Genomic DNA, 57,671 nt, shown 5'->3' with positions numbered 1-57,671 from the left:
CTGATGCATCCGACGCAGCGATCACCGCGACCATCACCCACGAGACGCACACGCTCTCGGCGCAGGGCCTGTCGCTGGGATACGGCGACCACCCGGTCATCACCGGCATCGACCTGGACGTCCTGCCGGGCAAGGTCACCGGCATCATCGGGGCGAATGCGTGCGGCAAGTCCACCCTGCTGAAGTCGATGTCCAGGCTGCTGAAGCCCAGCACCGGTAGCGTCCTGTTGGACGGCCGGTCGGTGCATTCGATGCCGGCGAAGCAGTTGGCGCAGACCTTGGGCCTGCTGCCGCAGTCGCCGATCGCCCCGGAGGGCATCACCGTCGCCGACCTTGTCGGACGCGGACGCCACCCGCACCAGGGCATCATGTCCCGCTGGTCGGGGGTCGATGACGAGGCGGTGGCCTTTGCCCTGGACACCACCGGTACCGCTGCACTGGCAGACCGGTCGGTGGACGAACTGTCCGGCGGTCAGCGCCAGCGCGTGTGGATCGCCATGGCCTTGGCGCAGCAGACCGACATCCTGCTGTTGGACGAGCCGACGACCTACCTCGATGTCGCCCATCAGGTCGAGGTCCTGGACCTGCTGACGGACCTCAACAAGAACTCCGGGATCACCATCGCCATGGTGCTGCACGACCTGAACCTGGCGGCGCGCTACTGCGACCAGATCGTGATGATCGCCGACGGTGGTGTCGAGGCGATGGGTGTGCCGTCCGAGATCTTCACCGAGGAGCGGGTGGAGAAGGTCTTCGGGCTGAAGTCGCAGATCATCCCCGACCCGGTGTCGGGCACGCCGCTGGTGCTGCCGATCGGGCGGCACCGCGTGCTCAGTGCCTGAGGGTGGCCGGACAGCATCTGGCCGGACGCTGGTTCTGTACTTGGCCCCGCCCCTGTCGCAGCGTTTGCGCCCCCGAATCCGGAAGCCAGTGGCAGAAAAGTCCAGAATCGGGGGCGCAAAAGTCGTTCACGGTCGTGCCCGGTATTCTCGCGACCATGACCAGCACCGGAGACGCGCACCTCGTCGAGCACACCGACCTCACTCACCCGCTGGACACCGGAATGCCGGTCCTTCCGGGGGATCCTGAGGTGCAGGTCGACGAGGTGTTGACTCTCGCCGACGATGGCTGCTCGGTGCGGACCGTGCACCTCGGGACGCACTCCGGGACGCACGTGGACGCCCCGTCCCACGTCCTCCGTGGCGGGAGGACCATCGACCAGGTCGCGCCGGGGGAGCTCATGGGGGACGCCGTGGTCATCCACCTCCCGAACCTCGCACCGGGGCATCAGATTCACCTGGGGGAACTGCTCTCTGCCATGCCGGTCGTCAACTGTCGGATCGTCCTGCTGGCCACCGGGTGGGACCGGTACTGGGGGACCGATGACTACCTGCGTCATCCCGGCCTGGCGGAGGGGGCAGCGGCTGCCCTGGTGGATGCCGGTGTGCGCGTGGTCGGGATGGACATGGCGTCTCCGGACCGTAGTGACGGGTCGGACGGCCTGGCGGCGCATGAGGCGCTGCTCGGGGCGGACTGCCTGATCATCGAGAACCTGCGGGGGCTCGCGGACCTGCCGAGCCGGGTGGAGTTCACCGCGTTGCCGTTGAACATCGCCGGCGGGGACGGGTCGCCGGTGAGGGCAGTCGCGAAGGCGCTGACGCGCTGGTCGATCGGGGAGTACGCCTTCCCGGGGGAGCTGCGTGACCAGCTCATCGAGTCGATCCTCGACGGGGAGAAGACCACGACAACCTCGCTGGTGGAGGAGTACCGCGCCGCCGGTGACCCGTTGCCGAGGCCGGGTGACCGGGAAGTCTTGGTTAACTCCGACGGGACGGCGAACGGTGTCCTCGCTATCACCGACGTGCGTATCTGCCGACTCGACGAGGTCGCGGAGGACCATGCCCTGGGAGAGGGGGAGGGCTACGAGTCTGTCGCGGAATGGCGCAGCGGGCATGAGATGTTCTGGAACTCTCCGGAGTTCCAGGAGGCGAACCCGGACCTCGTGGTCGATGACGCGACCGAGGTGGTGTGCACGAGGTTCGAGTTCCTGGCCTCGTTGGAAGGCCCGGACGACTGAGTCGCACAAGGAGTCAGAAACAAGGCTACGGAGAGGTCACCGGGACGCCCCGAAAATGACCTCTCCGTAGCCTTTGTTGTCGGCTGGTGCGCGTTGGCTCAGGCGGGCAGCTCAGCGGCCGCCAGGGCGTCCTGCAACTCCTCCTCGGTGGCGGGGCGACCCGGACCCATCGACAGGATGTCGGTGGGGTTGGCGTCCGGGGTGAGGTACGGGCGGCCGTAGGCGGGTTGACCGTTGTCGAACCGTCGGCCTTCGGACAGCGGGCCGGTGTCGAGAGCGTTGTAGCCGAGAGTGTTGAGAAGGGCGGTGACCTCGGCCTTGGCGTCCTCGTCATCGCCGGCGATGACCAGCGAGGTGCGCTCCGGGCTGTCGGCCGGGCGGGCGAGGAGGCCGAGGTGGGCGAAATTGATGTTGTTGAAGGCCTTCACGACGGACGATTCGGGGAGGCGCTCCTGGAGGTATGCCGAGGTGGTGACCTCACGGTTGTCGAGCGCGTCGATGTGGCCGTCGCGCTGCCAGTAGTAGTTCGACGTGTCGATGACCGTCTTGCCAGCCAGTGGTTCGGCGGGGATGTCGGCCAAGGCGCCGAGCGGGACGCTGACGACCACGATGTCACCGGCCTCCGCGGCCTCGGCCGGGGTGGCGGCGCGGGCGTTCGGCCCGAGTGCTGCGACCAGCGGCAGCAGGGTGCGGGGTTCGCGGGAGTTGGACAGGACGACCTGGTGGTCGCCTTCGATGGCCAGACGTGCGACGGTGGCTCCGATGAGGCCGGAGCCGATGATTCCAATAGTGCTCATGCCAGGAATAACCTGCCGGGCGGGGCCAGTATTCCTTGTGTCTTAGACGGGCAGCATAGACGCGCAACATAGACGGAGAGGTCACCTTTCGGCCCTGTAAGTGACCTCTCCGTCTATGTTGCGATGAGTGAGCTGGTGCTATGGGGCCGTCCGAGAGGACGCGAGGGGCACCTCTCCTGGCAGACTGGGGGACATGCCTGACGCTTCCGCAGCACACGACGCTCCCGCAGTCTCCACCGCCCCGTCCTCCGGCGCCTACGCCCACGGCTTCGCCCGCGTCGCCGCCGTGACTGTCCCTGTCGCCATCGCCGACCCCGCCACGAATGCGCAGACCATCCTCGACGCCGCCCGCGAGCTACATGAGGACCACGTCGGCCTCGCGGTGTTCCCGGAGCTCAGCCTCACCGGTTACGCCATCGACGACCTCGTGCTGCAGGACGTCCTGCTCGATGCCGTCGAGGACGCGGTCGAGACATTGGTCGCCGCATCCGTCGAACTCATGCCTGTGCTCGTTGTCGGCGCGCCGCTGGCCCAGGGCAACCGGCTCTACAACTGTGCGGTGGTCATCCACCGCGGCGAGATCCTCGGCGTCGTCCCGAAGTCGCACCTTCCGAACTACCGGGAGTTCTACGAGCGCCGCTGGTACGCCTCCGGCGGTGACATCCAGGACATTCAGGACGCCACCATCCGGATTGGCGACAACCAGGCGCTCTTCGGCACCGACCTGCTGTTCCAGGCCGTCGACGTGAAGGGCCTGACCTTCCATGTCGAGATCTGCGAGGACATGTGGGTCCCCGTCCCGCCGAGTGCAATGGCCGCGCTGCATGGAGCAAGCGTCCTGCTGAACATGTCCGGAAGTCCGCTCACGCAGCGGCGCGCCGACGATCGGCACCTGCTGGCGTCGAGTGCGTCGCTGCGCTGTCAGGCCGCCTACGTCTACGCCGCCGCCGGGCAGGGCGAATCCACCAACGACCTCGCGTGGGACGGGATGACCATGATCCACGAGCGCGGCACCCTGCTTGCCGAGACCGAACGCTTCCCGGAGGGGACGCGGCACTCGGTCGCCGACGTCGACCTCGACGCCATCCGGCAGGCCCGGCTTCACCAGGGCACTTTCGACGACAACCGGCAGGGCCCCGCTGGTCAGACTGGTCAGGCAGGACGCAAAGATACCTGGCGCACCGTCGAGTTCACCCTCGACCCGCCGCGCGGGGAGATCGGCCTGCGCCGTGACCTCGCCCGCTTCCCCTTCGTCCCCGGCGATCCGGACCGGCTGGCCCAGGACTGCTACGAGGCGTTCAATATCCAGGTCGCGGGTCTGGCGCAGCGGCTGTCGGCGATCGGCAACCCGAAGCCGGTCATCGGCGTCTCCGGTGGTCTGGACTCCACCCATGCGCTGCTGGTCATCGCCCGGGCGATGGACCGCGCCGGGCGTCCGCGCTCCGACATCCTCGCCTACACGATGCCCGGATTCGCCACGAGTGAGCACACGAAGTCGAATGCGGTGAAGCTCGCCGAGGCGGTCGGCGCCTCCATCGAGACCATCGACATCGTCCCCGCCGCCACCGAGATGCTCAAGAAGATGCATCATCCCTTCGGTGACGGTGAGCCGGTCTACGACGTCACCTTCGAGAACGTCCAGGCGGGCTTACGCACCGACTACCTCTTCCGGCTGGCCAACCACCACGGCGGCATCGTGGTGGGCACCGGCGACCTCTCCGAGATCGCCCTGGGCTGGTGCACCTACGGAGTCGGCGACCAGATGAGCCACTACGGCGTGAACGGTGGGGTGCCGAAGACCCTGATACAGCACCTCATTCGCTGGGTCATCAGCACTGGTGAGGGTGTGGACGCCGCGACGGCCGAGGTGCTGCAGTCCGTTCTCGACACCGAAATCAGCCCGGAACTCGTGCCGCCGGGTGCCGACGGAAAGGTGCAGTCCACCGAGTCCACGATCGGGCCCTACGCGCTGCACGACTTCACGCTGTGGCACATTCTCGCCGGCCTGCGTCCCTCCAAGATCGCCTTCCTCGCCTGGCACGCCTGGAAGGACGCCGAGGTCGGTGAGTGGCCCGCCGGTTTCCCCGACGAGGACCGCTACACCTACGACCTGGCGACGATCGTGAAATGGGAGCGCTCCTTCCTGCAGCGCTTCTTCGGCTTCGCCCAGTTCAAGCGCACGGCGATCCCGAACGGGCCGAAGGTGTCCCCGGCCGGTGCCCTGTCGCCGCGGGGTGACTGGCGTGCACCGTCGGACGGCAATGCGCGGGCCTGGCTCGCCGAACTCGACCGCATGCACCCGGGGGTGTGACCCGAACCACCCTGAAGTGGTGTGAAGCGGAAGAATTCTGAACTCCGTGAATCCCCTGACGTCTGCGCTGGTGAAACGCTGATTTCGGGGGAATTTCCATGTCTCTAACGACGTTCAATCACCTGCTTTGAGTCGCGAATCCACTCGAAGTTCCTTAGGCTGGATGAGCATGAAAGACCGGCGTTGAAGATCGTCAGCAACGCCACGAGCGGACACTGGAGGTGGAATGTCGTGAGTGTTGTACGTGCGTCCAACGTCTACAAGGTCTTCGGTGAGAATGGCCCTGACGTGGTGCGTAAGCTTGAGGAAGGGGCGGATCGGGACGATCTGACGGACCTCGGAACAGCCGCGGTGATCGACGTGAATTTCACCGTGGAAAAAGGCGAGATTTTTGTCGTCATGGGATTGTCCGGTTCAGGAAAATCAACCCTCATCCGGATGGTCAACGGACTCTGGGCACCAACCTCCGGGTCGATTGAAGTAGCCGGAAAAGACATCTCCGACATGGGGAAACAGCAACTCCGTAAATTGCGGGCGGATCATGTCTCGATGGTCTTCCAGCACTTCGCCCTGCTGCCGCACCGCACCGTCCGGGACAACGCCGCCTACGCCCTGGAGATCCGCGGGGTCGACAAGAAGACCCGCCAGGAGAAGGCCGACCACTGGTTGCACCAGGTCGGCCTCGAAGGGTGGGGCGACAAACTGCCCGGTGAACTGTCCGGAGGTATGCAGCAGCGTGTGGGCCTGGCCCGTGCCCTGGCCGCCGAGACCGACATCCTGCTGATGGACGAGGCGTTCTCCGCCCTTGACCCGCTGATCCGCACCGAGATGCAGGACCAGCTGATTGAACTGCAACGGGCGCTGGGCAAGACGATCATCTTCATCAGTCACGACCTCAACGAGGCCATGCGGCTCGGCGACCGGATCGCGATCATGCGCGACGGTCGCATCGCCCAGACCGGCACCGCCACCGAGATCCTCACCAACCCCGCCGACAGCTACATCGCCGACTTCATCGCCGATGTCGACCGGTCGCGCGTCCTCGTCGCCCGCGACATCATGATCGCCGGATCGCCGGACGGTGCCGGGTTGGACGGTGCCGCGTCCAACCTGCCGACGGTCGCCCCCGACACCCGGGTCTGCGACATTTTCGGCGTCTCCCGCGACACCGGCGGAGCTGTCGCGGTTATCGACAACGGCACGCCGGTCGGAATCATCGACCAGGCGGCGCTGGTGGCGTCGATGACCCCACCAGGCGGCAATGGTGGTGTGGGCACCGCCGGAGCGTCCGGTACCACCAGTGACAAGGCGGTGAACTGACCGATGAATATGGACAGCATCGTCAATCCCAGCATCCCGCTGGGCAGGTGGGTCTCCGACGCCATCGACTGGTTCACCAGAGTCTTCGGCTGGTTGCTCGACTTCATCGGCACCGTCCTCGGTGGCATGTACGACGGCGTCATTGCCGTGCTCGGTGCGCCGACCTACACGGTGATGCTCGTGGTCTTCGCCGTCATCGCCTGGGCGGCAGGAAGCTGGAAGGTCGCGCTGGTCAGCGTGCTCGGGTTTTACCTGGTCCGCGGTGTAAATATGTGGACCCAGACCATGGAAACCCTGGCGATGGTCTTCGTCGCCGTGCTCATAGCCGTGATCATCTCGGTGCCGTTGGGTATCTGGGCGGCGAAGTCGCCGACGGTGTCGGCGATCGTCAAACCCCTCCTGGACTTCATGCAGGCGATGCCGGCGCTGGCCTACCTGGTGCCGATCATCGTGATCTTCGGTATCGGCGTGGTGCCGGGCATGATCGCCACGCTGATCTTCTGTCTGCCACCCGGAGTCCGGTTCACTGAACTGGGTATCCGCCAGGTCGACCAGGAGACTGTCGAGGCAGGGCAGGCTTTCGGCGCGACCCCGCGGCACATCCTGTTCCGCATCGAGCTGCCGTTGGCGCTGCCGACCATCATGGCCGGCATCAACCAGGTCATCATGCTGGCCCTGTCCATGGTCGTGCTCGCCGGCATGGCGGGTGCGGACGGGCTCGGCGGACCGGTCGTGCAGTCGCTGCAGACCCTGAACGTCCCGCTCGGGGTGAACGCCGGTGTTGCCGTGGTGATCCTTGCGATCTACCTGGACCGGGTCACCGCCGGGTTGGGCAGGAAGACCCCGCTGGCGCGGGCGCAACAGAAGGCCTGATTACCGGTGTTTCCAACACCACTGACGTTTCACACATCACAGTCATTTTCTGGAGGAGAGAGACCATGACCACCACAGCTCGACAGACAATCGCCCGCAGCAGCGGACTTCGTAGAACGGCGGGCCTCGGCGCACTGCTGGTCACCACCGCGCTCGTCGCCACCGCCTGTGGCGCCGAAAACGAGGGCGGCGGTGGAGGAGACGACAACACCGGCAGTGATGTCAGCGCCTACGAGGACTGCACCCCTGGTGAGGATTCCGCGGACCTCGCCGACCTGGATACCGACGACGACAAGGAGATCTCGGTCGCGGCATTCAACGGCTGGGACGAGTCATTCGCCGCGTCCCACCTGCTCAAGCACGTGCTCGAGGAGGACGGCTACACCGTAGACATCACGGGCTATGACGCCGCCCCGGCGTACACCGGTGTCGCCCAGGGTGACATCGATCTCTTCATGGACGGCTGGCTGCCGATCACGCACGACAACTACATCGAGCAGTACGGCGACGACATGGAGGCCCAGGGCTGCTGGTACGACAACGCCGTGCTGACCCTTGCCGTCAACGAGGACTCCCCGGCCCAGGAGATCGGGGATCTGGCGACGATGGGTGACGAGTACGACAACACGCTGGTGGGCATCGACCCCGGTGCCGGTCTGACGTCCCAGACCCAGGACCATGCGATCCCGGAGTACGAGCTGGACAACCTGGACTTCCAGATCTCATCGACCCCGGCGATGCTGGCCGCACTGAAGCGGGCCACGGATAGCGGTGACAACATCGCCGTGACCCTGTGGCGTCCGCACTGGGCCTACGATGCCTTCCCGGTCCGTGACCTGGAAGACCCCAAGGGTGCGATGGGCGAGGAGGAGATCATCTACAACTTCTCCCGCAGCGGGTTCTCCGATGACAACCCCTATGTCTCCCAGCTTCTGAAGAACTTGGTGATCAACGACGAGAACCTGTCGTCCCTGGAGAACGTGATGTTCTCCGAGGATAACTACGGCGGTGAGAACCTCGACGACGCTGTCGCCGAGTGGGTCGAGGACAACCCGGAGTTCGTCGAGGACTGGCGCGCCGGCCAGCTGGGTGAGTAACAGCAGCGACAGCAGTGACGGCAGCGACAGCAGCGACACTGCCGGTATAAACCGGCGCCCGCCGGTGGAAACCGCGCCACTCCGGTAGAAACGACGGCATGGACGAGCATCTCCGGCCGAGTTCCGGCAGCGGGCGGGACGACCTGTCCCGCCCGCTGCCGCCGTCACCGCACTATCTCGAGGTACTGCGGCAGGAGACCAGTGCCCGACGGCACCAGGTCGCCCACCCCGGCACCGGGTTCGCCGGCGCAGGGGATGCGCTGCAGCGGCGTCTGGAGCGGCACGTCGACGAGCTGCGTCAGGAGCTGGTCGCACTGATGCTGGACCTGGGGGAGAACCCGGAGACGGCTTTTGAGGAGCACCGCTCGGTGGCCGCACTGGCCGAGGTGCTGGAGCGGCACGGCATCGAGGCAAAGGTCGGGGTGTACGGACTGGAGACCGCGCTACGAGCGGAGCTCCCGGCGCTGGGGGAGGTCCCCGCCGATGGCACGGCCGGCACAATCCGCACCGTCGACACCGACGGCGATGAAGTCCCAACCCCGACTCTCGCCGTCCTCGCCGAATACGATGCCCTGCCTGGCCTCGGTCACGCCTGCGGCCACAACACCATCGCCGCGATGGGCCTTGGCGCCTTCCTCGCGCTGGCCGCCCTGCGCGCCGAAGATCCCACGGCGGTGCCGTGGCGCATCGTCCTGCTCGGCACGCCGGCCGAGGAGGGTCACACGGGCAAGGAGTACATGGCTCGCGAGGGCGCCTTCGACGACATCGACATGGCCGTCATGGCGCACGGCTACGGGGAGGACGTCGCTGACCAGCTGTGGATCGGACGTCGTACCCTCACGGTGAGTTTCCACGGGCATTCGGCGCATGCCTCGGCCCAGCCTTTCGCCGGACGCAACGCCCTCGACGCAGCCTCGCTGTTCTACCAGGGGCTCGGGTTGCTGCGGCAGCAGACGCCGCCGGGGGACCGGATCCACGCGATCATCCGGCAGGGCGGGGAGCAGGCCAGCGTGATCCCCTCCTTCGCGCAGTTGGAGGTCTACGTCCGGTCGCCTGCCCCGGTGACACTGCGCGACCTGTCGTCGCGGGTGGAGGACGTCGCCCACGGTGCCGCGCTGATGGCCGGCACCGGTGTCACCCTGGCCTGGGACGAGCATCCGCCGTCGTTGCCGGTGCGCTCCAATCAGGCCCTCACTGGTTCATGGGTGCGGGCGCAGCGGCGCCGCGGACGTGAACCATTGCCCCGCGGTGTGGTGTCGGAGACCATTGCGGCGTCGACGGACTTCGGCAATGTCAGCTACCGGATTCCGGGTATGCACCCGTTGATCCAGGTCAGCGAGTCAGACGTTGCCCTGCACACCCGCGAGTTCGCCGCGGCGACGACCTCACGCCGTGGTCGCAACGCCGTGGTCGACGGGGCGTACGGGCTGGCAGCCACATTGTTGGACGTGCAGCACGATGAGGCCTTGGCCGCGGAGGTGCTCGCAGAGTTCGAGGCCGCCGGCGGGGCGTTGGACGTCCCGGGGTTCTTCGACTGATCGGTGGTGTCAGGGCGTCGCGTAGTTTCGCGTACCCGAATCGGTCATCCCACTACACATGAGTTGACCGAAACGGGTACGTGAAGGGACGCCGGCAACCCCATCGGTGCCGCGACAGTGCCGCGAATGCACGAAACCCCCGGTCCGAGGACCGGGGGTTTCCGTATGGCGGAGGATATAGGACTCGATCCTGATGCAGGTCTGCCTGCACATATACGAGATATGCCTCCCATCTGGGGGCCTACCCGGGGGCCTACGCAGCGACCGGGACACAGGGGAGCTGGTCCACCAGCGCCGCCGCCAGTGGCCCATCAGCCCACGGATCTGGGAGCACCACTGCCTCGGCCTCGGGGTCCCAGGTGGGGCCGAAAATCTCTGCGAGGACCGGGCGGTGGTCCTCCGCGATGTGATACCCAGGGGCGCACTGAATCCGATATGCAGGATCAGTGGTGATGCCGCCGGTGGTGTAGGTGGGGCCGGTGTCCTGGCCCCGCAGCGCACCGACGACCGCTCTGGGTCGGTTGTCGGTGAGATCGATCGTGACCCCGAGCCCCCGGGGGTACGCGGTGGAGATGCCCAGCGCCTCAGCACGCGCCTCCAAGGGGGTGACCACCAGATCAGCAGCGGTGGGGGATGTAGAGGCGGGGGCCGAGTCAGGGTCGGCGCTGCATGCGGCCAGACCGGCAGCAGCAGCGGTGGCGAGGGCGAGAGCGGGGACGATGATTATGCGAGGGAAACGCACTGGAAAACTCCTAAAAAAGTGGGGGGGTGGGGGTGTACCTATATCCGTCGGGGCTCCAGCGGGGTGCAGAAGACTCCGACTGTCATTCACAGGAAGTTCACAGATTTTGGTTGAGGTGCTTCCCGCCCATACGGACCTGCCGTCGGTGGGCCTCATCGATGACCTGCACTGATGCCTCAGACCCCGCGTCCTCCAGCTGGCGGACCTGTCGATGGATCATCCGCAGCTCATCGGAGGTCACCCACCCGCACATCTCGCCCTCTGCCCCGAGATGATCAGCCACATCGGCGGGGATGTCGATCTGCACGCAGGTCAGCTCCCGCTCCCGGTCTCCGGAAATGTCCGAGGACATGTCCCGACGGGAGCACGCAGAGCAGAGGGCGACATCACCGCTGGATTCGATATGCCAAATTTCGTAGTCTTCATGTGCATCAATTTGCATGCGCGATATTTCGAGTCGTGTCCCGCAGGATGCGCACCCGATCTTTATCGTGAATAGATTGCCTTTTGTGGTGGATTTGAGGAATGCTTGCAGTGATTCGGAATCAGCATCACCATTTTGTAGAAACACTTTTATTTCTCCTTATTATTGGTGGGTGGTGCGAAATTAATTGGCGGAAATTCATCAGTACCCGAATTAATGTCATCAAAAGCTTCATTTACCTGCTCTGACAGGGTGGGGGTGGGGATAGGCGGTGCTCCGGCGGCGGGCATGCGGATCGGCACGGCCGCCCCGGCATGCTGTGAGTCGCGGGACATGTCCGCCAGGACGCAGGCCCCGGGGGGAGCTGACAGCAGGCGGGCACACATTTCCGCCCCAGTCTCATCGAGGACCAGCCCCGCACGGGAGGCAGGAGTACCGAATGCGCAGAAAATCGACATTTGATCTCGAATTTCGGTGCCGCCACCCGCATTTGCAGTCGGGGATTGCTGGGTGAGGGCCAGGACCAGACCGGATTTGCGAATCTCTCGGGAGAGATACCCAATAATTTCCTCAATTTCCCGGCGACCGTCAACCTTTTTCTTGCCCTCGTAAGTGACGAGTTCTTCCGATTGCAGCAAATTTTGAAACTCTTCGACCACGGCGATTCCCGGGCGCAGAGTCTCGCCCATGGCCAGCCGCTGTGTCCGCTCATGCACCACCCGCTTGACCTCCCGGAGCATGTCGAGGGCCTCGGTGGGGGTGGTCGCGGCAGTCGTGCAGTCGGCATGCAGGCCGCGCATGGAGCCGCTATGTGGGTCATACACATACGTATCCAGGTCATGGGCCTGGGCGGCCCGCACCAGACGCACAGACGCACTGGACTTTCCGGACCCGGAGGTGCCGAAGATCAGCAGGCGCTCGGCCCCGGCTGCGCGGGTCCACGGGGTGATGTGCACGGTCTCTCCGAGACCGTCGATACCCACGGGAATAGTCCATCGATCTGCATCGAGGGTGCCCAGGGACACGTCCTCGATGCTCTCCTGGGTCAGGACGCCGGGCCGCAGGGCCAGGGCAAACTCCACCGCGCCCGCGCGGGCAGAAATCCCCGGGGTGGCAGACTGCACGATGTAGGCCCCGAGATGCGCGGCCAGATCATCGTCGAGGTCTCTGACCTGCCGGTCTGTAGCGTGTGGCGGGGTGGCGACCTGAATTTTCCATGATCCGCGTGCGGTACCGGGGGTGACCCGCACACGGGGCCAGGTGTCGCCCCACAGACCAGATTCCGCCCAGTAGTGGGTGATACGGCGGTGTAGCCGCAGCCGGGCCCACCGGCGGGTGAACCGGCCTCGGAATCGCCAGGCCAGGACCACGACCAGCCCGGCGGCGAGCCACCGCTGCCACGTCCCGGACTCGGTGAGGACCAGGACAGGCAGGACCAGGACCAGAGCGGGGGCAAGCAGCCAGAGCACATGCCCGGCCCACAGGGCCAGGCGGGCCCACGGGGAGGTATCAGCAGACAAGAGGGTGTCCTTTCCGGACCCCGCCCCCTGCACGGGGACGGGAGAGGGGGGGGGTGTTAGTGGGTGTGCAGCTCGGTGAGGGCCTGGACAAGATCGTCAGCAGCCCGCTGGATGGATCGGGCGTCATCGAGCAGGGCGGCGGTGGAGGTCCACCGGCGCTGGGGAGCAGCCTCCAGGACGCTGCCGGGCACCCGCTCGGTGACCAGGTAGCGGACAGATCGGGTGAGGTCATCGACCGCACTGCGGCCCAGCGTGACTGGGTCGATCGGCCCGCCGGTCACTTCGCGTCGCCCTTGGATGCAGCAGGACCTGCGGGCGCGCCAGCGGGGGTGATAGTCCAGCTCAGAGCCACGCGCGGCTGAGAGCCGCGCTCATCAACCCAGGGGGTGATGCGCAGGGACTCGGCACGAAGCGGCGTCATGGCCTGTACGCGCGGCTCGGCCTCGGAGAGGATTTTTACTGTCCCGTTGTGGGCGAGCTCCCCCTCGACGGTGACAGCGCCCTGGACCTGCCAGACAGGCAGGCCAGAGGCCTTGTCGATCTTCTGGGGCTGCTCGTCACGAGAGAGCTTCGGGTCGTACTGGACTACCGGGCGGGCGGTGGACTCCAGGGCGGTGAGGGTGTAGGTGGACGGGGGGACGGTGATGTGGGTGAGAGCCACGGGATCTACTCCTGTAGATAGGGGATGGGATGGTGTCGGGCCTGATTGCCTGACACCATGTACCGTGCCGGCGGATGCGGGTGGCCCAAATCTGCCCGAAGATCGGTAAGCCTCTGACCTGCGGTTTTAGGATCGCCCGAAAAATAGTTCTGTGACGTTCGTCACACAACAGATGCGTGCCAGGATTATTTTGGGTTCAAGGCAGCGGCTGCGCCGCTGCTCGCTCGCTACGCTCGCGGGGCCCTGGCGGGCCCGCCGAGACCGGTATTCCGGCCCCCGGGGGCGGCGTGCGGCTCCGCCGGTCCGCCCCCGCTGCGCTCCGGGGCCCTCCACACCGGCCTCTCTGGGCCCGCTGGGGCCCAGTTCAGGGCGTTTTTCCGCATGTGGATATGCCTGTAGCCCGGCTGACCTGGGGGTCAGTCGGGTTCACAGATGGGCTCCCGCCCGGGTCCTGGCGGACCCGGTTGGGTTCTGGCTATGCGGGGACCGGGGCTCGTCCCCGGGGCAGGGTCTGTGCGTCCACCCCTGCCAGGTCCGCGCGGGGGACTGTGTGCCACTGCACCGGGGTGGGGTCGGGCATGAGCCCCTGCTCAGCCAGGCAGCACTCTGCATAGTCGGCCTGGGCGGCCCGCACATCGGCGATGGTGTACGTACGTCCCTGGGCGGTCCAGGCCCGCCCCCGGTATCCAGCCCAGCGGGCCGCCGTACCCACAGCGCGGGTCGCGGCCCGCCGGGCGGCCAGCAGCACAGTCGGCAGGTCCGGCAGACCCAGGGCGCGAGCCCGGTCGTGATCGTCCTCGGACACCCATGACATCACACTCAGGGCGTCCCGGACCTGTGACCAGGGGATATGCCGGGCCCGTGACAGTACCTCAGCGGCGGGGGTGACATCGTCCCGGTCCACATCACCCCGGGGGCTGGTCAGCCACTCCACCAGCTGATCCCGGTGGGTAGGGGTGATAGTCAGGGCCAGAGCGCGACGCAGTACGACCCGGCGGGCCGCAATATCGGCGATACGACCGGTGGGGCGGGGGTCATCGGCGGGCATGGGCAGCCCCGCATCCAGCCACGCGTGTTCACGGTCCAGGCCGGATTCCCGGGCCACCAGTGCGTCTGTGTCCATCCGGTCCCAGGCGTCATCGATGATCACCGGGGCCATGGCCAGAGCCTCCAGTCGCATCCGCCGGTCATGGCGACCCCGCGCGGACCCGGGCCGCGCCCCCTCACCAGACGCGGCCCCGACATCTTTTGCCACGTAAGACAGCATTTTTGTGAGGTACGCGAGTACCCGCCGGGGCCCACCCTCACCACCGCTGATCGAGTGTATCTCAGTCTCGACGCCCCAGGCGACCCGGGGGTGGAGCACACCCTCCTTATCTCGAATAGCGGGGATTTGCCCCTGAGCTGGCGTTTTGTCGGTCAGGCCCGTTTTATCCCACCCGGGCAGTCCCAGCCGGTCCCGCAGTGCGAGATGCGCCTCACTGCCGACATACTCCACAAGACGCGCGGGGATGCCTGTCCCATGGGCGGGGATATCCACGATGTGGGTGTACGACTCTCGAACTTCGCGATCGGTGCGGGGGCAGGGCACCAGCGGCTGGTACCAGTGAGCGGCACCGGTGCCACGCCAGATCACAGCAGTGGGGGTGCCAGTGGCGGAGTGCACCACCCACCGACGCGCATCGCCGGTGGGGTCAGCGGTGATCAGCCCCCGGGACGGGTGCCGGAACGACCCCGGGGTGACCCCCGGGGTGACCTTGGTTTTGCTGCCCTCACGCCAGTAGCCGGCATGCGGCCCCCGGTCCTCGACAGGACAAGGATGGACCCGCACAATTTCATGCAGGTGACCCGCGCCGCGCTCCTGGACCTCCCGCACAGCGATACTCTGCACGTCGTATCCGGCATCGGCCCAGCGGGCGGCCCACCGGCGTTGTGCTTGTGACCAGGCCTTCCTCAGCATAGGCTCCACCATATGCCGGAGAATTTGAGCCGCATACCCGTATCGGATCGGGTCGCAGGGTACTCCGAGCCACTGCCCGGCGTCCGCGCCGCCACGGCGGCGCTTGATCTCGGCCGCGTTCCACACCGAGCCACACGACCCGTGGGTGAGGGTGACGAAGAGGAAAAAGCCGTCCGGTGGGGGTGTGTGAGGGTCGTCAGGCAGGCCCAGATTTTGCCGGGCCATACGCCGGAACCGGTGGCCGTACCGGGCAGCGCAGTGGGGGCAGTCCTCGGCCAGACGAGCCCCACAGGCAATCGCGTACAGGCCAGTCTCACCGGTGGCGGTGGTGGCGCGCATGACGCGGGGGTGCTCACACCACGACTCAGCATCAGCATGGTCGAGGGGTCGGACGTCGTCCTGGTCCACCCCCACCGCCGCAGCGAGTTCAGCGGCCTGGACATCCTCGGCCTCGGCTGGGTCGGGCAGGGACACGCCGAGCAGTGCGGCCAGTGCGGCATCATCGAGGGTAGGGGCATCATCAGACATGCCCGGGACCGTGGGCGCGGCGTGCGGGGTACCAAGAGCGTCAAGGTGCATGCCGGGACCGTGCCGAGTTCCCGCCGCACGCGAAACTGCGAAAACCCCTGGTCAGCGTATATAAGCGCAGGTCAATACGTGGTCAGGTCATCTCGCAGATACTGTTAACAGTATGTAAAATCTTGGTCTTGGCACGTCAGGGCGCTGTCGGTACACTCATCGGTATGCGAATGAAAACATCATGCAGAACAAGTGTGGCAGCTGGGGCCATGGTCGCCGCTGTAGCTCTGACCGGATGCAACTCTGATAATGACAATGAAGCTGCACCCGGTACGTCAGCATCAATAACAACGTCCAGCGGTACGACACCGACGACCTCTGAGACACCCGCAGAGACAGGCGGGCCGGACCCCACCCTTGCCCCGACGGACGTCCCGACCGAAGACCCGGTGCAGCCAGAGTCGACTCCCCCGGACCGAGAAGATTTGCTGATCGGCTTGGAGGAGGTTCCTGCTTCCGGATATGAGGATCGCACCCGGATCGCCAGGGGGTTTCGTTTTATGACTGAGACAGGAAGTGTGAATTGCCACCTGGGGAGCGGTGGATTTGCCTGCTTGGTGCCGGAACATGCTCCCTGGCCCGCTGAGCAGCGAGCCGATGACGGTCTTGATGGAATGGGGATACCTAAAGCCATCGGCTGGAGCTGGTCAGTGGGCGGCACCCCCTTTGATGGAGTTCCGCATCATTGGGCGGTACAGGGCCAGTGGCCATCTCCAGTAGAGAGCGGTCCACTGAAAGAGGGGCAGAAGATCGTCTTCAGTGGAGGTTTCAGTGGAGGTGGAGCCTATTACCCGGACTTCACCTGTGGGGTGGTCAATGGCAGCATGACCTGTGCTACATCCACCCATGGCTTCACAGTGTCGGCAGATACCTACGACACCTGGTGACGACCTGCTGCAAGATGCCCGTACACCTCATCGGCGGGCATGGCATGCTCCCGGGCCCACTCCACATGCTCGACAGGGACCGCGCGTAGCTGGTGGGGCCACCAGGCGGTGTAGTACGCCAGGCGCAGTAGGTCGATCCGGCCCCCAGTCTGTGCGGCGAGCTGTGTGTCGCCTTCGGCGGGGGTCATCCCGTCAGCGGCAGCGTCCCGGTAGGCCAGCGCGGCATCATCGAGGCCGGTGGTCTCGCGCCAGAGGGCAGCCGGGGGTCTGTCGGTAGCAAATTCGGACGCCAGTATTTCCGGGAGTGCACCGGTGTAGGGCTCAGGCCAGCGGTACCAAGCCTCGGCCAGGACCTTGGAGGCCCCGGCGAGGTCACCAGCTCCGACATGCGCGTAGGTCGCCGCCAGCGGGGACAAAGCATGTCCGAGATAGGATTCAGCGACCACGTCCGACACTCCGGCGGACATGAGCGCGGATCGCACGATGCCCCGCCAGTCGTGGGTCCGCCACCCGTCCCCGCCAAGATATGCATCCCGTATGCGGTACCATTTTTTGTCCGCTGCTTGGCGGCGCAGGGGTCGCCCGGTGGTGTCGGTGTACAGGGTCGAGTCATCGGTGAGCCACAGGGACGGCCAGGAGCCGGTGGAGGACCGCACCGGCGGCTCGGTGGGGTCAGTACCGTCCTCGCCCCGGTCCATCGCCCCGATGATCCGCCGCAGGTGCAGGGCATCAAAATGCGGGGAGACCACTGGTGGCAGCGGCAGAATCCTGTACGACGCGTGGGTCTTGACGATGGGGGACAGCATCCGGGATTCCCGCAGCTGGGCATGCACATGCAGGTCCACCCCGGTCGGGGTGTACAGGTCCACCCCGGGCCGGTAGGCCAGTGCGCCGTGGGTCAGGCCGAGGCGCTCATTGGTGCGCAGGCCGTACAGCAGCGGCATGAGCAGCAGATAGTCCTCGTAGGCGATGTGCTCAGTGAGCCACCGGGCCCGCTCGGCCACCGATCCCGGGGACGTGCGCACGGCGGTCGGCTTCGGCTTCGGCTTGGCGGGCAGGACCACCCCATCCATCGGAGAGCGAGCCAGACGCCCGTCCTCCACGGCGGTACGGCAGGCCTGGGAGATGTACCCATGCAGGGAACGGGCCCCAGTAGCCCCGGGGCCATCTGGGGAGGTCATCAGGCCAATGATGTACGCCCGCAGATCACCGCTGGTCAGCTGGGTCAATTTCAGCCCACCGAGGCGGTGGCAGCGGAGATGATTGTCGATCAGTCCCAGGGCCCGGCGGTGCGACTCGGCTTTGAGGTGTCCGAGGTCATGCCGCTCGGTGACATGATCGGTGAGCAGGTCGGCCAGGTCCGGGCCTGCATGCGGGGTGTGCTCGCTGATCGTCTCGACCCAGCCGGTGCCGAACTGGCCCGCTCCGGCATCGGTGAGCTGAGCGGCCAGGTCCTCGTATCCGCGGGTACGCAGGCGCACGACCAGGCGGGCCACGGCGATCGGGGCGGTGGGGCCGGTGCCCCGAATACGGCGACGCGGCGAGGACCCACGGATCGTCTTCTCGGCCACCCAGACAGGGGCGGTGGTGTCGGTGCGGTGGGTGAGGGTGCAGGGCAGGGACCAGGCGGATCGGCGGGGCATGAGGGTCATACTACCAATCTGGGGGCCTACCCGGGGGCCTACAAGGGTGAAAAAGGCCCCTGGCATGAAGAAACCCCCTGGTCACGGGGACCAGGGGGCTCACTGCGGAGGATAGGGGATTTGAACCCCTGTGGGATGTGACTCCCTCACGCGTTCCAGGCGTGTGACATAGGCCGCTAGTCGAATCCTCCGCCGAGAAATATACACATGTCGTCCACTCCTAAGCAAAACGCCAGGTCGTTCCGGAAAACCGACGGTGTTGGCGGCGTGGTCGGCCCGGGGGTCGTCCGGCGTTGACGGTGTGGGGGGGGGATCCGGGTTGGGGTGGTGAAAGGTCCTGTGCTGGTTCAGTGCCCTCACAGCGGATGCGCCCCACGTCCGAGGTGGCTTTGCCGGATCCGTGGCGGGTGGGCTAGCATAGGCGCTGGATCCCGTGCGGCGTCTATCTTGTGAACTCCCCCAGGGCAGGAATGCAGCAAGGGTCAACGAGCTCTAACGGGTGCGCGGGGTCCGCTAACTTTTCGGGGGATTCTCGGAGCCTGTCGGGGGACGGGAACGTGATTCTGTATCAGGCTGGGTCTGCTGAACATACCTTGTCAAGGGTGGGTACCTTTCCGTTCGCTGTGAACCGCACTACACTCGCGGATGAAGAGAATTCACAATCTGAAGTCTCCGCACCATCACCGCCGAGGAAGTCACGGAGGGACTATGAAGCTGACCGAAGCACGCACTGACCTGCTGGCATCGCTGACCGCGCTGAAGAGCGACGTCGAAGCGTCCTACCAGGAACTCAAGGGCCGCAACCTCTCCCTCGACCTCACCCGCGGCAAGCCCTCGGCCGAGCAGCTGGATCTGGCACAGTCGCTGTTGAGCCTGCCGGGCGACGACTACCGCACCGAGGGCGGGGTGGATACCCGCAACTACGGCGGCGGCGACGGCATCGCCGACATCCGCGAGCTGTGGGCCGAGGTGCTCGGTGTGGATCCGGCGCTGCTGATCGCGGGGGACGCGTCGAGCCTGAACATCATGTTCGACCTGATCTCCTGGTCCTGGACCTTCGGCAACAACGACTCGCCGCGGCCCTGGGCGGCCGATGCCGCTGATGACTCCGTGGGGCCGGTCAAGTGGATCTGCCCGGTGCCCGGCTACGACCGCCACCACACCATCACCGAGACCTTCGGTTTCGAGATGGTCACCGTGCCGATGACCGAGAACGGCCCGGATCTGGACGCCGTCCGTGAGCTGGCCAAGGACCCGCAGGTCAAGGGCATGTGGGTGGTTCCGGTGTTCTCCAACCCGACCGGTCACTCGGTGTCCCGTGAGGTCGCCGAGGGCCTGGCCGCGATGGAGACCGGTGCACCTGACTTCCGCATCGCCTGGGACAACGCCTACGCCGTGCACACCCTCACCGAGGAGTTCCCGGAGATCCTCGACGTGGTCTCCATCGCCGCGGAGGCCGGCAACCCGAACCGCTTCTGGGCCTTCTCCTCGACCTCGAAGATCACCCTCGCCGGCGCCGGTGTGGCATTCTTCAACTCCTCGAAGGAGAACCTGGACTTCTACCGCAGGATCGCCGGTGTGCGCGGTATCGGCCCGAACAAGGTCAACCAGCTCGCCCACGCCCGCTACTTCGGTTCCGCCGAGGGGGTGCGAGCGGTGATGCGCAAGCACTCCGGGATCCTGGGGCCGAAGTTCACCGCGGTCACCGACATCCTGCAGCGTCGTCTGGGTGACCTGGGTATCGCCGAGTGGACCACCCCGGAGGGCGGCTACTTCATCTCCGTGGACCTGCCGGACGGCACCGCGTCCCGTGTGGTCGCACTGGCCAAGGACGCGGGCATCGCGCTGACCGGCGCCGGTGCCACCTTCCCGCTGAAGGACGACCCGAACGACCGCAACATCCGGCTGGCTCCGTCGATGCCGCCGCTGGACGAGGTCGAGGTGGCGATGGACGGGGTGGCGACCTGCATCCTGCTGGCCGCCATCGAGGCTGCTGAGGCTGCTGAAGCTGCAGGAGCTGACCGGTAGGTGAATCTGGCGGAGACGAAGCAATGGGTCAGTGACCTGCTGCCGGGGGAGTTCACCACGTCCCGGCGGCGGGTGAACACCGGGTTCCCGGAGTTCACCGTCGCCGAGCTCACTCTCGGTGGTACAGGTGACGGGTTCGGTGGGGACGCCGCGGGTGCGGCCGACGCCGAGACCGTCGCGGTGACGCTCGACGCCGCCCGGGTCGAACCAGACCTGGTCACCGACAACGGCGCTGATCTGCGGGTGGAGTTCATCACGGTGGTCTCCGGGCATGGTCGGGCCGCGGCCGACCTGGTGACGGCGGCGGCGACGATGGTGTCCACCGACCCACACCATTTCTCCCCGCAGCCGGGGCTGCTGCTGCCGAAGCTGGGCTGGCACGTCGACGAGACGATGACCGCGATGCACGGTCTGCTGGTCCCGCCGTTCGTCTGGGAGGACGGCGTCCCGCACGTCCATGAGGTCAACTTCGGAGGACGCCACGGCGGTGGCGACTACCACGAGTACACCCACCCGGGCCGGATGACGGTCTATGCCCAGCTGGTGATGCTCACCGAGGACGAGTACCGGGTCGCCCTGTCTGGCGGACCCGGGGCGGTGCAGAACCTGCTGGCCATCTCAGAGGCGAACCTCAACAACGTCTGGCGGTGACGTCTGGCGGTAGCGTCCCGCCGGTGCGTCCGGCGGTAGGGGCACCTCGTGTCGGGCCCGCCTTGTAGTCTGGTTCCGTGGCTCTTTACAGGAAGTATCGTCCGGCCTCGTTTGCCGAGGTCGTGGGGCAGGAACATGTGACCGAGCCGTTGTCGACGGCGCTGGACAGCGGGCGAATCAACCACGCCTACCTGTTCTCCGGACCGCGCGGCTGCGGAAAGACCTCGTCGGCACGCATCCTGGCCCGGTCGCTGAACTGTGAGCAGGGGCCGACGTCCACCCCCTGCGGTACCTGCGACTCCTGTGTGGCACTGGCCCCCGGTGGGGCAGGCACCCTGGACGTCACCGAGATGGACGCGGCGACGCACAACGGTGTCGACGACATGCGCGAGCTGCGCGAGCGGGCGTTCTACGCCCCGGCGGAGTCCCGCTACCGCGTGTTCATCATCGATGAGGCGCACATGATCTCCCAGGCCGGCTTCAACGCCCTGTTGAAGATCGTGGAGGAACCGCCGGAGCACCTCATCTTCATCTTCGCGACCACCGAGCCGGAGAAGCTGCTGCAGACCATCCGGTCGCGCACGCACAACTACCCCTTCCGCCTGCTGACTCCGCCGGCGATGCGTTCGTTGCTGCAGCGGGTGTGCGCCGAGGAGCAGGTCGAGGTCGAGGACACGGTGTACCCGCTGGTCATCCGCGCCGGCGGTGGTTCACCGCGTGACTCGCTGTCGATCATGGACCAGCTGCTCGCCGGTTCCGGTGCCGACGGCGTGACCTACGACCGGGCGGTGGCGCTGCTGGGCTTCACCGACACCGCACTGATCGACCATGCGGTGGACGCCCTGGCCGATCAGGACCAGGCCGGACTGTTCGGCTGCGTCAGCGACGTCATCGACGCCGGGCACGACCCGCGCCGGTTCGCGATGGACCTGCTGGACCGATTCCGGGACCTGCTGGTCATCCAGGCGGTGCCGGATGCCTTCGACACCGGTCTGGTGGATGCCCCGGTGGATCAGCGGGACGTCCTGATCCAGGAGGCCAAGGCACTGGGGCAGGCTACGCTGACCCGCTGTGCGGCCCTGGTCAACGAGGGTCTGGCGCAGATGCGTGGGGCGACCGCGCCCCGGCTGCTGCTGGAGATTCTGTGTGCCCGCATGGCATTGCCGGCGGCAGGAACGACCGTGGAGGCGTTGGCCCAGCGCATCGAGGCGCTGGAAGCCGGTGGTGTCGGCGGTGGTGCTGGTGCGTCCGGTGGTGCCGGGGGAGCAGGTGGCGCTGGCGGCGCGGCGGCTGGTTCGGGACGCGTGTACGTGCGGAAGTCCCAGCGTGAGGCGCAGGCGGCTGCGGCGGCGCAGGACGCACCTGCCCAGGACGCACCGCCTGTGCAGCCCGGTCAGTCTGCTCAGCCCGATCAGCCTGCTGAACCCGCGCAGGACGGAGCATCGTCTGCTGCACCGGCCGCTTCTGCTCCCGCCGCCGCACCTGCGGCATCGGCCGCACCGTCGACTCAGGAGGCTCCTGCCGGGGCGTCCGACGAGGCAGCGGAGCGTCGTTCGGAGGCGGAGCGTGCCCGGGAGATCATGCGTCGTCGTCGGCAGGCGGCATCGCGTCCCGCAGCGTCCGAGCCGGACCCAGCACCTGCACCAGAAGCCGAGCCGGCCGCCGATGCTGCCGACGAGGCTGGCGCAGAACCCGGCCCCACACCGGAAACCGAGCCTGCATCCGAGCCGGGTCCTGAGTCTGCTCCCGCGCCGGCAGAGCCCGCTGAGTCCTCCGCAGACCCCCGGCCTGCCGCAGTCACCCACCCGGTGCCGCAGTGGGACGAGATCCTCGACGCCGTGAAGGAGGACTCGCTCGCACTCTGGGTGGCGGCCCGTGATGCCGCAGCCACGGTAGGTGGGGTCGATGCCGACGGCAAGGTGAGGATCACTCTGCAGCACCACACCGGTGCGCTGGCCAGCTACATCAACGCACCCGAGCGAGCCCAGGTCTTCGCCCGGGTCATCGAGAAGGTCACCGGCGCACCGGGCACCGTCGTGGCGCACGTCGGAACCGGTCCTGCCGCGGGGTCCTCCGCGGCCAGCCCTGCACAGAACCCTGCACAGGGCCAGGTAGACGGTCAGGAGGTCGCCCAGGAGCAGGCGGGAAAAGCTGAAGGCACGACCGCCCCAGTAGACACCCCTGCCCGGGAACAAGAACCAACCCCGGCTCCGAGCCCGGAACCTTCACCCGGGCCAGCAGCTGCGCCTGAGCCAGAGTCCGAGCCAGAGCCAGAGCCTGAGCCGGAGCCTGCACCTGCGACGAACCCCCGTGGTTCAGCTGTATCAACCCCGGCGTCAAACCCGGCAACGGCCCCAGCGCCGGCGTCGCCGCGTCCGACGGCAAATACCCGCCGCACCGGGCCGGACTCCGGTGAACAACTCACCGGGTGGCGCGCCCGGAAGGCGAAGTTCGATGCCCGCCAGCAAAACAACACGGCACCGTCCGGCGCAGCGTCCGGTGGTTTCGGTGGTGTACCCCTGCCGGAGGAGCCGGACGAACCCTGGGACGACGGGTCTCCGTCCGCCCCGCCGCCGGACCCCGAAGCGACGCGCCAGGCAGAGATGGCGGAGGCCGAGGAAGCCATGCGGGAACGCGATAATCCCGAGGCAACCAACCTCGACCACCGCAATGCCCTCGAGATCGCCGGTGAGCTTCTCGAGCAGCATCTCGGTGCCGAGCGAACCAGGTGACCGCCTGATCGCAGCGCCGTAACCGGTAGACTGTGGCACCGACGAACAAGCACGACAGCAACCGACAGCAACCGACAGCGACAGTCCCGACTGTCACCGTGAAAGGACCCGACACAATGAGCCAGCCCGACATGAACGCGATCATGGCCCAGGCCCAGAAGATGCAGCAGGAGCTGCAGGAGGCGCAGGCCGAGATCATGGCCTCCACCGTCGAGGGCACCGCAGGCAACGGCCTGGTCAAGGTCGCCCTGCGTGGCTCTGGCGAGGTCGAGAGCCTCACCATCGACCCGTCCGTCGTTGACCCGGAGGATGTCGAGACCCTGCAGGACCTCATCATCGGCGCTTACCAGGACGCCGGCGACAACCTCAAGAAGCTCTCCGCCGAGCGCATGGGGCCGCTGTCCCAGGGCCTCGACGGCCTCGGCTTCTAGCGGTACAGAGGTACCGTCACGTGTTCGAGGGACCGCTCCAGGACGTCATCGACGAGTTCTCCCGACTCCCCGGGGTGGGCCCGAAGAGCGCCCAACGTATCGCCTTCCACCTGCTCCAGTCCGAACCCGAGGAACTGGAACGGCTCAGCGGTGCGCTGACCCGACTGCAGTCCGGTGTGCGATTCTGCCGGATCTGCCACAACGTCTCCTCCGAGGACGTCTGCCGGATCTGTGCCGACTCCTCCCGCGACGCCACCCTGGTGTGCGTCGTCGAGGAGTCCAAGGACATCCAGGTCATCGAGCGCACCGGCGAGTACACCGGTCGTTACCACGTTCTCGGCGGCGCTCTGGACCCGCTCAACGGCATTGGTCCGAAGGAGCTCAACGTCACCGGGCTGGTGCAACGCATCGGCGGCCGGGTCGACGACGTCCCCACCGCCGACGGTGAACTCACCGACCCGCCCGAGGTCAGTGAGGTCATCATCGCCACCGACCCGAATACCGAGGGCGAGGCCACCGCCGCCTACCTCGGACGCCTGCTCAAGGAGTTCCCGGGACTGACCGTTTCCCGGTTGGCATCGGGCATCCCCATGGGTGGCGACCTGGAGTTCGTCGACGAACTCACGCTGTCCCGCGCTTTCGAGGGGCGCACCACCATCAGCTGATTCTGGCTCCGCGGCGCTGGCTACTGTCGTAGTCTGGGGTCATGAGCAGTAGAAACGCCACAGTCGGCGACTCTGATGGCACGTCCTCCGCATCCGTCACGTCACTGCGCGGGCGACCGGCGCTGTGGGCCACCGTCTTCGGTGCGGCAGGCGTCCTGCACGTGGTGAGGCCCCAGTTCTTCGACTCCCTGGTCCCGCAGGAGCTGCCGGGTGGGCAGCGTGTGTGGACGTTGGGCAGTGGAGTCGTCGAACTCGGACTGTCAGCGGCGATCCTGAACCCGGCGACCCGTCGAAAGATCGGACGTCCGGCCGCCCTGTTCCTGGTGGGAGTGCTTCCCGGCAACGTGAAGATGGCGCTGGACTGGCAGCGCAGCAAGAAAATGTCTCCGGTGATGAAGGTCGGCGCCTGGGTGCGGGTCGTGGCACAGGCGCCGATGATCGTCTCGGCGAGCCGCATCCGCTGACCCGGGGCAGGGGAAGATAGTGAACGACCCGAACTGGGCATGAATCCGCTGAACCGGAGGATTCGCCGGAACAACGCCCAGTTCGGGTTGTAGCTGTGAAGGGAGGGATGGGGTGAGCAATTCCCGGGGTTTACTGCACTTCTGCTGCAAAACCGGTGTGCGGCAAGAGACTTGGTGATAGAAACCAAACTATCCACTATTCATCACCAGTAAGGGACACCCCTCACATGTCTGCCGGTAACTCTCCAGCCACCTCCGCATCTCCCGCCTCCTCCTCTGCACTACGCGCACAACCCACCCGCCGTCGCTTCCTCACCAGCACCGACACCGCCGCGGAAATCACGGCCGTCGGCATCGTCGCCGGCCAGGCGGGCTCCCGTCCGACCGCGAACGCCCAGTCCTCCGACGGTCCGCTCGGATCGTCCGGCACGGCACCGGCACCGAACGACCCCGCGATCGCCAACCTCCCGACCGTGACCGAAGACCACCAGGTCATCGTCATCGGCTCCGGCTTCGGTGGGGGAGTCTCCGCGCTCCGCCTGGCGGGGGCCGGAGTGGAGGTCACCGTCCTGGAGCGCGGTCGTCGCTGGGAGACCGGCCCGAACGCCACGACCTTCCCCAGTCCCACCAACCCGGACAAGCGGATGCTCTGGCACCGCTCCGCCCCGCAGCTCTTCGGCAGGAACATCGCCGTCGACCCTTACGTCGGCATCATCGAAGCAGTTTCCTCGCCCACCATGACCGCGCTGTGTCCCACCGGCGTCGGCGGCGGATCCCTTGTCTACCAGGGGATGTCGCTGCAGCCGTCGAAGGAGGTATTCAATGCGACGTTCCCTGCCGGGCTCGACTGGGACCACATGGACCGCGTCCACTACCCGCGGGTCGCCGACCCCCTCGGTCTCGAGGTCTGCCCCGACGACATCCTCAACCAACCCAACTACAAGGTCGCCAGGGTCTTCGCCCAGCGCTGCCGGGACGCCGGGCTGACCCCGGAGAAGATCCCCATGCCGATCGACTGGGACTACGCCCGCCGTGAACTACGCGGTGAGATGACCCCGTCCTACACCGACGGCTCAGGGGCGATGGGCGTCAACAACGGCGGCAAGCACTCCGTCGACGTCACCTACATCGCCCAGGCCGAGTCCACGGGCAATACCACGGTGCGCACCCATACCGAAGTCACCGACGTGCAGCGTCAGGACGACGGCACCTGGCTGGTCCATGCCCTGCACACCGACGATGCCGGACGCCCGCAGCGACGCCTCGCGCTCACCGCCGGCTCGGTGGTCATGGCCGCCGGTAGCGTGAACACCACCCGGCTGCTGCTGCGGGCCAAGCACACCGGTACGGTGCCCGGCCTGCCGGACACCCTGGGGCAGGGCTGGGGCAGCAACGGCGACCGGATCTACGTCTGGAGCGACCCGACCGCGAACTTCGGCAAGGTGCAGGGCGGCCCGGTGGTTTACGACACCAAGCAGTGGGACGATCTGGACCATGCCCATACGATCATCCAGGCCTCCATCCCCCGGTTTCGGTATCGACGCCATGTCCACCATGATGGTCGGCTTCGGGGTCAGCTCCACCCGTGGTTCCTTCCGGTGGAACAGCAGTACCACGACCGCTGACCTGCACTGGCCGGCCGGCGGGGACCGGGAACTGATCGAGAATCACATCCGTCCGACGGCGGACAAGATCATCTCCGCAGGTGGGGCGCCTGGCATGCTCACCGACACCAATGACATGGTGAACTCCACCTGGCATGCCCTCGGCGGTGCGTGCATGGGGACGGTCTGTGACCTGGAGGGGCGGGTCACCGGACAGGAGGGGCTCTACGTCCTCGACGGTGCGCTGATCCCGGGGACAACGGCAGGATGCAATTCGTCGATGACGATCGCCGCTGTCGCCGAGCGTGCGATGGACGCCGTGGCCCCGGAGATCGCCGCGCGGAGGTATGTGACGCACCGATAGTTTTACGGGGGGGGGGGTAAGGCCATTAATGGATCGGTATGTGGTTAAACATGTCCCGATACAGTGACGCGGGACACAGAAATCGGCCCTCGGCGACACGCGGTCCCTGGCGCGGGGGTAGGAAAGGGGCCGCGGTTGAACGGTGGAAGAAAACATTCGTTGACCTACACGAAGTGCCGCCCTGACGGTGGGGTGGCGACGGTGCCCCGGGGGTGACACACATATATGGACAGAACACCGCCGCGCCGCGGTTTCAGCCGGGGCTCCCTAGTGTCGAGTGTCTATTCGAGCGAACCATGCCGGTACATCCCGGGGGTCATCCGGTGAGGAACCCCCGGGAATCAGCATGCGAAGTTGCGAATCGCCCCGTCCCCCTTTCAACCGAAGGAGCCCGATGCCGTCCACCATCCTCGTGGCCAACCGTGGCGAAATTGCCGCGCGAGTCGTCCGAACCGCCCGTGACCTGGGCCTGCGTTCCGTCGCCGTGTACTCCGACCAGGACATCGATTCCCCCGCTGTCGCACTCGCGGACGACGCCTACTCGCTGGAGGGCTCAACCCTGCAGCAGACCTACCTCGACGCCGCCAAGATCATCGACGTTGCCCAGCGTGCCGGCGCCGACGCCATCCACCCCGGATACGGCTTCCTCTCCGAGGTCCCCGAGGCTGCCCAGGCCATCGCCGACGCCGGCCTGACCTGGATCGGCCCCTCGGCCGACACCATCCGCCAGCTCGGCGACAAGATCAGCGCCCGCCGCACCGCCCTGGCCGCCGGTGTCTCCCCGGTCCCCGGCACCACCGACCCGGTCCAGTCCATGGACGAGGTCGAGGACTTCGTCGAGGCCCACGGCTACCCGATCGTGTTGAAGCGCTCCGACGGAGGCGGCGGCCGCGGTATCGAGGTCATCCGGACCGAGGAGGACCTCAAGGCCTTCGGTGCCGGTCACGCCATGGCCGGCGGTGACCTGGACAAGTTCTTCATGGAACGGTTCATCATCTCCGGACGCCACATCGAGACCCAGTGCATGCGTGACTCCCACGGCAACTTCGACGTGGTCACCACCCGTGACTGCTCGGTGCAGCGCCGGCACCAGAAGGTCATCGAGGAAGCCCCCGCCCCCTACCTGCCCGAAGGTGCCGAAGAGACCCTGCAGACCTGGTCCAAGGCACTGTTCGACTACACCGAGTACGTCGGCCTGGGAACCTGCGAGTTCATGCTCACCGAGGAAGGTGAGCTCTTCTTCCTCGAGGTCAACCCCCGCCTGCAGGTCGAGCACACCGTCTCGGAGGAGGTCACCGGACTGGACCTCGTCGAGGCACAGCTGACCATCGCCGACGGCGGCACCATCCCCGAGGTCCCCGAGGTCCGCGGCCACTCCATCGAGTTGCGCATCACCTCCGAAGACCCCGCCAAGGACCTGGCGCCCACCGCCGGCAAGATCAAGTCCCTCGAATGGCCCGCCGGCCACGGTGTGCGCATCGAAACCGGTGTCCGCCTCGGCGACAAGGTCTCCCCGGAGTTCGACTCGATGATCGCCAAGCTCATCGTCACCGGCCCGACCCGTGAGCGGGCCATCGCCCGTGCCCGTCGCGCCCTCGGTGAGCTCGACATCCAGGGCATCGCCACCTCCACCCCGGTGCTGGACCTGATCATGGCCCACCCGGATTTCAACGGCACCAACAACTTCGGTGACCTGCGCGTGCGTACCCGCTGGCTGGAGACCGAGTTCCTCCCCCGGATCGACCTGGAGAACCTGGGCCAGCCGGGTGCCGGTGACGAGGACGCTGAAGGTGGGATCGCCGCAGCACTGCGTACCTTCACCGCCCAGATCGACGGACGCCGCCACCGCATCACCCTGCCGGAGTCCTTCGCCGGCCTCGGCGCGATGTTCAGCTCCGGCATCGGAGCCCTCGGCGACGCCGGCCAGGAGCTCGGCAACCGCGCCGGTGCCGCGGTGCGCCGCAGCCAGCCGCGTCGTGGCTCCCGCCGCCGCGGTGGCAACGGTGACGGCGGTGCCGCCCCGGTCGGGGACGCCCTGACCGCCGACGGTGCCCTGAAGTCCCCGATGCAGGCCATCGTCGTGCGCATGGGTTGCGAGCCCGGCCAGCAGGTCAACGAGGGCGACGTCGTCATCGTCCTGGAGGCGATGAAGATGGAGAAGTACATCCACGCCCCCGCCTCCGGCACCATCGCCTCGATCGACGTCACCGTCGGCCAGAACGTCAACGGCGGCGACGACCTGCTGCACATCGATGCTTCCGACAGCGCCGACAGCGCCGACAGCGCTGACACGGACAGCGCCGACAACGACACCACCGACACCACCGAGGAGGCCGAGAAGTGACCACCGCCGAGCGCAACACCGTCGACTACGACGCCCTCGCCGCCGCCGCGGACGAGAAGGCCAAGAAGTTCCAGCACGCCAAGGGCAAGCTGACCGCCCGTGAGCGCATCGAGCTGCTCTGCGACGAAGGCTCCTTCGTCGAGCACGGCCGGTTCTTCGGCGGCGACCCCGCCGCCGGCTTCCTCGGCTCGGCCGTCGCCACCGGCTTCGGCACCATCGACGGACGCACCGTCGCCATCTACTCCCAGGACTTCTCCATCCGGGGCGGCACCCTGGGCAAGGTCGAGGGCCAGAAGATCACCGACCTCATCGACCGTGCCATCGCCGAGCGCGTGCCGTGCTTCGCCCTGCTCGACTCCGGCGGAGCCCGCATCCAGGAGGGTGTCGGCGGCCTGTCGATGTACGGCCGCATCTTCCGCAAGTCCTGCGAGGCCTCCGGCTTCATCCCGCAGATCTCCCTGATCCTCGGCCCCTGTGCCGGCGGCGCGGTGTACTCCCCGGCGATGACGGACTTCGTCATCATGCCGAAGGAGAACTCCCACATGTTCGTCACCGGCCCGGACGTGGTCAAGGCCGTCACCGGTGAGGAGATCAGCCTCGACGACCTCGGTGGTGCCGAGATGCACAACAGTGTCTCCGGTGTCGCCCACTACCTCGCCGAAGACGAGGAGGATGCGATCGACTACGCCCGCACCCTGCTCAACTACCTGCCGCAGAACTGCAACGAGCCCACCCCGTCCTACGACTACGTCGCCACCGAAGAGGACGCCGAGGCCGCCCGCGGTGTCGGTGACATCGTCCCGGCCGACAACCGTATGCCCTACGACGTCGTCGAGGTCATCGAGGCGATCGTCGACCACGGCGAGTTCGTCGAGGTCCAGGAGCACTGGGCCAAGTCCATCGTCATCGGCTTCGCCTGCATCGAGGGCAAGCCGGTCGGCATCGTCGCCGACCAGCCGATGCACAACGCCGGAACCCTGGACGTCGAGGCATCCGAGAAGACCGCCCGCTTCGTGCGCTGCTGCGACGCCTTCGGCCTGCCGGTAGTCACCCTGGTCGACGTGCCCGGCTACCTGCCGGGTGCCGAGCAGGAGCGCGCCGGCATCATCCGCCGTGGCGCCAAGGTCATCTACGCCTACGGCAACTGCACCGTCCCGGTGGTCACCATGATCACCCGCAAGTCCTACGGCGGTGCCTACATCGTCATGGGCTCCAAGGGCATCGGCGCCGACTTCGCCTTCGCCTGGCCCGCCGCCGAAATCGCCGTGATGGGTGCCGAGGGTGCCGTCCAGATCCTGCGCCGCCGCGACATCGCCGCCGTTCCCGAGGAGGAGCGCGCCGACTACACCAAGCAACTCGCCGACGAGTACGCCGCCGAGAACATCAACCCGAACTTCTCCGTGGAGTCCGGCGAGATCGACCGCATCGTCCTGCCTGCAGAGACCCGCGAGACCATCGCCGCCGCCCTGCGCTCGCTGAGCACCAAGGACCGCGACCGCCGCCACTTCAAGTTCCACTCCAACGGGCCCCTGTGACCGGGTCAGTACCCAGCACAGCCACAGAGAAAAAGGACATCATGACTGACTCACACTCCAGTTTCCTCGCCCGACTGACCGGCGACGACAACGAGGGCATCGCCCTGCTTTTCGGCGGTCAGGCCACCCCGTGGCGCGCCGCGGCCGCCCAGGTCGCCGAGGACCCGACCCTTGCCGCCGAACTCCGTGACCTGATCAGTGCGTCGGACGCACTGCTGGCACCGGTCGCCGCCTCCGTCACCGCCGCGTCCGCCGGCCCGGTCACCCTCGAGCGTCTCGCCGGTACCGACGGAACCGCCGCCACCGGCCCGGTGTCCGCCGCCCTGTCGGTGCCCGGCATCACCGCCGTCCAGTTCGCCCAGGTCTCCGCGCTGCGCAGCGCCGGCTTCGATGCCGCTGCCGCCGTCGCCGCCGGCCGTGCCGTCGCCCTGGGCCACTCCCAGGGTGCGCTCGGTGCCGCCCTGGTCAGCAACGGCGCCGACAGTGCCGCACGCATCTTCACCACCGCCCGCCTCATCGGCGCCGCAGCTGCCCGCGTGACCCGCGCCCAGGGTTTCGCCGTCGACGAGACCACCCCGATGCTCTCGGTGCGTGGCCTGCAGCGCGTCCACCTCGACGCCCTCATCGCCGAGACCGGCGTGAACGTCCAGGTCGCCATCCGCAACGGCCACCGCCGCTTCATCCTCTCCGGAACCCCGGAGGACCTGGGTGTCGTCGAGCAGACCGTCCTGCAGCTGGGGGAGAAGGATGCCGCCGAGCTCGCCGCGAAGACCCGCGGCGGTGCACCGCTGGCACCGGCCACCGAATACCTCGAGGTCACCGTCCCCTTCCACCACACCTCCATGGAGCCCGCGGTCGCCCAGACCGTCGCATGGGCCGAGGCCTGTGGCCTGAACACCGACGGAGCCGCCGAGAAGCTTGCCCGTGCGGTGCTCACCGACCACGTCGACTGGGTCGACCAGATCACCGAGGCTCGCGCAACCGGTGCCACCTGGTTCCTGGACCTGGGCCCCGGCGAGGTCGTGTCCCGCCTGTCCGACGACCTCATCGAGGGCTCCGGTGCCGGCATCGTCTCCCTCGGTTCCTTGGAGCAGATCGACGAGCTCGCCGCACCGGGGTCGAACGACCCGGGACCGGCCCGCACCGTCGACTGGTCCAGCTTCGCCCCGCGTCTGCTCGATCTGCCGACCGGCCCGTCGGTGGAGACCAAGTTCTCCCGCCTGACCGGACGGTCCCCCGTGCTGCTCGCCGGCATGACCCCGACCACCGTGGACCCGGAGATCGTCGCCGCCGCAGCCAACGCCGGCTACTGGGCCGAGATGGCCGGTGGTGGCCAGGTCACCGCCGAGGTCTTCGACGCCAACCTCACCAAGCTCAAGGGTCTGCTCGATCCGGGCCGTGCGGTGCAGTTCAACGCCATGTTCATGGACCGCTACCTGTGGAACCTCCACTTCGGCGGCCAGCGCGTGGTCTCCAAGGCCCGCGAGTCCGGTGCCCCGCTGGACGGTGTCGTCATCTCCGCCGGCATCCCCGAGCCGGACGAGGCACCCGAGGTCATCGGCGCCCTGCGCGACTCCGGTTTCTCCTACATCGCCCTGAAGCCGGGCACGGTCAACCAGATCCGTTCCGGCCTGGCCATCGCCCGCCAGATTCAGGACACCGGTGCCTCCATCATCCTGCAGGTCGAGGACGGCCACGCCGGTGGCCACCACTCCTGGGAGAACCTGGACGACCTGCTGACCGCCACCTACGCCGAGATCCGTCGCCAGCCGAATGTCGTGCTGACCGTCGGTGGTGGCATCGGTGCGCCCGAGCGTGCCGCCGACTACCTCTCCGGTGACTGGTCGGTCGCCCTCGGCCTGCCCTCCATGCCGGTCGACGGTGTGCTGGTCGGTACCGCGGCAATGACCGCGAAGGAGGCCAAGACCACCGACGAGATCAAGCAGCTGCTGGTCGACACCCCCGGTGTCGCCGACGCCTCCGGCGTGGCCCACACCGCCCCCAACGGCGGCTGGATCGCCCCGGGTGAGTCCGCCGGTGGCGCGACCTCCGGCCTGTCCCACCTGCGCGCCGACATCCACGAGATCGACAACTCCGCGGCCAAGTGCATGCGCCTGATCCAGGAGGTCGGGGGCTCCCTCGAGGCCGTCAACGCCCGCCGTGACGAGATCATCGAGGCGATGAACAAGACCGCCAAGCCCTACTTCGGTGAGCTGGAGCAGATGACCTACGCCCAGGTCGTCCGCCGCTTCGCCGAGCTGAGCTTCCCGTGGGCCGACCCGTCCTGGCTGAAGCGTTTCCAGGAGCTGCTGCAGCGCGTCGAGGCCCGTCTGGCCGTCGCCGAGCACGGCCCGGTGGAGACACTCTTCCCGACCGTCGACTCCGCCGAGGACCCCGAGGCCGCCGTGGCGACCCTGGTCGGGGCCTACCCGTCCGCCGAGGTCGACACCCTGACCCCGCTGGACGCCGCCTGGTTCATCGCCCTGTGCCGCAAGTACCCCAAGCCGATGGGCTTCGTCCCCGCCATCGACGAGGACCTGCTCGCCTGGTGGGGCAAGGACTGCCTCTGGCAGGCCCAGGACGACCGCTACACCGCCGACCAGGTGCGCATCATCCCCGGTCCGGTGTCCGTCTCCGGCATCACCACCGTCAATGAGCCGGTCGCCGACCTGCTCGGCCGCTTCGAGGCCGCCTGCCGCGACCGTGTCGCCAGCTCCAGCTCCGCCAGCGACGGCAAGGCGACCGGCCGTCACGCCATCCAGGAGTGGTCGGACAGCAACGCCGCGTCCACCCCCACGAAGGCCGTGGCGCGTCTGGCCGATGCGACCGACATCACCGCCTACCTGCAGGCCGTGCCCTACATCTCCTGGACCGGGCACCTGATGGACAACCCGGCCCACGTCATCGACGCCGACAGCTACGAGCTGGTCGTCACCAACGACGGTTCCGACGGCAACCCCGTCACCGTCACCGTCGACCTGCACCTCGACACCCTGTGGGACAACACCGCCGCCGGTTCCGGCGACTCCCAGGTCCACGCCGTGCGCCGTCTGCCGGTGCCGCTGATCCTCGACGACTCGATCTCCACCGGCGCCCTGCCGGTCGTCGACGAGTCCCGCCTGCCGGACACCATGTACGGCCTGCTCGCCGGTACCGCCGGTGTCGGCAATGTCTCGGTCACCGGCGACGACATCACCGGCATGCCCACCAAGATCGAGGGCTCCGAGACTGATGCTGATGGGGCGGCACCCTTCGGCCGGTTCTCCTACACCTACACCCTCACTGACACCCTCGGTGCCGAGCACGCCGCCGTCACCGGCGACGGCCTCGGTGACCTGGCCAGCGCCGGTGGCGGCGCCCACCGCGCCACCATCGTTCCGGACGCCCTGCTGGGCACCTGCTGGCCGGCCATCTACGCCGCCCTGGGATCGGCCATGGTCAACGACTACCCCGTGATCGAGGGCCTGCTCAACGCCGTGCACCTCGACCACAGTGCCGCCCTCGAGGTCCCGGCCGAGGACATCGCCACCGGCGAGATCACCATCACCAGCTGGGCCGCCGGCATCCAGGAGTCCTCGTCCGGACGCGTCGTCACCGTGCACCACGAGATGCACGACGCCGATGGTGTCTACCTCGGTGTGCAGACCGAGCGCTTCGCCATCCGTGGCCGCGCCTTCGGCACCACCCCGCCGGCCGAGCCGGCCATCGCCGGTGGCATCGCCGCGGCGTCTAACGGTGGCATCACCGACACCCCGCGCTCCACGCTGCTGCGTACCCACGTGCATGCACCGCACGAGATGACCCCGTTCGCCTGGGTCTCCGGTGACTTCAACCCGATCCACACGTCGCATGTCGCTGCACGTGTCGCCGGGCTGCAGGCTCCGCTGGTGCACGGCATGTGGCTCTCGGCCACCGCCCAGCACGCCGCCTCCGCAGCCGGCTCCGGCCACCAGATCCTCGGCTGGACCTACCGCATGTTCGGCCTGGTGCAGCTCGACGACCTGGTGGACATCCAGGTCGAGCGCGTCGGCCGTGTCGCCGGTGGCGGACTGCTGCTGGAGGTGACCTGCCGCGTCAACGACGAGCTGGTCTCCCAGGGCACCGCGGTCACAGCCGCCCCGACCACTGCCTACGTCTACCCGGGCCAGGGCATCCAGGCCAAGGGCATGGGCCTCGACGAGCGCGCGGCCTCCAAGGCCACCGCCGCCGTCTGGGAGCGGGCCGACGCCCACACCCGTGCCGCCCTGGACTTCTCCATCCTCACCGTGGTCCGGGACAACCCGACCTCGCTGACCGCCAACGGCGTCACCTACCACCACCCGGACGGTGTGCTGTACCTGACCCAGTTCACCCAGGTCGCCCTGGCCACCCTGGCCCTGGCGCAGACCGCCCGCCTGCGTGAGGCCGACGCCCTGGTCGCCGACGCCTACTACGCCGGCCACTCCCTCGGTGAGTACACCGCCCTGTCGGCCTACGCCGGCACGATCGAGCTGGAGACCGTGCTGGAGGTCGTCTTCCACCGCGGCTCCACCATGCACCACCTCATCCCGCGTGATGAGCAGGGTCGCTCCGACTACCGGATGGGTGCACTGCGCCCCAACCAGTTCGGTGTCGACGACGAGCACGTCGTGGAGTACGTCAACTCCATCGCCGAGGCCTCCGGTGAGTTCCTCGAGATCGTGAACTTCAACCTCGCCGGCGAGCAGTACTCCGTCGCCGGTACCGTCGCCGGCCTGGCCGCCCTCGAGGAGGACGCCAAGAAGCGCACCGCCGAGGCCGGCGGCAAGGGCTCCTTCATGATGGTCCCGGGCATCGACGTGCCCTTCCACTCCCGCGTGCTGCACCCGGGTGTGCCGGACTTCCGCGAGAAGCTGGACGGTCTGCTGCCCGCGCGGATCAACTACGAGATCCTCGTCGGACGCTACATCCCGAACCTGGTCGCCCGCCCCTTCGAGCTGACATCTGAGTTCGTCGAGTCCATCCTCGAGATCGTTCCCTCCGAGCCGGCCCAGAGCCTGCTCGACGGGTGGGACGACCGTACCAACGACGAGGCCGGACGCGCCGAGGTCGCCCGCACCCTGTTCATCGAGCTGCTGTGCTGGCAGTTCGCCTCCCCGGTCCGCTGGATCGAGACCCAGGACCTGCTCCTGGCCACCGACCGCCTCGACGTCGAGGAGCTCATCGAGGTCGGCCTCGGTGCCTCACCGACGCTGGCGAACCTGGCGACCAAGACCCTCAAGCTGCCGCGCTTCACCGGTGCTGACGTCGCCGTGCGCAACGTCCAGCGCGACGAGAAGCTGGTGTACCACACCGACGTGCAGACCATCGAGGCTCCGGTCGTCGAGAGCGCCGGCAGTGCTGCCCCCGAGGCAGGATCGGTGCCCACCGGCGACGCCGCCGCGTCCGCCCACCCGGACGCCTCCGCACCGTCCTCCTCGGTGCCGGAGCCGGTCGTCACCCCGATCAACGAGGTGTCCGCGGCACCCGCCGCCGTCGCCCCGGCCGGTTCGGTCGAGCGTCCTGCCGACCTGCCCTACAAGGCCTCCGACGCCATCAAGACGCTGCTGGCCTACGCCAACAAGCTGCGTCCGGAGCAGATCGGTGGTGCCGACACCACCGGCACGCTGACCAACGGTGTCTCCTCGCGGCTGAACCAGCTGCTCATGGACATCTCCGCCGAGCTGGGCCTGTCCAGCGTGGAAGGTGCCGCCGAAGCCGACGTCACCACCCTGTCGGCCACCGTCGACGCCGCCGCCCACAACTACGCCGCCTTCGGGCCGGTGCTGGGCGAGGCCGTCAAGGACCGCCTGCGCAAGCTCTTCGGTGCCGCCGGTGCCAAGGCCAGCGCCATCGCCGACCGCGTCACCGGCACCTGGGAGCTCGGCCCCGGCTGGGTCGACCACGCCACCGCGCAGATCCTGCTCGGTTCCCGCGACGGTGCCTCCGCCCGCGGCGGCGACCTGTCCACCCTGCCGACCGCCGCCACCTCGATGAACGACGTCAACGCGATCATCGACGAGGCCGTCACCCAGGCCGGTGCCGCCCACGGCATCCCGGTCGCCAAGCCCACCGCCGGCGGCTCCGGCGGCGGCGCGGTGGACTCCGCCGCCCTCGACGCCCTGGCCTCCGAGGTCACCGGCGAGGAGGGTGTGCTGGCCAGCCTGGCCCGCCACCTGCTCCACGACCTCAACCTCGACGTCCCGGAGTCGGCTGTGCTGTCCGACCCGGAGGCCGAGGAGACCGCCGCGATCCTGCAGTCGGTCAGTGAGGAGCTCGGCCCGAACTGGCCGAAGCTGGTGACCCCCACCTTCGACGCCCGCCGCGCGGTGCTCGTCGACGACCGCTGGGCCACCGCCCGTGAGGACATCGCCCGCCTGGCCGCCGGCGACGAGGTCGCCGAGACCGCGTCCTTCCGCGGCACCGGTGAGACCGTCGCCAAGCACGCCGAGTACCAGGCAGGACGCGCTGACGCAGCCGGGGACACCTCCCTCACGGAGCGCTTCCGCAGCATTGCCGCAGACGCACGCTCCACCGAGACCGGCACCTTCGCCGGCCAGGTGGCCGTGGCCACCGGTGTGACCCCGGCATCCATCGCCGGCGGAGTCGTCGGTGACCTGCTGGCCCAGGGGGCGACCGTGGTCATGACCGCCTCCCGGATCAGCCCGTCCCGCCTGGCCTACGTCAAGCAGCTCTACCGCGAGCGTGCGGCCGCTGAGGCGAAGATCTGGCTGGTGCCGGCGAACCTGTCGTCCTACCGCGACATCGACGCCCTGGTCGACTGGATCGGCAACGAGCAGACCGAGACCGTCGGCTCCGACCAGAAGCTGATCAAGCCCGCCCTGGTGCCCGACCTCTTCCTGCCGTTCGCCGCCCCGACCGTCTCCGGCACCGTCGAGGACGCCGGCGGAAACGCCGAGACCCAGGCCCGCCTGCTGCTGTGGAGCGTGGAGCGGTCCTTCACCGCCCTGTCCCGCATCGGCCATGAGGCCAACCTGGCCCACCGCCTGCACGTCGTGCTGCCCGGCTCCCCGAACCGCGGCACCTTCGGTGGCGACGGTGCCTACGGTGAGACCAAGGCCGCCTTCGACGCCATCTGCAACAAGTGGTCCAATGAGCCCTGGGGTGAGCGCGTCACCATCGCCCACCCGCGGATTGGCTGGGTCGCCGGTACCGGGCTGATGGGCGGCAACGACCCGCTGGTCGACGCCGCCGTCGAGGCAGGCGTCCGCGTGTGGACCCCGGCCGACATCTCCGGTGAGCTTGTCCGCCTGTGCAGCTCCGAGATACGCGCCGCTGCGGCCGTCGGCCCGGTCGACGCCGACCTCACCGGTGGTCTGGACAAGATCAACCTCACCGAGCTGCGCGAGCAGGCCATCGCCGACGGCGCCTTCGAGCAGGTCGCTGCGTCCGACGCTGCCGACGGTGCCGGTGCGGCCGCCGCCCCGGTGACCGTCAACGCGCTGCCCTCCCCGGTGCGTGCCGTCCAGCCGACCGGCGCCGACTTCGGTGCTGCTGCCGGTGCTGCTGCTGATGCCGACAACGCTGGCTGGGGCGAGGTCACCCAGGACCTCGACGACATGATCGTCGTCGTCGGTCTCGGTGAGATCAGCGCCTGGGGTTCCGGACGCACCCGCTTCGAGGCCGAGTACGGCATCCAGGCCGACGGTTCCGTCGACCTGACCGCCGCCGGTGTCCTCGAGCTGGCCTGGATGACCGGCCTGCTGACCTGGAAGGACACCCCGGTCGCCGGCTGGTACGACGCCAAGGGCGAGATCGTGCCCGAGGAGGAGATCTTCACCCGCTACCGCGATGAGGTCGCCGCCCGCGCCGGTGTCCGTACCTTCGTCGACGATGTCGCACTGGAGGACCTGACCACCCCGCAGGAGGTCGAGATCTTCCTCGACCGTGAGATCACCTTCGCCGTGGACTCCGCCGAGGATGCCGCGTCCTTCGTCGACTCGGACCCGACCTTCACCCGCGCCAACCTCAACGAGGAGACCGGCGAGTGGAGCGTCACCCGCCTGCCGGGTGCCCGTACCCGCGTGCCGCGTCGGGCCACCCTGGCCCGCAAGGTCGGCGGCCAGTTCCCGACCGACTTCGACCCGGCCCGCTGGGGCGTGCCGGCCTCGATGATCGAGGCCGTGGACCGCATCGCCATCTGGAACCTCGTCACCGCGGTGGACGCCTACCTCTCGGCAGGCTTCACCCCGGCCGAGATCCTGCAGGCCGTGCACCCGTCGGACATCGCCATGACCCAGGGCACCGGCTTCGGTGGCATGACCTCGATGCGCAAGCTCTTCGTCGACCGCTTCCTGGAGGAGGACATCCCGTCCGACATCCTGCAGGAGACCCTGCCGAACGTCGTCGCCGCGCACACCATGCAGTCCTACGTCGGCGGTTACGGCTCGATGATCCACCCGGTCGGCGCCTGTGCGACCGCCGCGGTGAGCGTCGAGGAGGGTGTCGACAAGATCAAGCTGCACAAGGCCGACTTCGTCGTCGCCGGTGCCACCGACGACATCAACGTCGAGTCGATCAGCGGCTTCGCGTCGATGAACGCCACCGCTGACTCCGACGCGATGGCGGCCAAGGGCCTCAACGAGCGCTTCTACTCCCGTGCCAACGACCGTCGCCGCGGCGGCTTCGTCGAGGCGCAGGGTGGCGGCACCATCCTGCTGGCCCGCGGCTCCGTCGCGGTCCGCCTCGGCCTGCCGGTGCAGTCCGTGGTCGGCTACGCCTCGTCCTTCGCCGACGGTGCGCACACCTCCATCCCGGCCCCGGGACAGGGTGCGCTGGCGGCCGGACGCGGCGGCGTGGACTCGCGCCTGTCCCGCGACCTGGCGACGCTCGGCGTGAGCGCCGACGACATCGCCGTGGTCTCCAAGCACGACACCTCCACCAACGCCAACGACCCGAACGAGTCGCGCCTGCACACCCGCCTGGCGGCCGCCATGGGTCGAACCGAGGGCAACCCGATGTACGTCGTCTCCCAGAAGACGCTCACCGGACACGCCAAGGGTGGAGCCGCCGTGTTCCAGACCGCCGGGCTGGGCGACATGTTCCGCACCTCACGGATCCCGGCGAACCGCTCGCTGGACTGTGTCGACCCGGAGATGGCGTCCGCGCCGAACCTGGTGTGGCTGCGCGAGCCACTGCAGCTCAACCGCACGGTGAAGGCAGGTCTCCTGACCTCGCTGGGCTTCGGCCACGTGTCCGCGCTGCTGGCACTTGTCCACCCGGAGGCCTTCCGCGTGGCGGTGGAGAACCAGCTCGGTGCAGAGGCTGCCGAGGCGTGGGTCGCGCGTGCGTCCGACCGCCTGCGTGCCGGCGTGCGCCGTCGCGAGGCCGGCATGCTCGGCCACCGCGCCCTGTTCGAGGAGATCGAGCACCGTCGCTTCGCCGACGACGTCGACATCGACGTCGCCGAGCCGGACATGCTGCTCAACCCGGACGCCCGCGCCGGTGAGGACGGACTGCTGCGGTGACTGACCCGGTGAACGGCGCGGTAAACGGCGCGGCGTCCGACCCGGCGTCCGACCCGGCGCCCAACCCAGTGTCGGGCGGTGCGTCTGCACGTGGTCGGCAGACACCTGTCGACCCGGTGCCGCGTGGCTTCGTGCTGGGTGTGGGTGTCGACGTGGTCGACATCCCCTCGTTCACCGAGCAGCTCGACCTGCCGGGCTCGAAGTTCGCGGCGTCCTTCAGCGGGGCCGAGCGGCGCGAGTGCGCCCGACTGGCGAAGACCAGCGGGAACCTTGCGCAGCACCTGGCGGCCCGGTGGGCGGCGAAGGAGGCCTTCTACAAGGCCTGGACGCTGGCCGATGCCGGGGACGAGATCCCCGGGGCGCGGATGGACTGGGCGCAGATCGAGGTGGTCAAGGACCGCTGGGGTCGGCCGTACATCCGGCTGCACGAGCCGCTGGCGTCCATCGTGAACGGTGCGCTGGCCGCGCGGTTCGGCACCGGTGCCGCAGTGTGGCAGCTGAGCCTGTCGCACGACGGTCCGGTCGCCCAGGCCTTCGTGGTCGGGGAGTGGCGGGTGTAACGTCCGCCTGACCCGGTACCGTCCGGTGCCGACCGGTGCCGACCGGAACTCCGAACCCCGGGAGAGGAAAAGTCCTCTCCCGGGGTTCTCCCGTTCCCGGAGCTGGCCGGGCGGAGGGAAGCATTGCAAAATCGTCGTTTCGTTGGCAATGAAAGGGCCAATCTGTCACGGTTCGGTCCGCGGGACGCCGGCGAGGGACACGATGATCTGCTTCTCCGCCCACTTTTCGATGATCAAGTGGCAGCAGAACGTCCGAAAGGGGGCGCAAACGCAGATCCGGGAGGGCGGACACTCCGCGGATGGGGATGATGAGGGGAAAGTGAAGGGAGGGGATGGGACGGGGAAGAGAGGACAGGAGGGGCATGGCGGCACATGGAACGTGCATCTGACGTCACGGCGACTGCCAGCGACTCCGTACCAGGACGCAACACCGTTCCCACGCCCCGCCGAGGTCCGCCCGGCAGACTCCGGTGGTGTCATCGCCAGACACCGAGAGACACCGGAAGGACACAGATGGACAACAACGAAGACAGGGAGGGACGTCCGGGGCTGAGGCACCGGTTCCGTAGCGTCCTGAAGAAGAGGGGCGACTCATCGCAGGGCGGGCGCGCCGGACGCACCGGACGGACAGAGCACCCAGAACGCCTCGACGCGGACGGTGCGGCGGGTGAACGGGACCAGGCCACGCGGTTCGAGATCGTCGCGATGGTCCAGCGGCGTGCCGTCCGCGCCGGGTTTCCCGGAGCCCGTGCTGCGTATGGCGTCTGACCCACCGGCGCACCGTACTCCTTGACCGGGAAACTCCTGGTCCGATGGTAAAATCCCCGGTTGATCAGACGATACGAGGGAGACGCCAGTGAGCAACACATGGGGACAACCGCCGGCGGCGCCGGGCCCGACCCCGGAACCGTGGTGCTGGATCCGGGGACGTGCGCGTCGTTGCGGTCCGAGGTCGACGGGGCGCAGGTCTACGCCGTCGTTGTCGACTACGGCCAGGATGTCAGCGGCCTGTGCGCCGCCGAAGCAGCCGGCGGTGGCTATTCGCGTGTGCTGGACAACCAGGCGTCCTACCGCTCACCCTGCTGACGGGGGAGTCGCGCCACCGGGCGCGCTGTCGTCGGGACGCCCGGTCCCGTCTGCGCCGCCGGTCGGGCGGTCGGCGTTGTCGGTGCTGTCGGACCCATAGGTGCCCGCAGTGCCTTCAGCGTCCTCAGCGACCTCAATCTCCTCGACAATCTTGTCGGCGCGACGTCGACGCAGTCGCAACCGCTGCCGGCTCATGTCGCGCGCCAGGGTCATCGGCTGACGGAGCTTGCGCTGCGCGGCCCACGACAGATCCTGCGTGCCCGGCAGTACCCAACCCCGCCAGTAGGCGGCGATCATCACTCCGGCACCGATGCACGGAGCGACGACCAGCCCCACCAGGATCAGCGGGAAGTCCCCGGTCACACCGGTCTTCTGCACCTCGTCCAGGGCGACCATGATCGCCGCGGTCAGTGCCGCCGGGGTGGCATACAACGTCGCTCCGCCGAAGATCGCCGGGACCGACCCGGTCATCACGTCACGGATCATGCCACCGCCGACCACGGTCAGCACCCCGAGGAACAGCGCCGACGACCACGGCAGGCCACTGGCCAGGGCTTTCGATGAACCCACCGCAGCCCAGACGCCCAGCACCACCGCGTCACCATGGACCCGCAGCACTTCCCAGCTGCGCGAGTTCATGTGGATCAAAAGCGACACCAGCGCGCCGAGCAACGCCATGCCGAAGTAGCGCGGGTCCTGCATCGCCGCAGGTGGGCCGTTGTCGATGAGCAGGTCACGGATCATGCCGCCACCGAGGGCCGTGATGATCGCGAGGAAGACCACCCCGATGACGTCGAGATTGCGGGACCGGGCGATCATCGCGCCGATCATCCCGTAGAGGACAACCCCGATCAGGTCGAGTATGTCGTAGACCGCGCGGACTGAAGGATCGACGAAATCCACGGTGGGCCCCTATCCGTGCCTAACCCTGCTCAACCCTGCTCAACCGTGCTCAACCGTGACTCATCGCGTCCGGCCGGTCACCGCGAGACGCTCCGAGCGCAACTGCTTCACCTCGGCGTCGAGCTGTTCGGCGAACTGCCCCTGCATGTCGGGGAGCTGGTCGACGGTGGTGTCCATCGCCGCGGCCAGCAGGGTGTCCGCCAGCTGCGGGTTCCGCGCGAGCACCGGACCGTGCATGTAGGTCGCCACCAGCGAGCCCTGCACGGCACCCTCGAAGTAGACCTCCTTGGCTGCCCGGTCGTGGCCCAGACCGCCGGACAGTGCACCGTGGGCGTCGGTGTTGCCCACGCCTTCGGTCACGTAGCCCAGGGGGGCGGCGTCGGGGCCGAGCAGGGTCGCGCCCTGGTGGTTGGCGAAGCCGGTCAGCGGCTCGGTCAGCACACCGGCACCGGCCAGCGATCCGGGGGTCAGCCCGAAGCCCTTGAGGTTCGGGTCGGAGTGCAACTCACCGATGGTGCGCTCTTGCAGGGAGGACGTCGTGGCGTCCAACAGGCCCAGCCCGTCGACGGTGCGTCCGGCGGCGTTGAAGGAGTTACCGAATACCTGCAGGCCCGCACAGATGGCCAGGACGGGGTGTCCGGCGGTGACGGCGCGGGTCATCGCACCGTCGGCGATGAGGTGCTCGGCGGCGAGGGTCTGGGCGACGTCCTCGCCACCGCCGACGGTGTAGACGTCGAGGGTCTCGGGCACGCCGTCGTCGAGGGTGATGCGGTGGATCTCGGCGGTGATGCCGCGCATCCGGGCGCGCTGGCGCAGGACGAGGGCATTGCCGTCGTCACCATAGGTGCCCAGGACGTCCGGCAGGACGAGGCCGATGTTCAGGGTGGCGTCGTTCACTTGTCGTTCTCCTTCGGGGCGGCATTCGAGGAGGCCTTCTGCAGCTCCCGGGCCAGGTTCTTGCGCAGGTCGCGGAAGGCGGTGTAGTTCGCCAGCACCTCGACCCGCCCGGGTGGGCAGGCCCGCAGAGCGGCGATGGTGTCGGGCACGGTGTGGTGGTCCACGGCGGCGTAACCGAGTCGGACGGCCAGGTCGGCACTGCGCTCACCGGCGGCGACGACGGTGAGGTCGTCGAAGTCCTCGAAGGTGACGTCCCACAGCCAGGACAGGTCGGTGCCGTCGGCGACCTGGCCGTTGACGGCGATGACCAGGCCGTCGGCGGAGCGGTCGACCATCGACAGCGCCTCCTGCCAGCCGGCCGGGTTCTTGGCCAGCAACAGGTGGATCTCGCGTCCCTCGAAGGTGACGGTGGAGTAGCGTCCGGCGACGTCGTCGACCCGCTCGGCGGCGGCGAGCGCCTGGTTCTCGTCCACGCCGAGTGCCACGGCGGCGGCGATGGCCTGGGTGGCGTTGCCACGGTTGGCGTTGCCCGGTAGCTTCAGGGTCATGGGCAGCTGTTCGCCGTCAGGGGTGGTCAGGCCCTCGGCGTCAATGGTCCAGGTGGGGGTCGGGCGGCGGAACTCACGGCCGTCGGGCAGTTTCTTCACGGCGTACCAGTCGGGGGTGCCGTCGGCGTTCTCGGTGCGCACCACCGCGCCACCGGTGCGCGGGCAGGACGTCGAATCCCCGGTGAAGCCGACCCCGGCGGAGACCCACACGACGTTCGGGCAGTCCCAGGCCACGGAGGTGACCTGGACGTCGTCGCAGTTGGCGATGATGGTCATGTCGGGACGCTTGGCCACCGCGGCGCGCAGTACCTGCTCGATCTTGTTGATCTCGCCGACGCGGTCGAGTTGGTCGCGGGACAGGTTGAGCAGCACCAGGACGGAGGCGTCGAGCTTCTCGGCGATGGCCGGGACGTGCAGTTCGTCGACTTCGAGCACGATGCGGTCGGCGTGACGGCCGGCCAGCAGGGCGGAGATGACTCCGGCGTCCATGTTGTCGCCGCCCTCGTTGGTGGCGACAGTGCCCAGGGAGCGGGTCGCTTCGGCGAGCATCCGGGTGGTGGTGGATTTGCCGTTGGTCCCGGTGACGATGACACAGGGGCGGGATCCGCCGAGCTGTTCCATCAGTTTCGGGTCGAGGAAGTTGGCGACCATGCCGCCGATCATCCCGCCGGAGCCCCGGCCGGTCTTCCTGGAGACCCAGGTCGCCAGGTCGGCGGCGCGGATGGCCACTGTGGTCATCAGTCCCATGTGTGGATTACCCCTGATTCTGGTTGGTGTGGTGGTTCTTCCCGGAGCCGCGACGGCGACGGCGCCGGCTTGACGAGGACGGGTTGGACGTTGCGTTCTGGCCCTGGCCCGACTTCTGGCCCGACTTCTGGCCGGAACCCTGACCCTGCTGGCCCTGCTTCTGGCCTGACTTCTGGCCGGGCCCCTGACCCTGCTGGCCCTGCTGGCCCTGCTGGCCCTCCTTGGGACGGCCACCGCCGGAGCGCTGCCGGTTCCGGCCGCCGCCACCGCCGCCACCGCCGTTGCCACCGTTGCCGCCGCCGTTTCCGGAGCCATTCCCGCCGCGCTTGCGCTTGCGGTTCCGGTTGCCCTGCTGCGGCGGCGGAATCCGTGGTGTCGCCGGACGTGCCTCGGGCCCGCGGACCTCCGTGGAGCCGGGGGCCACATCGGCGAGGGCCTCGAGGAACTCCTCGTCGGTGTACAGCGGGATGTTCTTACGCTCGCCGTGCATCGCCTTGCCACGCAGCGGGTGGTTGGCATTGCAGACCACCAGCGACGAGGTGCGGTTGAGCTTCTCGCTATAGACCAGACCGGCGCGCATTGCCGCGCTGATCAGCACATCCGGGTCGGTGCCGACATCGGGGCTGACCACGACCTCCATCCCCTCGACGAACTTGCCGTCCTGCGGGGTGCCGGGGTTGCCGAAGGGACGCGGGGAGGACGTGGCGTCCACCCGGATGGTGCTGCGCTGCAGTCCGAACCGGTCGGCGGTGAGATCAGCGGGGTCGATGACCGACAGCCCACCCGGCTCATTGTCCGCGTGCCCCTCCGCGAGACCGCGCTGGGTGGTGTACAGCGGGAAGAGGAGCCGGTTGTCGGCGAGCAGGAGGTCGTCGGCGATGAGGTCGGCGCGCTCGTTGCTGGCCTGGGCGCCGACCTGCGGCAGGGCGTCCTGCGGAAGGCTGAGCCCGTGGTCGCGGACGTGCTCGGCGGCGATGCTGCGCAGCCGTGGATCCTCGCTGGTGGATGCCTGACGCCGGGCGGTGCCGAGGGTGTCGATGATCGAGGCAGGTACCGGCACGGCGATCTTCTTCGGCTTGCGCTGCCCACGCCGGCGTCCGCGAGAGTTGCCGCGCTGGGTGCCGCGGTTGGAGGCACGCTGGGCGCGCCGGTACTCGTACTGCAGGAACCCCCAGGTCAGTGCGGCGTTGTGGCAGATCAGCGTCCGGCCCTCGATGAGGTCGAACAGCAGCGGTGCGATGGTGGCGAAGCCGGGGGCCTGGCCCAGGTCCGCGTGGGAGTAGCCGTGAAGGTGCCAGGGGCCGGGGTCCTCGCCGGGGTTGACCTGCTGGACGATGCCGGTGACGGTGTTGGCTGCGGGATCCCCGCCGTGTGTCGAGCGGGGGTCGGCGGAGGCCGGACGGTTACCGTCGATGCTCACCCGCCCGCCGTCGGCGGTGTGCAGGGTGGCGGCGAAGGCCACCAGGCGGGAGGTCGAGGGGTGGATGCCGGACGTGGCGACGGTGATCTCCACGAACGGTGCGTCCTGCGCCGACGGCAGGGTGCCGTGGAAGGTCTTGGGCAGGGTACGGCCCCGGCCGTTGGACAGGCGACCGTTATCGCTGGTGCCGGGGACGTCAACGGTGTCGGTGGCGTCGGCGGCACTGTCTGCAGAGACGTCCGAGCCGGTGTCGTGATCCTGGTCAGCCTGGGTATCCGCCTGGCGGGACGCGGCCAGCGACTCGGCACGCTCGCGGGTCTGCTGGGACGGCGGTGCGGCCCGGCGGTGGACCTGGCGGCGCCGACGGCGCCGGGAGCTGGGAGAGGTTCCGGAATCCGGGTTTGCTGCTCCCTGTGCGTCGGACGGGGTGTCGCCCGAGGGGTCGGGAGAGCTGGAGCCGGAGGAAGTCATGGAGCCATCATACTTTCCGCGGCGCAACCCGCCTAAGCGACATGAGGGGACGGTCCCGACCCCGGATCAGAGGCGACCGGCGACGGTGTTCGCCACGTACTGTGAGCCTGCGTCCGAGGGGTGGAAGGCCATGTTGTAGTCCGGGGTGGTGGTGTCGATGATCCCTGCGACATACCGGGCCTGGTCGGGGGCACAGGTGTCATGTCCGCGGGCGCAGTCCATGATCTCCACGAAATCGGCGCCCATCTCCGCGGCAGCTGACCGTTGGTTGTCGCGGTTCCAGTTCTCGACATCACGCAGCACCGGTACCGGCGCGCCCAGGGGGAAGTCCGGAACGACGTTGAGTGCACAGAATGTGGTGTTCGCCCGGTCGACGGTGGGCAGGGAACCGGTCATCACGATGTGAGCGTCGGGGGCGTGCGAGCGGATCCGGTCGGCGACGGTGCGCATGTTCGCCGTGAAGTCCCGGGCGACGGCGGGCGGATCGAACAAGGCGAGATTCTGGTTGTCTACGGCACCGAAGCTGCCGAAGTCGTTGAGTCCGGTGGAGATGACCACGGTCGAGTCATTGTGGACCGCACCTGAGCGGATGGCATGGTTGACGCGTCCCACCAGAGAACCGGAGGTCTGCGCGGTGCAGGACCAGTCGTCGACGTGGCGTCCGGTGGCGTGGGCGAGCTTGCGTGGCCAGTTGTTGGGGGCCTGCAGGCAGCCGGCGGTGGCCGGGTAGTCCCGGGCCCACTCGCCGAGTTCGCCGCCGGCACCGCGGAACGTGTTCCTGACCTGGTCGGGGTTCGAGGTGAAAGAACCCCCGAAGGTCACGATGTTTCCGCTGGGGGCGGCGCTGGCTGTCGGTGTGTCTGCCATGGGGGACAGGGAGCCTCCGACGACGAGAGCGGCGGTGAGCAGTCCGGCGGACGTGAGGATACGGGGGATATCGGGCAGATAGCCCATGATCAGGTGCCTCGTCTTGGGGGTGAAACGTCTCTCAGCCCACCCTATGACCGCGGTCTGCCCTCGGTCCACACAGGCGCTCGACCAATCAGTGGCATGATGGTTCAGCTGTTATCTCAATCCAGGTAAAGGTGTGTTTTTGTCGGCCATCCCCGGTGCTCTCCTCTGGCATATCCGGGGGTGGTGAGGGGGAGGAATCCTGTTGTCTTTCCATGTGAGTTGCGGGCGTGTTCCTCCGGGTCCACTAATCCATGTTTCCGTGCCACGGATCGAGCAGAAAGTGGACTTGGAGGAACACCGCAGGGCCCGGGACGACAAGCGGCGACAGCAAGCGGACAGCAAAACAGGGAGGCACGGTGGTGCCTCCCTGTGACCGGTTCAGGACGCTGCGTCCTGAATGGTGCGTCCTACACGCCGCCGGCCAGGACGGAGGCCTCGTTGGTGTAGGCCCGGTTGACCGCGGAAGTCATCGCCTTCAGCGAGGCGTAGGTGATGGAGCTGGCGATGCCGACACCCCAGACCTTCTGGCCGTTGACCTCGGCCAGGGTGTAGGCGGCGGCCTCGGCGTCATCACCGGCGGTGCGGGCGTGCTGGGAGTACTCCTGCACCTCGAAGTCCACGCCGAGCGCCTCCAGCGCCTGGGCGTATGCGGCCAGCGGGCCATTGCCACGACCCTGGATGGTCTTGTGCTCGCCCTGCCACTCGATCTCCGCGGTGACCTTGGTCTCCGAGCCCTCGGTCTGCGGACCGTCGACGGTCACCGAGATCTGCTCCAGCGGGGTGGCGCGGTCCAGGTACTCGCCGGTGAAGATGTCCCACATGGCCTTGGAGTTGACCTCGCCGCCCTCGGAGTCGGTGACGGCCTGGACGACGGCGGAGAACTCGACCTGCATCGGACGCGGCATGTCCACACCGTGGTCGGTCTTCATGATGTAGGCCACGCCGCCCTTGCCGGACTGCGAGTTCACCCGGATCACGGCCTCGTAGCTACGACCGATGTCCTTCGGGTCGATGGGCAGGTAGGGGACCTCCCAGATGATCTTGGCGAACTCCTCGTCGCTGATCTCGTTGGCGTGCGCGCCCGGGTGCGCCTCATCGGCCATGTAGTCCATGCCCTTGTTGATGGCGTCCTGGTGGGAGCCGGAGAACGCGGTGAAGACCAGGTCGCCGCCATAGGGGGCGCGCTCGTGGACCTCCAGCTGGTTGCAGTACTCCACCGTGCGGCGGATCTCCTCGATGTCGGAGAAGTCGATCTGCGGGTCCACACCCTGGGTGAACATGTTCAGCCCCAGGGTGACCAGGTCGACGTTGCCGGTGCGCTCGCCGTTGCCGAACAGGCAGCCCTCGATGCGGTCCGCGCCGGCCATGTAGCCCAGCTCGGCGGTGGCCACGCCGGTGCCACGGTCGTTGTGCGGGTGCAGGGACAGCAGCACCGAGTCACGGCGGGAGATGTTGCGGTGCATCCACTCGATGGTGTCGGCGTAGACGTTCGGGGTGATCATCTCGACGGTGGACGGCAGGTTGATGATCATGGGGTTGTCCGGGTTCGGGTCCATGATCTCGATGACCTCGTCACAGACCTCCTTGGCGAACTCCACCTCGGTGCCGGTGTAGGACTCCGGGGAGTACTCCCAACGCCAGTTGGTGTCCGGGTAGTCGACGGCGATCTCCTTGATCAGGTGCGCGGCGTCGGTGGCCAGCTGCTTGATCGCCGGCTTGTCCTTCCGGAAGACCACCTTGCGCTGCAGGATCGAGGTGGAGTTGTAGAAGTGCACGATGACGTTCTTCGCGCCCTCGCAGGCTTCGAAGGTGCGGCGGATCAGGTGCTCGCGGGCCTGGACCAGGACCTGGATGGTGACGTCGTCGGGGATCATGTTCTTCTCGATGATCTCGCGGACGAAGTCGAAGTCGGTCTGGGAGGCAGAGGGGAAGCCGACCTCGATCTCCTTGTAGCCCATCTTGACCAGCAGCTCGAACATGCGCCGCTTGCGCTCCGGGCTCATCGGGTCGATCAGGGCCTGGTTGCCGTCACGCAGGTCGACGGCGCACCACTGGGGGGCCTTGTCGATGACCTTGTCGGGCCAGGTGCGGTCGGGCAGCTGGAAGCGCTCGACCTCGGTGAAGTGCGGCTGGTAGCGGTGTACCGGCATCTGGGTCGGACGCTGCTTGTTCCAGCCGGGCTGGCCTTCGGGGATCTCGCCGGCCGGGGTGTCGATCCGGGCGGGGGCGGAGATGAAGGAATCTGCGGGGGTCATGGTGTGCTCCTGTGCTGGTGTGACGCAGGGTATGCGTCTGGTGTGGACGATATTTTCGACACCGACCGGCACGACTCAACTCCGCGACGGGGAGCCGGTCGGCTTTTAGAACCTGACCCCGCCGCGGCAGAGAAGGAGAAGCTGCGCGCGCGAGTTATTCATGTCGACAAGACTAACACGGTGATTCGGGAATGCTGCAACCGGAACTGTGACCGGGGTTACTGGGCGTGGGGGTGCCGGGCGCGGATGTCGCGGGGAGTGGCCTGCCACCACCGGCGTGCATAACGGCTCAACGTGGCCTGGCTGGTGAGGCCGACGGCGTAGGCGATCTGCGTCATGGGGAGCTCGGTGGTCGTCAGCAGGGTGAGGACGCGGTCGCGTCGGACGGTGTCGAGGATGTCCCCGTAGCTCTGACCTGTCTCTGCCGCCAGATGCCGCTGCAGGGAACGCGGTGACATGCCGAGCATCCGCGCGGTGTCGCTGAGGGAGGTCGGGACGGTGCCCAGAGACTGCCGCAGGAAATTCCTGGTTTGGGAGGTCACCTGGGTTCCGGGTGCGTGCTGTTCCCGCAGGTGGGCGAGGGCCAGTGCGTGCGCCACCGGGTCGCGGGCGGCGATCGGCTGCGGGGGCAGGGAACACGGCAGGCGTAGGACGGCGTCCTGTCGTCCCGGGATGACGCGGGCGCCGAAGGCGTCCTCGTAGCGGGTCAACGGTGCCTGCGGTGAGTGGGGCAGGTCCACCCCGCGCAGCCCGTAGCTGGTGCCACCGGCGAGGTAGATGATCGCCCGGTGGAGGAACAGCAGTCCCATGTCCACGCTCTGGGGTGGGACGGTGATGCCGCGGGGGTAGCCGTAGCGGCAGCCGATGACGTCCGGGTCGTCGTAGGGGTCCGGGATCAGGGTGACGCTGAGTCCACGGGCGTGGACGAACATGTATCGTCCGGTGCAGTCCAGAGCCTCGGCGATCGAGGGGGAGTTGCGCAGCGCCAGGGCGACGGGGCCGAGCAGGGTGAGGTCCTGCTTCTCGGCGACGCGCAGACCGAAGTCGACGCAAGCGAGTCGTGTGGCGGCGAGTTCCAGCAGGGAGGCGATCGCCGAGTCACGGACCAGCATCTCGTCGCTGTCGAGGGCTCCGGCGGGCAGGGCGCAGTCGGATGCCAGGTCGTCGGCGTCGCCGCCGAGTTCACTGATTGTCTCCCGGACTCCCCGGAGCCCGGCGGACCGTACCCAAGCCATGGTGGCGACTGTGCCCCGGATGGCGGAAATTATCAAAAGAATGGCGTAATTCATCAAGTGGTATAGCTCACACTCGGTTAGTTTCGGGGCATGGACTTCTCCCCATCACCACGAGCCGCCGAACTCACTGAGGCGGTCACGACATTCATGGCCACCCACATCGACCCCGTCGAAGCCGACTACCACGCCGAGATCGCCGCGCGGCGGGACTCCGGCGACGCCGCGAAGGACCCCTGGCAACCGTTGCCGGTGATGACCGAGCTCCGCGTCAAGGCCAAGGAGGAGGGACTGTGGAACCTCTTCCTGCCGGAAGGACACGAGGGCCCCTACGCCGAACGCTACGGCACCCGTGGCGGCACCGGGTTGTCCAATGTGGACTATGCCCCGGTCGCCGAGGCGATGGGACGCTCCGCCCTGGCCCCCTACATCTTCAACTGTAATGCCCCTGACACCGGAAACGCCGAGGTGCTGTTGAAGTACGGCTCCGCACAGCAGCAGGAGCAATGGCTGGACCCGCTGCTCAGCGGTGAGATCCGCAGCGCCTTCTGCATGACCGAGCCGGGGGTCGCGTCATCCGACGCGACGAATATGGAGCTGACCGCCGTCCGTGACGGGGACGGCAGCGGGGACTACGTCCTCAACGGGCGTAAGTGGTGGTCCACCGGAATCGGACACCCCGACTGCAAGGTGTTGCTGGTCATGGCCCTGACCGACCCGGAGGCCGACCGGCACCGTCGCCACTCGATGATCCTGGTCCCCACCGACACCGAGGGCGTGAAGGTCGAGCGACTGCTCGACACCATGGGCTTCCGCGACGAGCCCTACGGTCACGGCGAAGTCAGCTTCACCGATGTGCGGGTTCCGGCCGAGAACGTCATCGCCGGGCCGGGCCGTGCCGCCGAGATCGCACAGGGGCGTCTCGGCCCGGGCCGGGTGCACCATTGCATGCGGCTGATCGGATTGGCGGAGAAGTCCCTGGAACTGGCCTGCCAGCGTGGTCTGCAGCGCCAGGCCTTCGGTAAGCCACTGGTCGCGCTGGGCGGCAACCGGGAGCGGATCGCCAAGGCACGTATACAGATCGATTCCGCCCGCCTGCTGGTGCTGAACACCGCATGGAAGCTGGATCAGGGCGGGCCGCGCAACGCCCTGTCCGAGGTCGCCCAGATCAAGGCTGCGGTGCCGATCATGGCGCAGGAGGTCATCGACCTCGCCATCCAGCTGCACGGCGGCGGTGGGCTCAGCAGCGACTTCCCGCTTGCCGGGGCGTGGACCTCGGCGCGGGCGCTGCGGCTGGCCGACGGGCCGGATGAGGTGCACCTGGGTACCGTCGCCCGCATCGAACTGGGTAAATACGTGTCGCGCAGTAGCACGAAGGGAGGCAAACGATGACCCGTCAAGGTTCGATCATCATCACCGGCGCCAGTTCCGGGCTCGGTGAGGAGATGGCGCGACAGTTCGCCGCCCTCGGCTACGACCTGGGCCTTGCGGCCCGACGCGTCGAGCGTCTGGAGGAACTGCGCGCCGAGATCACAGCGTCCCACCCCGGGGTCACCGTGGTGACCGCGGCGCTCGACGTCACTGACGGCGAGGCCGTCCACACCGTATTCGCCGAGCTCGACGCGGAACTCGGCGGTATCGACCGGATCATCGCCAACGCCGGTAGCGGCGAGGGTAAAGCGCTGGGCACCGGCGGGTGGACCCGCAACGAGATCACCGCACGCACCAACTTCCTCGGCGTACTCGCCCAGGCCGATGCCGCACTGGAGATCTTCCGCAGGCAGGGCTCCGGCCACCTGGTGGTGATGTCCTCCATGTCGGCACTGCGCGGCATGCGCCGGGCGATGACGACCTACGCCGCCAGCAAGGCGGGCGTGGCCGCCATCGTCGAGGGCGTGCGCGCCGAACAGATCAAGGGGGTGGACGTCTCGACGATCTACCCCGGCTACATCGCCTCGGAGATGAACGCGAACGTCCGCGACAAGACCCCGTACCTGGTCGACACAACAACCGGTGTCACCGCCATCGTGCAGGCCATCGAGAAGCGCCGCATCAAGGCTTACGTGCCAGCCTGGCCGTGGGCGCCACTCGGCGTGGCGATGCGCATCCTGCCGTTGTCCATCGTGAGGAGACTGACATGAGTGAGACATCCGACAGCACCACGACCCCGTCCAGGTCACAGGCCCGCGAGGTCCGTGAGGAGGACGCCTTCGACGTGGAGGCGCTGGCCGACTGGCTGCGCGACAACGCCTCACCGGAGTGGGCCGACTCCATCGACGGCACACCCGAGGTCCGCCAGTTCGCCGGCGGAGCGTCCAACCTCACCTACCTGCTGACCTATTCGCAGGGCACCGAACTGATCCTCCGGCGCCCACCCGGCGGTACGAAGTCGAAGGGCGCGCACAACATGGGGCGCGAGTACCGGATCCAGACCGCACTGCGTTCGCACTTCCCGCCGGTGCCCGCCACCGTCGCCCTGTGCGAGGACGAGAGCGTCATCGGCAGCAGCTTCTATGTCATGGAGCGGATCTCCGGGCCGATTCCGCGCCAGGAGCTTCCCCCGGAAGGCCCCCATTCGGCGGCGGACGTCACGACCCTGTGCGAGAACTTCGTGGATCTGCTGGTCGACCTGCACCGTGTGCCGGTCGACGAGACCGGCCTCGACGACCTCAACAAGGGCGAGGGCTACATCGACCGGCAGGTGGAGGGCTGGGCGAAACGATACACCGCCGCCCGGACACCCAACGTCGGCTCTTTCAGGAAGGTCATGGACTGGCTGCGGATCAATGAACCCGCCGATGTCGGGTCCGTGCTGATCCACAACGACTTCCGGCTGGACAACATCGTCCTGAACCCGGAGGACTCCACCGACCCCATCGCACTGCTGGACTGGGAACTGGCGACCATCGGGGATCCGTTGATGGATCTCGGTGGGGCGCTGGCCTACTGGATCCAGGCCGACGACGACTGGGTGATCCGGCAGTTCCGCCGCCAGCCCACCCATGTGCCCGGAATGTTCACCCGCCACGAGTTCGTCGCCCGCTACGCCTCGCAGACGGGTATCGGGATCACCGATGACCAGTGGGTGTTCTATGAGGTCTTCGGCCTGTTCCGGCTCGCCGCGATCTGCCAGCAGATCTACTACCGCTACTACCACCGCCAGACGACCAACAAGGCCTTCCGCACCTTCGGCATCGCCACGGTGGCGCTGGAGGTCCGGTGCCGTCGCATCATCCGGCGTACCGAACGCCGTCGCCGCAAGGGCGTGCCGCCGACCCCGCTGACTGAAAGGACGCGCTGATGAGCGGACGGTCACGCTAGCCATCCGGTCGGTCCCCGCCCTGCCCCGTCCTAGCCGAGCGTGCGCAGCGGGTGGGAACCGTCGTCCGCCGGCTCGTCCAGGTGCGCGAACTCATTGAGTGACCGCAGCGAGACCTGCGGCCCGTGATCGCTGTCCTTGACCCCCAGGACGGTGACCGAGGCATTGGCGATGGTGCGCAGCAACGTCATCCACGGGGTGCCCGGCAGGGTTTCGGTGGCGCACAGGGAGATGGGGCCACCGGAACTGACGACAACCACCGAGCCCTTCTCCATCGCAACCTGTGCCGCCCGGTCCAGACCGGCCCGCACCGTCTCGCGGAAGGCGGCGAACTCCTCCCCGTCGGACCATTGGGAGATCGCGGCGAGCAGCTGTCGGTTCACCAATGCGGTCTCTGCCGGGGCAAGCTGGCCCTTCCATGCCTGTGCCAACTGTCCCGCACGCTGCGGGTCATCGCGCAGCCAGGGGGCGAGCATGTCGCCGAAGCGGATCTCGCGCCAGGCGTGGTCGATCGTCGGGGGCTCAGACGACAGCTCGGCGGCGATGGCCGCGGCAGTGTCACGCTGCCGGTTGAGCGGACCGTGGATGACCGGGGTGCCGGTCTGCCCGCGCGTCACCAGTGAGCGTCCTGCCACCACCGCCTGGCGTCGACCCAGGTCGCTGAGGTTGTCGTAGTCGTTCTCGAAGTCGCCCTCGTGGGCGTTCGTGAGCGCGTTCTGCCCTGCCTGGCCGTGCCTGACCAGGTAGATCTCTGCCATGGTGTCCCTTTCGTTCCGGCCAGTTTATCTGCTGTGTCCGCTCGGTGGGCGGTAGTCTCGGGAATCGTGACCACAGTGAACACCGCGACTGCCGCCGACCGGTCCGCCGGTTCCCGCACCGGCGGGTCCGTGCTGTCGCGGGCGGTCGTCCCGATCGTCGCGGCGACGACGACGGTCCTGGTCGGAGTGGTGCAGTTGGCCGTGCTCATGGCCTGGGGGTCGCACCGGGACATGGCGATGCGGGACGTCCTGCTGCAGTGGGATTCGCTGTGGATGACGATGATCTCGGAACACGGCTACTCCGGCTTCGTGATGTCCGCCGCCCAGAGTGACCCGGTGCAGTGGGAGTCGGTGGCGTTCTTCCCCGGCTATCCCGTGCTCCTCCGGATCGTCGCCGCGCCCCTGGCAGTCCTGAACGTTCAGGACGCCACCTACCTCGCCGCAGTCATGCTCTCCGGATTATGCGCGGTATTGATGACCTGGGGCGTTGCGCGCCTGGCACTGGGCATGTGGTCACAGAAGTCGTCCCGCCCTGTGTCGGACATCTTCGCCGCCAGCCTCACCGCAGCGGTAGGAGTGCTCGTTGCGGGCGCGCCGATGGGGATCGTCTACTGGATGCCCTACTCCGAGAGCCTGTTCGGGGCGTTGACGGTGTGGGCCCTGGTTTTCCTGCTGCGACAGCGTTATCTGTTGGCCGGCCTTCTCGTCCTGGGCGCTGGCCTGACCCGGCTGACCGCGGTGACCTTGGTGGTGGTGCTGTGCGCGGTGGCGGTGTGCCAGGTCTGGCGGTACTGGCGGTCGCGGCGTTCTGAGGGAGCTGAGGGTGCTGAGGGCCCTGGGCAGGACGCCCCGGCCCCGCGCGTGGTGCTCGCCGCGGTGGCGTCCCCGGTGATCGGCTCGCTCGGTATCGCCGCTTACCTGGGGTGGGCGAACAATGCCGTGTCGGAGATCGGCGGCTACTTCGCCGCCCAGGAACGAGGCTGGGACTCCGGTTTCGACGCCGGGGCGGCAACCCTGCGGTGGGTGGGGGAGCACCTGTTCGGCCCTGTGTCTTCTGGGGCGGCAGGGGAGGAGGCCACCGGTTACGCCATCGCCGGTTGGTCGATGGTCCTGGTCGCGCTGCTGTGCGTGGCCTCGGTGTGGGCACTGGTGGCCCGCTGGATTCCCTGGCCGGTGTGGCTGGTGGCGGTGCTGATCGCCGGGATGGTCCTGGCGTCCGACGGGATCATGCATTCGCGCCCCCGGTTGCTGCTGTTGCCGGTGGTCCTGCTGGCGCTACCGTTCCTGGTGCGCATCGTCGAGGCTGTCCGGGGCCACCTCGTTGCCCCGGAGGGTGGGCCCGGTGCGTCCCGGGTCGTTGGCATCGTCGGCATCGCGGCACTGGTCGTGACCGGTGTGGCGTGGTGCGCCCTGGGCATCTGGGTGTCGGGGGAGATGCTCATCGACTTCCGCTACGCGATCTGACGTCTGCGCCGGGTCAGACCACTGTCAGACCACTGTCAGTCGACACCTTTACGCGACAGCACGACGGTGGAGACCAGCATGACCACCACCACGGCACCCATGATGAGCCACTGGGGCCCCTCGACCTGGAAGCGTTCGCCGAGGATGGCGTAGCCCAGGACGAACGCGACAATCGGCTCCACGACAGTCATCGCCGGCAAGGAGTTCTCCAGTGCCCCGGCGTTGAAGCTCGCCTGCTGCACCAGGGTTCCGAGGATCGCCGCGATAATGAGCCCGTAGATCTCCCAGTGGGAGAACAACCCACCGAGCCCCTCGCGGGTGAACT

General features: G+C 67.8%; 40 protein-coding genes, 1 tRNA gene, 1 other RNA gene and 1 pseudogene. 25 read left to right on the top strand and 18 right to left on the bottom strand.

All coding sequences use genetic code 11. The features are described from left to right. Positions 1–20 precede the first annotated feature (20 nt). Both ACTXPP_RS03015 and ACTXPP_RS03010 read left to right on the top strand, forming a co-directional pair. Positions 21–842: an ABC transporter ATP-binding protein gene (locus tag ACTXPP_RS03015; RefSeq protein ID WP_443340927.1), complete on the top strand. Its 822-nt coding sequence runs from the start codon at positions 21–23 to the stop codon at positions 840–842. Between the two features lie 155 nt (positions 843–997). Beyond that, entirely contained in the window at positions 998–2,077 is a 1,080-nt protein-coding gene (locus tag ACTXPP_RS03010) for a cyclase family protein (RefSeq protein WP_443340834.1), read from the top strand. Positions 2,078–2,175: 98 nt separating this feature from the next. On the opposite strand, the gene ACTXPP_RS03005 is transcribed toward ACTXPP_RS03010, so the two are convergent. Continuing rightward, positions 2,176–2,874: an NADPH-dependent F420 reductase gene (locus tag ACTXPP_RS03005; protein WP_443340832.1), complete on the bottom strand. Its 699-nt coding sequence runs from the start codon at positions 2,872–2,874 to the stop codon at positions 2,176–2,178. A 193-nt stretch (positions 2,875–3,067) separates the two neighbouring features. Here ACTXPP_RS03005 and ACTXPP_RS03000 point away from each other — a divergent pair, with 193 nt between their 5' ends. The 5 genes from ACTXPP_RS03000 (at position 3,068) to ACTXPP_RS02980 (ending at position 10,013) form a co-directional block, all read left to right on the top strand. Then, positions 3,068–5,185: an NAD(+) synthase gene (locus ACTXPP_RS03000; RefSeq protein ID WP_301497601.1), complete on the top strand. Its 2,118-nt coding sequence runs from the start codon at positions 3,068–3,070 to the stop codon at positions 5,183–5,185. A 231-nt stretch (positions 5,186–5,416) separates the two neighbouring features. Next, positions 5,417–6,505, top strand: coding sequence for a quaternary amine ABC transporter ATP-binding protein (locus ACTXPP_RS02995; protein WP_301497599.1), 1,089 nt, complete (start codon positions 5,417–5,419; stop codon positions 6,503–6,505). Positions 6,506–6,514: 9 nt separating this feature from the next. After that, positions 6,515–7,378 carry an ABC transporter permease gene (locus ACTXPP_RS02990; protein WP_301497606.1) on the top strand — a complete coding sequence of 288 codons (864 nt, stop codon included), beginning with the start codon at positions 6,515–6,517 and terminating at the stop codon, positions 7,376–7,378. 65 nt (positions 7,379–7,443) lie between these two features. Continuing rightward, the gene (locus ACTXPP_RS02985) at positions 7,444–8,475 is read left to right on the top strand and encodes a glycine betaine ABC transporter substrate-binding protein (protein WP_301497597.1); all 1,032 of its coding nucleotides are present in this window, start codon (positions 7,444–7,446) and stop codon (positions 8,473–8,475) included. Positions 8,476–8,573: 98 nt separating this feature from the next. After that, positions 8,574–10,013 (top strand): amidohydrolase, encoded by a 1,440-nt coding sequence (locus tag ACTXPP_RS02980; RefSeq protein ID WP_443340829.1) that lies wholly within the window; start codon positions 8,574–8,576, stop codon positions 10,011–10,013. Positions 10,014–10,266: 253 nt separating this feature from the next. Here ACTXPP_RS02980 and ACTXPP_RS02975 read toward each other — a convergent pair whose 3' ends face one another. From ACTXPP_RS02975 to ACTXPP_RS02940, 8 genes are all read right to left on the bottom strand, one after another. Continuing rightward, positions 10,267–10,755: a hypothetical protein gene (locus ACTXPP_RS02975; protein WP_443340828.1), complete on the bottom strand. Its 489-nt coding sequence runs from the start codon at positions 10,753–10,755 to the stop codon at positions 10,267–10,269. Positions 10,756–10,852: 97 nt separating this feature from the next. After that, positions 10,853–11,107, bottom strand: coding sequence for a hypothetical protein (locus tag ACTXPP_RS02970; RefSeq protein WP_443340826.1), 255 nt, complete (start codon positions 11,105–11,107; stop codon positions 10,853–10,855). A gap of 221 nt (positions 11,108–11,328) precedes the next feature. Beyond that, positions 11,329–12,648 carry a P-loop NTPase family protein gene (locus ACTXPP_RS02965; protein WP_443340824.1) on the bottom strand — a complete coding sequence of 440 codons (1,320 nt, stop codon included), beginning with the start codon at positions 12,646–12,648 and terminating at the stop codon, positions 11,329–11,331. Between the two features lie 107 nt (positions 12,649–12,755). Continuing rightward, positions 12,756–12,980: a hypothetical protein gene (locus ACTXPP_RS02960; protein WP_443340822.1), complete on the bottom strand. Its 225-nt coding sequence runs from the start codon at positions 12,978–12,980 to the stop codon at positions 12,756–12,758. After that, positions 12,977–13,360 carry a hypothetical protein gene (locus ACTXPP_RS02955; protein ID WP_443340821.1) on the bottom strand — a complete coding sequence of 128 codons (384 nt, stop codon included), beginning with the start codon at positions 13,358–13,360 and terminating at the stop codon, positions 12,977–12,979. The genes ACTXPP_RS02960 and ACTXPP_RS02955 overlap by 4 nt, the downstream gene beginning before the upstream one ends. 475 nt (positions 13,361–13,835) lie before the next feature. Continuing rightward, positions 13,836–15,848, bottom strand: a complete 2,013-nt coding sequence (locus ACTXPP_RS02950; RefSeq protein WP_443340819.1) for a replication initiator — start codon at positions 15,846–15,848, stop codon at positions 13,836–13,838. Positions 15,849–16,770: 922 nt separating this feature from the next. Then, positions 16,771–18,429: a site-specific integrase gene (locus ACTXPP_RS02945; RefSeq protein WP_443340818.1), complete on the bottom strand. Its 1,659-nt coding sequence runs from the start codon at positions 18,427–18,429 to the stop codon at positions 16,771–16,773. A 105-nt stretch (positions 18,430–18,534) separates the two neighbouring features. Then, positions 18,535–18,620: transfer RNA gene (locus ACTXPP_RS02940), tRNA-Ser, on the bottom strand. Positions 18,621–18,851: 231 nt separating this feature from the next. On the opposite strand from ACTXPP_RS02940, the gene ffs reads away from it, so the two are divergent. The 14 genes and pseudogenes from ffs (at position 18,852) to ACTXPP_RS02870 (ending at position 42,378) form a co-directional block, all read left to right on the top strand. Then, an RNA gene (ffs, locus tag ACTXPP_RS02935) (signal recognition particle sRNA small type) lies at positions 18,852–18,948 on the top strand. Positions 18,949–19,137: 189 nt separating this feature from the next. Next, entirely contained in the window at positions 19,138–20,457 is a 1,320-nt protein-coding gene (locus ACTXPP_RS02930; RefSeq protein ID WP_301498575.1) for an aspartate aminotransferase type Ic, read from the top strand. Beyond that, on the top strand, positions 20,458–21,108 hold the full coding sequence (locus ACTXPP_RS02925) for a hypothetical protein (RefSeq protein WP_301498573.1): 651 nt from the start codon (positions 20,458–20,460) through the stop codon (positions 21,106–21,108). Between the two features lie 77 nt (positions 21,109–21,185). Next, the gene (locus ACTXPP_RS02920) at positions 21,186–23,840 is read left to right on the top strand and encodes a DNA polymerase III subunit gamma and tau (RefSeq protein ID WP_443340815.1); all 2,655 of its coding nucleotides are present in this window, start codon (positions 21,186–21,188) and stop codon (positions 23,838–23,840) included. Between the two features lie 116 nt (positions 23,841–23,956). Then, entirely contained in the window at positions 23,957–24,271 is a 315-nt protein-coding gene (locus ACTXPP_RS02915) for a YbaB/EbfC family nucleoid-associated protein (RefSeq protein WP_301498241.1), read from the top strand. Positions 24,272–24,291: 20 nt separating this feature from the next. Further along, a complete protein-coding gene (gene recR, locus ACTXPP_RS02910; RefSeq protein ID WP_301498243.1) occupies positions 24,292–24,936 on the top strand; it encodes a recombination mediator RecR in 645 nt (214 codons plus the stop codon). A gap of 41 nt (positions 24,937–24,977) precedes the next feature. Further along, on the top strand, positions 24,978–25,400 hold the full coding sequence (locus ACTXPP_RS02905; protein WP_301498245.1) for a DoxX family protein: 423 nt from the start codon (positions 24,978–24,980) through the stop codon (positions 25,398–25,400). Positions 25,401–25,627: 227 nt separating this feature from the next. Beyond that, a pseudogene (locus ACTXPP_RS02900) lies at positions 25,628–27,368 on the top strand (GMC oxidoreductase). A gap of 394 nt (positions 27,369–27,762) precedes the next feature. After that, positions 27,763–29,712: an ATP-binding protein gene (locus tag ACTXPP_RS02895; RefSeq protein WP_443340813.1), complete on the top strand. Its 1,950-nt coding sequence runs from the start codon at positions 27,763–27,765 to the stop codon at positions 29,710–29,712. Continuing rightward, positions 29,709–31,247, top strand: coding sequence for an acyl-CoA carboxylase subunit beta (locus ACTXPP_RS02890; protein WP_301524712.1), 1,539 nt, complete (start codon positions 29,709–29,711; stop codon positions 31,245–31,247). The genes ACTXPP_RS02895 and ACTXPP_RS02890 overlap by 4 nt, the downstream gene beginning before the upstream one ends. 41 nt (positions 31,248–31,288) lie before the next feature. After that, a complete protein-coding gene (locus tag ACTXPP_RS02885) occupies positions 31,289–40,732 on the top strand; it encodes a fatty acid synthase subunit beta domain-containing protein (protein ID WP_443340811.1) in 9,444 nt (3,147 codons plus the stop codon). Then, a complete protein-coding gene (locus tag ACTXPP_RS02880; protein ID WP_443340809.1) occupies positions 40,729–41,292 on the top strand; it encodes a holo-ACP synthase in 564 nt (187 codons plus the stop codon). The genes ACTXPP_RS02885 and ACTXPP_RS02880 overlap by 4 nt, the downstream gene beginning before the upstream one ends. Positions 41,293–41,805: 513 nt before the next feature. After that, complete coding sequence (locus ACTXPP_RS02875; RefSeq protein ID WP_301520484.1) at positions 41,806–42,060, top strand: hypothetical protein; 255 nt, start codon at positions 41,806–41,808, stop codon at positions 42,058–42,060. A gap of 99 nt (positions 42,061–42,159) precedes the next feature. Continuing rightward, positions 42,160–42,378 (top strand): hypothetical protein, encoded by a 219-nt coding sequence (locus ACTXPP_RS02870; protein WP_301497070.1) that lies wholly within the window; start codon positions 42,160–42,162, stop codon positions 42,376–42,378. On the opposite strand, the gene ACTXPP_RS02865 is transcribed toward ACTXPP_RS02870, so the two are convergent. The 7 genes from ACTXPP_RS02865 to ACTXPP_RS02835 all read right to left on the bottom strand — a co-directional run bounded on the left by ACTXPP_RS02865 (position 42,367) and on the right by ACTXPP_RS02835 (position 51,808). Beyond that, entirely contained in the window at positions 42,367–43,281 is a 915-nt protein-coding gene (locus ACTXPP_RS02865; RefSeq protein ID WP_443340806.1) for a trimeric intracellular cation channel family protein, read from the bottom strand. The genes ACTXPP_RS02870 and ACTXPP_RS02865 overlap by 12 nt on opposite strands. Positions 43,282–43,341: 60 nt before the next feature. Then, positions 43,342–44,178 carry a type 1 glutamine amidotransferase gene (locus tag ACTXPP_RS02860; protein ID WP_301497067.1) on the bottom strand — a complete coding sequence of 279 codons (837 nt, stop codon included), beginning with the start codon at positions 44,176–44,178 and terminating at the stop codon, positions 43,342–43,344. Next, entirely contained in the window at positions 44,175–45,473 is a 1,299-nt protein-coding gene (locus ACTXPP_RS02855; protein ID WP_301497065.1) for a MurT ligase domain-containing protein, read from the bottom strand. The genes ACTXPP_RS02860 and ACTXPP_RS02855 overlap by 4 nt, the downstream gene beginning before the upstream one ends. A gap of 7 nt (positions 45,474–45,480) precedes the next feature. Further along, a complete protein-coding gene (locus tag ACTXPP_RS02850) occupies positions 45,481–47,364 on the bottom strand; it encodes a DNA polymerase III subunit epsilon (RefSeq protein ID WP_443340804.1) in 1,884 nt (627 codons plus the stop codon). A 66-nt stretch (positions 47,365–47,430) separates the two neighbouring features. Then, on the bottom strand, positions 47,431–48,318 hold the full coding sequence (locus tag ACTXPP_RS02845; RefSeq protein ID WP_443340801.1) for a GDSL-type esterase/lipase family protein: 888 nt from the start codon (positions 48,316–48,318) through the stop codon (positions 47,431–47,433). 407 nt (positions 48,319–48,725) lie between these two features. Next, entirely contained in the window at positions 48,726–50,573 is a 1,848-nt protein-coding gene (gene leuA / locus ACTXPP_RS02840; protein ID WP_443340799.1) for a 2-isopropylmalate synthase, read from the bottom strand. 218 nt (positions 50,574–50,791) lie between these two features. Next, a complete protein-coding gene (locus tag ACTXPP_RS02835; protein ID WP_301497446.1) occupies positions 50,792–51,808 on the bottom strand; it encodes an AraC family transcriptional regulator in 1,017 nt (338 codons plus the stop codon). A gap of 90 nt (positions 51,809–51,898) precedes the next feature. On the opposite strand from ACTXPP_RS02835, the gene ACTXPP_RS02830 reads away from it, so the two are divergent. The 3 genes from ACTXPP_RS02830 to ACTXPP_RS02820 are packed head-to-tail and all read left to right on the top strand — an operon-like array spanning position 51,899 to position 55,106. Next, on the top strand, positions 51,899–53,197 hold the full coding sequence (locus tag ACTXPP_RS02830; RefSeq protein WP_443340798.1) for an acyl-CoA dehydrogenase family protein: 1,299 nt from the start codon (positions 51,899–51,901) through the stop codon (positions 53,195–53,197). Further along, the gene (locus tag ACTXPP_RS02825) at positions 53,194–53,946 is read left to right on the top strand and encodes an SDR family oxidoreductase (RefSeq protein WP_443340797.1); all 753 of its coding nucleotides are present in this window, start codon (positions 53,194–53,196) and stop codon (positions 53,944–53,946) included. The genes ACTXPP_RS02830 and ACTXPP_RS02825 overlap by 4 nt, the downstream gene beginning before the upstream one ends. After that, positions 53,943–55,106: a phosphotransferase family protein gene (locus tag ACTXPP_RS02820; RefSeq protein WP_443340795.1), complete on the top strand. Its 1,164-nt coding sequence runs from the start codon at positions 53,943–53,945 to the stop codon at positions 55,104–55,106. The genes ACTXPP_RS02825 and ACTXPP_RS02820 overlap by 4 nt, the downstream gene beginning before the upstream one ends. Before the next feature lie 50 nt (positions 55,107–55,156). On the opposite strand, the gene ACTXPP_RS02815 is transcribed toward ACTXPP_RS02820, so the two are convergent. Beyond that, positions 55,157–55,882, bottom strand: coding sequence for a histidine phosphatase family protein (locus ACTXPP_RS02815; RefSeq protein WP_443340794.1), 726 nt, complete (start codon positions 55,880–55,882; stop codon positions 55,157–55,159). A gap of 66 nt (positions 55,883–55,948) precedes the next feature. Here ACTXPP_RS02815 and ACTXPP_RS02810 point away from each other — a divergent pair, with 66 nt between their 5' ends. Further along, positions 55,949–57,346: a putative hexosyltransferase gene (locus ACTXPP_RS02810; RefSeq protein WP_443340793.1), complete on the top strand. Its 1,398-nt coding sequence runs from the start codon at positions 55,949–55,951 to the stop codon at positions 57,344–57,346. Positions 57,347–57,381: 35 nt separating this feature from the next. On the opposite strand, the gene ACTXPP_RS02805 is transcribed toward ACTXPP_RS02810, so the two are convergent. Next, positions 57,382–57,671 (bottom strand): DMT family transporter (locus ACTXPP_RS02805; RefSeq protein WP_443340792.1); only part of this gene is annotated, 290 nt, incomplete at its 5' end.

Origin of the sequence: Candidatus Corynebacterium faecigallinarum, from assembly GCF_052264515.1 — a bacterium.
Taxonomy (GTDB): domain Bacteria; phylum Actinomycetota; class Actinomycetes; order Mycobacteriales; family Mycobacteriaceae; genus Corynebacterium; species Corynebacterium faecigallinarum.
The sequence above is the reverse complement of the archived record's forward strand: the minus strand, read 5'-3'. Positions and strand labels throughout refer to the sequence as shown.

Excerpts from the sequence above, each read along its gene's own strand:
- ACTXPP_RS03010 (WP_443340834.1), top strand. The coding sequence starts at position 998 with ATGACCAGCACCGGAGACGCGCACCTCGTCGAGCACACCGACCTCACT.
- ACTXPP_RS03005 (WP_443340832.1), bottom strand. The coding sequence starts at position 2,874 with ATGAGCACTATTGGAATCATCGGCTCCGGCCTCATCGGAGCCACCGTC.
- ACTXPP_RS03000 (WP_301497601.1), top strand. The coding sequence starts at position 3,068 with ATGCCTGACGCTTCCGCAGCACACGACGCTCCCGCAGTCTCCACCGCC.
- ACTXPP_RS02990 (WP_301497606.1), top strand. The coding sequence starts at position 6,515 with ATGGACAGCATCGTCAATCCCAGCATCCCGCTGGGCAGGTGGGTCTCC.
- ACTXPP_RS02985 (WP_301497597.1), top strand. The coding sequence starts at position 7,444 with ATGACCACCACAGCTCGACAGACAATCGCCCGCAGCAGCGGACTTCGT.
- ACTXPP_RS02980 (WP_443340829.1), top strand. The coding sequence starts at position 8,574 with ATGGACGAGCATCTCCGGCCGAGTTCCGGCAGCGGGCGGGACGACCTG.
- ACTXPP_RS02970 (WP_443340826.1), bottom strand. The coding sequence starts at position 11,107 with ATGTCCTCGGACATTTCCGGAGACCGGGAGCGGGAGCTGACCTGCGTG.
- ACTXPP_RS02950 (WP_443340819.1), bottom strand. The coding sequence starts at position 15,848 with ATGTCTGATGATGCCCCTACCCTCGATGATGCCGCACTGGCCGCACTG.
- ACTXPP_RS02945 (WP_443340818.1), bottom strand. The coding sequence starts at position 18,429 with ATGCCCCGCCGATCCGCCTGGTCCCTGCCCTGCACCCTCACCCACCGC.
- ACTXPP_RS02930 (WP_301498575.1), top strand. The coding sequence starts at position 19,138 with ATGAAGCTGACCGAAGCACGCACTGACCTGCTGGCATCGCTGACCGCG.
- ACTXPP_RS02915 (WP_301498241.1), top strand. The coding sequence starts at position 23,957 with ATGAGCCAGCCCGACATGAACGCGATCATGGCCCAGGCCCAGAAGATG.
- ACTXPP_RS02905 (WP_301498245.1), top strand. The coding sequence starts at position 24,978 with ATGAGCAGTAGAAACGCCACAGTCGGCGACTCTGATGGCACGTCCTCC.
- ACTXPP_RS02895 (WP_443340813.1), top strand. The coding sequence starts at position 27,763 with ATGCCGTCCACCATCCTCGTGGCCAACCGTGGCGAAATTGCCGCGCGA.
- ACTXPP_RS02885 (WP_443340811.1), top strand. The coding sequence starts at position 31,289 with ATGACTGACTCACACTCCAGTTTCCTCGCCCGACTGACCGGCGACGAC.
- ACTXPP_RS02875 (WP_301520484.1), top strand. The coding sequence starts at position 41,806 with ATGGACAACAACGAAGACAGGGAGGGACGTCCGGGGCTGAGGCACCGG.
- ACTXPP_RS02870 (WP_301497070.1), top strand. The coding sequence starts at position 42,160 with ATGGGGACAACCGCCGGCGGCGCCGGGCCCGACCCCGGAACCGTGGTG.
- ACTXPP_RS02855 (WP_301497065.1), bottom strand. The coding sequence starts at position 45,473 with ATGGGACTGATGACCACAGTGGCCATCCGCGCCGCCGACCTGGCGACC.
- ACTXPP_RS02850 (WP_443340804.1), bottom strand. The coding sequence starts at position 47,364 with ATGACTTCCTCCGGCTCCAGCTCTCCCGACCCCTCGGGCGACACCCCG.
- ACTXPP_RS02845 (WP_443340801.1), bottom strand. The coding sequence starts at position 48,318 with ATGGGCTATCTGCCCGATATCCCCCGTATCCTCACGTCCGCCGGACTG.
- leuA (WP_443340799.1), bottom strand. The coding sequence starts at position 50,573 with ATGACCCCCGCAGATTCCTTCATCTCCGCCCCCGCCCGGATCGACACC.
- ACTXPP_RS02835 (WP_301497446.1), bottom strand. The coding sequence starts at position 51,808 with ATGGCTTGGGTACGGTCCGCCGGGCTCCGGGGAGTCCGGGAGACAATC.
- ACTXPP_RS02830 (WP_443340798.1), top strand. The coding sequence starts at position 51,899 with ATGGACTTCTCCCCATCACCACGAGCCGCCGAACTCACTGAGGCGGTC.
- ACTXPP_RS02825 (WP_443340797.1), top strand. The coding sequence starts at position 53,194 with ATGACCCGTCAAGGTTCGATCATCATCACCGGCGCCAGTTCCGGGCTC.
- ACTXPP_RS02820 (WP_443340795.1), top strand. The coding sequence starts at position 53,943 with ATGAGTGAGACATCCGACAGCACCACGACCCCGTCCAGGTCACAGGCC.
- ACTXPP_RS02815 (WP_443340794.1), bottom strand. The coding sequence starts at position 55,882 with ATGGCAGAGATCTACCTGGTCAGGCACGGCCAGGCAGGGCAGAACGCG.